Origin of the sequence: Kitasatospora sp. NPDC056800 (assembly GCF_042789775.1) — a bacterium.
GTDB lineage: Bacteria > Actinomycetota > Actinomycetes > Streptomycetales > Streptomycetaceae > Kitasatospora.
In genome coordinates this window covers 1-42980 of record NZ_JBHUAL010000055.1, presented here as the reverse complement: position 1 = coordinate 42980, position 42980 = coordinate 1, and the positions used below count along the sequence as shown (strand labels likewise).

Here is a 42980-nt window from a genome sequence, read left to right as displayed (position 1 = left end):
GCAGGTGGGGGGGCGGGGCTCAACGCGGCCCCCGGCCGCGGCCCCCCCCGACGTCGCACACCACCTGTCCCGCGGCGGCGCGGGGGCCCCCCACCCGCGGGTGGGCCGGCCGGAACGACGTCCGGCCGGCCCTCCGGGGCGGGTCAGGGGCGGTCCGAGCCGGTGTAGTGGCCGCTCTGGTGGGAGCCCTGGGACGGGACGGCGCCGTAGTGGCCGGGCCGGTGGCCGCGCGGGTGCCGGGTCAGCCGGTAGCCGAGGATGCCGGCCAGCGCGGCCAGGAAGCCGCCGCCGATCGTCCAGTACCAGCGGCTGTTCCAGCCGGAGAACCAGCCGGTGTACCAGTGCTCCTCCTGGGCCACCGGGGCGGCCGCCTTGGCCGTGCTCGCGCCGCCGCCGGCCGGCGGGACCAGCGGGGCCTTCAGCTCGCCGCCCTCCGGCTGGGCGTTGTCCGCGTCGCCCTTGGCGGCGACGTGCAGCTGCACCGAGGAGGCCAGGCCGAGGTCCGGCTGCGGGACGTCGCTGACCGACAGCCGCACGTAGTAGGTGCCGGGCAGCGGGTCGCCGGACCACGGCTCGGCCCAGGTCCGGACCTCGCGCAGGGTGCAGTTCAGCGCCAGCGAGCCGGCGCTCTGCTCGGCGGTGGCGTTCTGGGTGCCGGCGGTGCACGCCTGGCGGCGGCGCAGCCCGTCGAAGACCTCGACGGACCAGGTCTGCGGGCCGTGCCGGTCGGCCGAGGGGGCCAGGCCGACGGTCAGGTTGACCGTCGGGGTCTGGCCCTCGGCGGCGCCGAACGCCCAGTACAGGTAGTCACCGGTGGAGACGGAGACGTTGGCGTCCTGGTTGGGCGAGAGGTTGACCGCGGTCAGGAAGGAGGTGCCGGCCTTGGTGGCCGGGGCCGGCGTGCCGCTCGCACTGGCCGAGGGGGACGGCGAGGCGGCCGAGGCGGCCGGGGCGCCCAGGGCGCTCAGGGCCAGGGCGGGCAGCAGGGCGAGGGCGGCGAGGGCGCCGCGGATCGTCGTACGCATGGTCAGTTCTCCCGCCAGACGGCGATCCGCCAGCGCGCGATCCAGCCGAAGACCAGACCGAAGGCCAGGCCGGCCAGGGTGAGGGTGAGCAGCAGGATCCAGCCGCGGCCGAGGCCCATCGCGGCGCCCTCCGGGGCGGGCGAGGCGGAGGCCAGGTCGACGGTCAGCTCCAGCGGCAGGCCGGGGTCGGCCAGCACGCCGGCCTGCGGGGCCAGCGAGTTGCTGACGACCAGGCAGACCGTGGTCTCCGGCTTCTCCTTGGAGTCCTTGGTGGCCGTGGGGCTCGCGGTGACGTAGCCCTTGGAGTCGTCGGTGGACCAGCGCAGGCCGGTGGAGACCACGTCGGTGCGGCTGCTGCCGGCGTCGGTGCCGCGGACCAGTTCCTGGCCGGTCGCGCTGGTGGCCTGGAGCAGCACCCCGTAGTCCCGGGCCACCGGGCGGTCGAGGGCGACGCTGACCGAGGCGCGCAGCTCCTGGCCGGACTTGACCGGGACCTTGTAGACGCGGTGCTCGGAGAACTTCTCGCGGTCGGTGTAGACGCCCGGGGCGAGCACCGGGGCGCTCTCGCACTTGTCGGTGCCGGTGGTCTTGACCGGGGTCACCGTGTAGGTGTCGTTGGAGCGGTCGACCAGCTGCTTCACCTTGTCGGTGAGCTGCTCCTGGGTGCGGACGTCGGTGTAGGTGCCGCCGGTCGCGTTGGCGATGCAGAGCAGCTGCTGGCGGGTCTTGTCGTCGTGGGCCAGGCCCAGGGTGTCGACCACCAGGTGGATGCCCTGGGAGGCGAGTTCGCGGGCGACGTCACAGGGGTCGGGCGGGGTGCAGGTGTCCTCGCCGTCGGTGATCAGCACCACCCGGCGGGTGGTCTCGCCCTTGCCGAGGTCCTGGGCGGCGCCGCGCAGGGCCAGGCCGATCGGGGTCCAGCCGGTGGGGCGCAGGGTGGCGACGGCGGTCTTGGCCTCGACCTTGTTGGTCTTGCCGACCGGGTACAGCTGCTTGGTGTCCTGGCAGCCCTGGGCCTTGTCGTTGCCGGGGTAGTTCGCCCCCAGGGTGCGGATGCCGAACTCGGTCTCCGCGGGCAGCGCGTCGATCACCTCGTTCAGCGACTGCTGGGCCACCGCGATGCGGCTCTTGCCCTGGATGTCCGCCTCGCGCATGGAGCCGCTGACGTCCAGGACGAGGTCGACCCGGGGCGCCTCCTTGGTCGCGGGAGCGGCGCCGGCTGATGGTTCGTCGGCGTGGGCGGGCAGGCCGAGGAGCAGCGAGGCGCCCGTTATCGCCACTGCTGCCAGCAGGCTGCCGAGCCTGGTCTGTGGTCGTCGTCCGGTAGTCACCCGGCCGATCCTAGGGCGTGTCCGACAATTCCCGCCGGGTGCGCGACGCCGGTGCACGCACCTCGCCGCGTTGTCGTCGGTCGCCGATGCTCCGCATGGACTCCCTCCTCCGCCTTGCGATGCACGCACCCCGACGCCGCGCCCTGATCCGACGCCAATTGTCGGACACGCCCTGGGGATCATCAGTTCGCCATGGCGAAACGAGTCCGGATCGTGCCTCAACCAGCTCCGGCGCGAACTCCGGCGCACAGCTGGGGAATCCGTGCTTTCACAGCGGTCTTACGCGGCCTGGATAGCCTTCCTCTCGCGACGGATCGGGAGCGGGGGAGCGATGGAGCTGACGGCGGTCGGCAAGCGGTACGGGCGGCGGGAGCGGTGGATCCTGCGTGGGGTCGATCTGGCGGTCGGGCCGGGCGAGCTGGTGCGGATCGCCGGGCGGAACGGGAGCGGCAAGTCGACGCTGCTGCGGCTGGTCGCCGGGATCGAGCGGCCGAGCACGGGGCGGGTGGCGCGGCCCGGCCCGGCGGCGTACGTGCCCGAGCGCTTCCCGCCGGCGCTGCCCTTCGACGCCGCCTCCTACCTGCTGCGGGTGGGGCGGGTGCACGGGCTGTCGGCGGAGCGGGCGCGGCGGCGGGCGGGGGAGCTGCTGGACCGGTTCGGTGTCGCGGACCGGGCGGGCACGCCGTTGAGCCGGCTGTCGAAGGGCACCTGCCAGAAGGTCGCGGTCGCCCAGGCGCTGCTCCCCGAGGCGCGGGTGCTGCTGCTGGACGAGGCGTGGACCGGGCTGGACCCGGAGGCCCGGGCGGTGCTGGACGAGGCCGCCGCCGAGCGGGCGGCGGCGGGCGGCACGGTGCTGTTCGTCGACCACGACCCGGCCCGGCTGGCCGGGTTGACCAGCGCCGCGTACCGGGTCGGTACGGACGGCGTGCTGCGGCCGGTCGAGGACGGGGTGCCGGAGCCGGCGGCGGGCGGCCCGGTGATGGAGGTCGAGGTGGACGTCCCGGACGGCGCCCCGCTGCCCACGGCGTTGCCGGGGGCGCCGGAGGTCACCGCGCTGGCCGGGACGGCGGTGCGGCTGGCGGTGCCGGCCGCGCACTCGGACGCGCTGCTGCGCCGGCTGCTGCTGGGCCGCCCGGCCGTCCGGGTGCTGGCGGTGCGTCGGCGCGAGGAGGGGGAGCGGTGACGGCGCGGATCGGTGCGCTGACCCGGTACCACCTGGAGCTGCTGCTGCGCTCGCACGCCTGGCTGCCGCCGTTCCTGGCGTACGCGGTGCTGCTGGTGGTCGGGGTGGCGGCGGGGGACCCGCTGCTGGGCGGCCTCGGCTTCGGCGCGGGGGTGCTGCTGCCGGTGAGCGCCTGGTACGTGCGCAGTGCGCTGAGCGCGGAGCCGCCGGCCTCGCGGGCCTGCCTGGTGGCGGCGGCGGGCCCGGTCCGGGTCCACCTGGGGGCGCTGCTGGCGGCGCTGACGGTGTCGCTGGTTCTGGCGGTCGGTCAGGTGGCGGCGGTCTGGTGGACCAGCGGGCCGGTGGTCGGCCAGGGGGTTCGGCAGGAACCGGGGACCGGGCCGGCGGTGCTGGCCGGGCTGGTGGCCTCCGTGGTCTGCGCGCTGCTGGGGGTGCTGGCCGGGGCGGTGGCGAACCGTCCGGTGCTGGTCCACGCGCAGTACGGCATCCCGGCGGCGCTGGGGCTGGCCACGCTGCTGCTGGTGGTGCCGGCCTCGCCGGCCAACGCGGCGGTGCGCGGGCTGGTGTCGGCGGCCCGGACCGGCCGGGTCGCGGTGCCGTGGCCGAGCCTGCTGGCCGCCGCCGTCCTGCTGGCGGCGGTCGGCGCGGGGGTGGCGGCGCTGGCCGGGCGGCGGCCGGAGTGAGGGCCGGGGGCGGATCGGCGGGCCCGGGTGATTCGGGCATCGGCGGACACACCGTGGCGGAGTGTCAAAAATACGGATAGCACTCGTTAGGGTGACGAACCGGGACACGGGCGCCGCCGCACCGGCGCCCGGACCCTCCCCGCTAGACCGCGACCCCCAGGACGGTCCGTGGCGACACCCTCCGCCGTGCCGAGATCCGCCGCCGGGCCGAGCCGGCCGGTGCCGACCAGGCGCACCACCGAGCTCGTCCTGGTGGTCGGCGCCGTCCTGATCGCCGTGTTCGGCTACGTCGAGGTCGGCGTCAACCTGGACGGCCACGTCCCGGCCGACGCGGCCGAGTACGGCGCCGCGCTGGGCGTGCTCGCCCTGGCGGCGCACGCCGTGGTCCGCTGGCGGGCCCGGTACGCGGACCCGCTGCTGCTGCCGATCGCGGTGCTGCTGAACGGGATCGGGCTGGTGGTGATCTACCGGCTCGACCGGGCCACCCCGGGGCGCGGCGCCGCCTCCACCCAGCTGCTCTGGTCGGCGCTGGGGGTGGCGCTGTTCATCGCGGTGGTGCTGCTGGTGCGCGACCACCGGCGGCTGCGGCGCTACGCGTACGTCGGGGCGCTGGTGGCGCTGGTCCTGCTGGTGCTGCCGATCTTCTTCCCGCCGGTGTACGGCTCCCGGATCTGGGTCGTGATCGGGCCGCTCTCCTTCCAGCCCGGGGAGTTCGCCAAGATCCTGCTGGCGGTCTTCTTCGCCGCGTACCTGGCGGTGCACCGGGACGCGCTGGCGCTGACCGGCCGCCGGGTCTGGCGCTGGCAGCTGCCGCGCGGGCGGGTGCTCGGGCCGGTGCTGCTGATCTGGGCGGCGTTCGTCGGCGTCCTGGTGCTGGAGACCGACCTCGGCACCTCGCTGCTGTTCTTCGGCCTGTTCGTGGTGATGCTCTACGTGGCGACCGCGCGCACCGGCTGGATCGCGATCGGCCTCGGCCTGGCCGCCGTCGGGGCGGTGACGGTGGGCTGGCTCTCGCCGCACGTGCACAGCCGGGTCGCGGACTGGCTGGACCCGCTGGGCTCGATCGAGGCGGGCCGGGGCGCCAACCAGATCGCCCAGTCGCTGTTCGCCTTCGCCTGGGGCGGCGAGCTGGGCACCGGGCTCGGCAACGGGCACTCGGTGCTGATCGGCTTCGCCGCCAAGTCGGACTTCATCCTCGCCACGATCGGCGAGGAGCTCGGGCTGACCGGGCTGACCGCGGTGTTCCTGCTGTACGCGGCGCTGGTCTCGCGGGGCTTCCGGACCGGCATCGCGCTGCGCGATCCGTTCGGGCGGCTGCTGGCGATCGGGCTGGCCGCGATCGTCGGCCTCCAGGTGTTCGTGGTGGCGGGCGGGGTGCTCGCGCTGATCCCGCTGACCGGGATGACCATGCCGTTCATCGCCCAGGGCGGCTCCTCGGTGGTCACCAACTGGATCATCGTCGCGCTGCTCGTGCGGATGAGCGACGACGCCCGCCGGCCCGTGACCGGGGAGGTCTGATGGCGCGCGTCCGGGCCAGGGGCAACGGCCCGCAGGGGCTGCCCGGCATCTCGGTCACCGGGCGCCGGGCGGGCACCTTCTGCCTGCTACTGGTCGCGGCGCTGTGCGTGCAGGCCACCCGGGTGCAGGTGTTCCAGGCGCAGGACCTCGACCGCAACAGCGCCAACCAGCGGCTCACCGTCGAGCGGTACGCCCAGCCGCGCGGCGACATCCTGGTCGGCCCGGACCCGGTGACCGGCTCCGAGCCGACCGGCGGCCGGTACGCGTACAAGCGCGGCTACACCGACGGCCCGACCTACGCGGCGGTCACCGGCTTCGCCTCGCAGGCGTACGGCACCACCCAGCTGGAGGGGACCGAGGACGAGCTGCTGACCGGCACCGACGGCCGGCTGGCGGGCTGGTCGGTCTGGGACGCCGTCTCGCGCCGGCAGAACCCCGGCGGGGACGTCCACACCACGCTGAACCGGGCCGCCCAGCAGGCCGCGATGCGCGGGCTCGGCGACCAGAAGGGCGCGGTCGCCGCGATCGAGCCGGCCACCGGGCGGATCCTGGCGCTGGCCAGCACGCCCTCGTACGACCCGGGCTCCTTCGCCGGGTACGGCGCCGACGACCAGGAGGCCTGGAACCGGCTGCAGGCCGACGCCGACCAGCCGATGCTCAACCGGGCGCTGCGCCAGACCTACCCGCCGGGTTCGACCTTCAAGGTGGTCACCGCCGCGGCCGCGCTGGCGGCCGGGGTGGTCACCGACCCGGCCGCGCCGACCGGGGCGCCCTTCCCGTACGTGCTGCCCGGCACGACCACGCCGCTGGTCAACGACACCCCGGCCTGCGACCGGGCCGACCTGTCGCTGGCCGCCGCGATGACGGCCAGCTGCAACAGCGTGCTCGGCTACCTGGGGGTGCGGACCGGGCTGGACCGGATGGCCGAGATGGCCGGGAACCTCGGCTTCAACGACGCGAGGCTGGACGTCCCGGTGCGGGCTGCCCGGTCGAACTTCGACACCCGGATGGACGAGTCGCAGCTGGCGCTCTCCTCGATCGGGCAGTTCGACACGGCGGCCACCCCGCTGACGATGGCGATGGTCGCGGCCGGGGTGGCCAACGACGGGACGGTGATGCGTCCACAGCTCGTGGACCGGCTGACCAGGAGCGACGGCACCACGGTGCAGCTGATGAAGCCGGCCGTGTACCGGCGGGCGATGACCCCGGCGGTGGCCGGGCAGGTGCGCGGGCTGATGACCGGCGTGGTGGAGAACGGCACCGGCGGCAACGCCCGGATCGCCGGGGCGGTGGTCGGCGGCAAGACCGGGACGGCCCAGCACGGGGTGGGCAACAGCGGGACGCCGTACGCCTGGTTCATCGCCTGGGCGGCGCCGGCCGGTTCGGACGCGGTGCCGCCGGTGGCGGTCGCCGTGGTGGTCGAGGACAGCGGGGCCACGGACGTCACGGGTGGCGCGCTGGCGGCGCCGATCGCCCGGTCGGTGATGCGGGCGGTGCTCGGCGGATGATCTCCGCAGGTGCGCTGAGCTGCTGCTTTAGCGACCGGGCGGAGGATGCGCCGTTTACGAAGTGTCCGGTTTGTACATCGATATGCGCCGATTCGTACAATGCGCTGGTTGGGACTGTTCGTTTGCGACACTGGTGCTTTCGCGGGGTACTGTCCCATGTTTGTTCGGTTGGTCCCCGATGACACCCCCTGGCACGTCGGGTGACCGACTGCAAGGACACCCTCCCCCGCCCAGAAGGACCGTGGTTTTGGCCAGCAACACCATCGGTGCGCGTCTGCTGCGACGCAAGCCCGTCTCGACACTGATCGCCGAGACCGAAGGCGAGGACGTCCTCCCGGCCGGCGCACCCGAGGAGGGCGGGCGCTCCGGCATCCACCTGCGCCGCTCGATCGGCCTGTGGCAGCTGTCCTCGATCGGCATCGGCGCGACCATCGGCACCGGCATCTTCTTCGTGCTGAACACCGCGGTGCCCTCGGCCGGCCCGGCCGTCATCCTGTCCTTCGTGATCGCCGCGGTCACCGCCGGACTCACCGCGCTCTGCTACGCCGAGATGGCCTCCGCGATCCCGGTCTCCGGCTCCTCGTACTCCTACGCCTACGCCACCCTCGGCGAGGGCGTCGCCTTCGCCGTCGGCATCTGCCTGCTGATGGAGTACGGCGTCTCCGCATCCGCGATCGCGGTGACCTGGGCCGAGTACCTGAACAAGTTCCTCGACCTGACCTTCGGGGTCACGATCCCCGAGCAGCTCTCCGGGGCGCCGGACAGCGGCCACTGGTTCAACCTGCCGGCGCTGCTGCTGGTCTTCATGGTCTGCTTCCTGCTGATCCGCGGCGTCAGCGAGTCGGTCAAGGTCAACGCGGTGATGGTCGCGATCAAGATCGCGATCCTGCTGATGTTCATCGGCATCGCGCTCACCGGCTTCCACTCCGGCAACCTGACCCCGTTCATGCCGCTCGGCATCAGCGGCGTGCAGATCGCCGCGTCCAGCATCTTCTTCTCCTTCATCGGCCTGGACGCCGTGTCCACCGCCGGTGAGGAGGTCAAGAACCCGCGCCGCACCCTGCCGCTGGCGATCATCATCTCGCTGGTCGTGGTGACCCTGCTCTACATCCTGGTCGCGCTGGCCGGCATCGGCGCCCAGCCGTGGACCAAGTTCGACGGCCAGGAGGCCGGCCTCGCCCAGATCCTCCAGGACATCACCGGCCAGAGCTGGCCCGCGATCGTCTTCGCGATCGGCGCGATCGTCTCGATCTTCAGCATCACCCTCGTGGTGATCTACGGCCAGACCCGCATCCTGTACTCGATGGGCCGCGACGGCATGCTGCCCAAGCGCTTCGCCAAGCTCTCCCCGCGCAGCGGCACCCCGGTCTGGAACACCGTCGTGGTGGGCCTCGGCGTCGGCGCGCTGGCCGCGTTCATCCCGCTGCGGGTCCTGGCCGACATCACCAGCCTCGGAACGCTCATCGCCTTCTCGGTGGTCTCGATCGGCGTGATCGTGCTGCGCCGCACCCAGCCCGACCTGCCGCGCGGCTTCAAGGTGCCCGGCTACCCCGTCGTCCCGCTGATCAGCGTCGGCTTCTGCGTCTACCTGATCACCGGCCTGCACGCCGACACCTTCCGGGCCGGGGCGATCGCCCTCGTCGTCGCCGTGGTCGTCTACTTCGGCTACAGCATCAAGCACTCCCGGCTGGAGCAGGCCGAGCCGCAGTCCGCGCCCTCGGACGGCGCCGCCGGCTGACCCGGAGGCAAACCCCGCGTGAAGGGCCGCCGACCGCCACCGCGTCCGGCGGCCCTTTTCACGCCAACGCCCGTCCGGTGTCCGACACCATGGCGACAGGGCCCGGCTCCCACCCATAACCTTCCACCATGGTGAGCACCCGCACGCCCGGCTACCCCCGCCCGCGCGGCCGCTTCACCGGCCGCGGCGGAACGCCGGCCCAGACCTCCACGACCGAGGCGCCGTCCAGGCCACGACGGCCGCAGCGCGGCCTCTCCGTCCGGCCCTTCCCCCGCCAGCGCGGCGAGAGCACGTTTCCGCCCACGCCCGCCCGGCTGAACACCGCCCGGCTGGCCGGGCTCGCCTCGACACGGACCGTCCAACTGCTCGGCTGCCTCGTCGCGGCCGGCTGGGCCGCCGCCTTCCCGCTCGTCTCCGACCTGCCCAACCAGCGGCAGTGGGGCCTGATCGCGGCCCCCGGCTACGTGCTGGCCGGAGTGCTCTGCCTGACCCTGCCGCGCCGCTTCGCGGCCAAGGCGGCCGCCTCGGTCGCCCTGGTCGGGGCCGTCCTGGTGCCGCTCGGGCTGCTCGCCCTGCAGGGCCGCCACCAGTCCGAGGTCATGGTGGTCGAACGCTCGGCCCACCTGCTGCTCACCACCGGCACCGCGTACCTGCCGCACCCGGCGGTGGTCACCGACTACAACCCGTACCTGCCGGCGATGTCCCTGTTCGGGATGCCGCGCCAGCTGTTCGGCGACTCCACCGCCGTCGCGCGGGTCGCAGGGGACGCCCGGATCTGGTTCGCGCTGACCTTCTTCGTCTGCATGCTGGCCGCCTGGCGGCTGCTGCGGCCCGCCCGCCCCGGCGGCGGCGACGGGCGCGCGCCGCTGCTGCCGCTGGCCGTCCTCACCGCCTCGCCGCTGATCGCGCTCGCCCTGGTGGTCGGCGGGGTGGACCTGCCGCTGATCGGCGTCTGCTGCCTGGCCATGGCGCTCGCCGAGCGGGACCGCACGGTCGCCGCCGGGCTGGTGCTCGCCCTCGCCTGCACCCTGAAGTGGACGGCCTGGCCCGCGCTGCCGGTGGCCGTCCTGCTGCTCTGGCGGCTGTACGGCCGGCGCCCGGCGGCCCGGACCGCGTTGATCGGGGTCGGGGTGAGCGCGCTGGTGATCCTGCCCTCCGCGCTGACCCAGGCCGACGCGCTGCGCGAACAGGTGGTGCGCTTCCCGCTCGGGATGACGGCGATCCGCACCCCGGCGGGCAGCCCGCTGCCCGGCAAGGTGCTGGCCGGCTTCGGGCCGACCGGGCACGCGATCTCGCTGGCGCTGATGACCGTGGCCCTGGTCGCGGTGGCGATCTGGCTGCTGGCCCGGCCGCCGGTCTCCGCGATCGCCGCGGCCGACCTGCTGGCCGCCGGGCTCGCGATCGCCTTCATGCTGGCCCCGGCCGGGCGGTTCGGGTACCTGGCGCTGCCGGCGGTGCTGGTGATCTGGCCCCGGCTGGCGGCCCGGCGCTGGAGCAGCCGGCGCCCGGTCCCGCCGGGCCGGGTGCGGCGGGGAAGGCCGCAGCCCGCCCTGCCGCGAGGCTGAGCGGGCTGTCGGCGGCCCGCCCGGCTCCGGGCGGGCGGGGGTTTGCGGGGGCTCAGCGGCCGCCGGCGGCCTTCAGGATGGAGGCGACGGCCGGGCCGGCCGCGTCCACGCCGTGGCCGCCGCCCTGCACCTCGGCGGCCACCGCGACGTTGCCGCGGTAGGCGGTGAACCAGCTGTTGGTGACGTCGACCCCGGCGACCTCGGCGGAGCCGGTCTTGGCGCCCGCGTTGTCGGTGATGCCGGCCATCACGTCCCTGGCGGTGCCGCCGGTGGCGGTGGCCGCCATCATCGCCTTCAGCTTGGCGTCGACGTCCGGGGAGAGCGGGCGGGCGGCCTTCTGCTGCGGCAGCTCGGCGACCAGGATCGGCTGCTTGAACTCGCCGCTCTGCACGGTGGCGGTGACCGAGGCGATGGCCAGCGGGTTCATCTGGACCTTGCCCTGGCCGATGTAGTTCATGGCCTGCTCGTCCTTGCTGCCCGGCGCCGCCGGAACCTTGCCGTCGGTGTTCGGCAGGCCGGTCTTCCACTCCAGGCCGATGCCGAACACGTCCTTGGCCGTGCCGTTCAGCGTCTCGGGCTTGAGGCTGGTCAGGCCCTGGTTGATGAAGGCGGTGTTGCAGGACATCATGAAGTCCTGCTGGAGCGTGTTGTTCGGGAAGGCGCCCGGGAACGAGTTCGGGATCGCGTGCGGGTTGCTGCTCTTCTCCGGGCAGGCCACCACGGTGTCCGGGTTGACGCCGTTCTCCAGCAGCGCCGCCGAGGTGACGATCTTCATCGTCGAGCCCGGGGCGAGCAGCCCGGCGAAGGCCCGGTTCTGGCCGGTGGCCGGCGAGTTGGCGAAGGCCAGCACCTGACCTGTGCTCGGCTCGATCGCGACGATGGAGCCGGGCTTGCCCGCCAGGTCGGTCATCGCCTTCTCGGCGGCGGCCTGGAGGGTGTTGTCGATGGTGAGCTTGAACGGCTTGCCGGGCTTCGGCTCGACGATCGTGAACAGCTTGTCCTGGGGGCCCTTGCCGGCCGGGTCGGAGATCACCACCGCGCTGCCCGCGTCCTGGTCCTTGGCCGGGTCCGGCGGCAGCAGCTTGTTGGCGTTGTCCTGGAGGGTGGTCAGCAGCGACTGGGTGAGCGAGGCGCCCTGGACCGGCTTGCCGTTGCGGTCGACCACGGTGGACGGCGGGGCGAAGACCGGCTGGACGGCGATGGTCTCGTTGCCGGACAGGTGGGGGTGGATCACCGACGGCGCCCAGTGCACGGCCGGGGTGTTGTCGCTCATCTTCACGACGCCCAGGAAGCCCTGGTAGTCCCAGGCCCGGTTGGTGCCCGCGAACTCGGCGCGCGCCTTGTAGGACATCAGCGTGCCGGTGGGCGCGGGCGTGGCGGCCGCGGACGGCGAATCGCCGGCGCCCGGCGTGCCGGTGGCGCCCGGGGTCGCGGAGGCCCCGGCGGTCGGCTTGGCGGCCGGGGCGGGGGTGCCGGTGGCGGCGGAGAAGACCTGCTGGGTGGTCGGGCCGAAGGGGGTGAGGGTCAGCGCGCTCGGCTTGACCTGGTCCCGGAAGGCGGTCAGACCGGCCGTGGCCGCGGCTGGGTCGTCGGTCAGCGAGGCCGCCTTGGCGATGTCGCCGGCCGCCCAGGCCGTCAGGAAGTCCTTCAGTCCGGCCGTCGCCTGGTCGGCGGTCGGCGGCTCGGCGACCACGGTGCGCGGCTTCTTGCCACCGGATACGCCGTCCGACTCGCTCACCAGGCTGTACACGCCGTAGCCGCCGCCCGCGAGGACGGCGATGGACACGCCGGTGATGATGCCGATCTTCGCGCCACTGCGCATGGTGCAGGTCCCCCAGGGGTCTCGCGGCCGGGCGCAACCGGCGGGGCCGGAAACGCGGTACCCCTCCACCCTAGGCAGCGCGGATCGGTGCGCCGGCGAATCGCCCGGCACTTGTGACGGATCTGGTACGTGTTGTGCACCGCATACGGACGGTTCGCGGGAACGCGGTGTGTCCGGGGCGGCGGGTCAGATCCAGGTGTTGAACCACATCCGGCGGCGCCAGTCCTCCAGCGGGATGGTCTGCCCGGTGAACAGCGGGTAGAAGAAGAGGAAGTTCCAGACGATCAGCAGGACCAGCAGTCCGGCCGCCGCGGAGCCGATGATCCGGCGGTCCCGGGAGGCGCCGGCCGGCCCGATCAGGGCGCCGATCAGCATCGTCACCGCGAGCACCAGGAACGGGACGAAGACCACCGCGTAGAAGAGGAAGATCGTCCGCTGCTGGTAGGCGAACCAGGGCAGGTAGCCGGCGGCCAGGCCGCAGAGCAGCGCGCCGGCCCGCCAGTCCCGCCGGGCCGCCCAGCGCCACAGGCAGTAGGCCAGCGCCGCGATGCCCGTCCACCACAGCAGCGGGGTGCCGATGCCCAGCACCTCGCGGGCGCAGTCGGCGGCGGTGCAGCCGGCCTGGCCGTACTTGGGGGACTCGTAGAAGAAGGACACCGGCCGGCCCAGCACCAGCCAGGACCACGGGTTGGACTGATAGGTGTGCGGGTCGCTCAGGCCGACGTGGAACTCGTAGACCGTGGTGTGGTAGTGCCACAGCGAGCGCAGGGCCTCGGGTATCCACGGGAAGTCGGTGGAGCGGCCGACCGCCCAGTCCCGGCCCCAGCCGCCCTGGCCGGGAGCGGTGCTGCTGGCGAACCAGCCCCACCAGGACGCGATGTAGACCGCGACCGCGACCACGACCACCGAGACGAAGGCCGGCAGCACGTCCCGGGCGAGCACCGCCACGAACGGGCGCGGGGCGCCGGCCAGGCGGCGGGCGCCGACGTCCCAGAGCACCGTGAGCAGCCCGAAGGCCGCCGCGACGTACAGACCGCTCCACTTGGTGGCGCAGGTCAGGCCGACGCAGACGCCGGCCGCGATCCGGTACGGGCGCCAGCCCAGGCCCAGCCGCTGGGCGAGCCGGGCGTCCTCGACCCCGCCCAGCCGCCGGGCCAGCAGGGCCCGGGTGCGGTCGCGGTCCAGCAGCAGGAAGCCGAAGGCGGCGAGGGTCCAGAACATCACCACCAGGTCGAGCAGGGCGGCCCGGCTGAGCACCAGGTGCAGGCCGTCCACCGCGAGCAGCAGGCCCGCCACGCAGCCCAGCAGGGTGGAGCGGAACATCCGGCGGGCGATCCGGGCCACCATCAGCACCGACAGGGTGCCGAGCAGGGCCACCGCGAACCGCCAGCCGAAGGGGTTCATGCCGAACAGCTGCTCGCCCAGGCCGATGATCCACTTGCCGACCGGCGGGTGCACCACGTACGAGGGCGTCGCCCGGTACGGGACGGCCGCGCCCGGCGTCATGATCGTGGTGTTGGCGTCCTCCGGCCAGTTGATCTCGTAGCCGCCGTGCCAGAGCGCGTAGGCGTCCTTGGCGTAGTACGTCTCGTCGAAGATGATCGCGTGCGGCTGCCCCAGGTTCGTGAACCGCAGGAGGCCGGCGAAGACCGCCACCGCGACCGGACCCAGCCAGCCGGCCCAGCGGCAGAGGAAGAACCACAGGCCCTGCGGCAGCGAGACGCCCAGCCGCAGCAGCAGCGGCGACTGCGGCACGTCCCGGGGCGTCACCCGGGGGCCGTCCGGCATCGGCGGGGCCAGGCGCTCGGTGAGCGTCCCGGTGGGGCGGGCCGTGTAGCCGAACCGGGCCAGGCGCTCGCGCCAGCCGGCCGGCCCGTCCTGCGGTGGGCGGGGGGACGGCAGGCCGACGCCGCCGTACGCGGAGTGGTCCGTACCAGTGGGCGCCTGGGCCGCCGTGTCGCCGTTCATCCGCCACATCGTAGGGGCGCTCTTCGCACGCGTGTCCGCTCCCTCGGAAGCTGACCGAATCGTCACCAAAAACCCCGGGCGCCCGACAGCTGCGAGGATGGGGACCGTGACAGGAGTACTCGTTCTCGCAGGCACCCCCATCGGCGACGTCTCGGACGCCCCGCCCCGGCTCGTCGACGAACTGGCCACGGCGGACGTGATCGCGGCCGAGGACACCCGGCGGCTGCGCCGGCTCACCCAGGCACTCGGGGTGACCCCGGCGGGCCGGGTGGTCTCCTACTTCGAGGGGAACGAGGTCGGCCGCACCCCCGAACTGGTCGAGGCGCTGCTCGGCGGCGCCCGGGTGCTGCTGGTCACCGACGCCGGCATGCCCTCGGTCTCCGACCCCGGCTACCGGCTGGTCGCCGCCGCCGTGGCCGCCGACATCAAGGTCACCGCGGTGCCCGGGCCCTCGGCGGTGCTCACCGCCCTCGCGCTGTCCGGCCTGCCGGTGGACCGCTTCACCTTCGAGGGCTTCCTGCCGCGCAAGAGCGGCGACCGGGCCCGGCAGCTCGCCTCGATCGCCGCCGAACCGCGCACCATGGTCTTCTTCGAGGCGCCGCACCGGATCGCCGAGGCGCTGACCGCGATGGCCGGGGCGTTCGGGCCGGACCGGCCGGCCGCCGTCTGCCGCGAGCTCACCAAGACCTACGAGGAGGTCAAGCGCGGGCCGATCGGCGAGCTGGCCGCCTGGGCGGCCGAGGGTGTCAGGGGCGAGATCACCGTCGTGGTCGCCGGCGCCCCGCCGGCCGCGCCCCAGGAGCTCACCCCGGCCGAGCTGGCCCGGCTGGTGGCCGTCCGCGAGGAGGCCGGGGAGCGCCGCAAGGAGGCCATCGCGGCCGTCGCGGTGGAGCTCTCGCTGCCCAAGCGGGAGGTCTTCGACGCGGTCGTGGCGGCGAAGCGGGAAGGCCTGGAAAGCGGCCTGGGAAAGGGGTGAATTCCGGGGGTTGCGTTGCTCACGGGGAGTCGTACCGTGGAGAGAAGGCCCCGGTAAACACCAGCTGAGCTGAAGTTTCGGCCGCGCTTCCCGGACCCTGCGAGGATTTTCGTATAGGTCTGACCAACGCGCATCCAAGTCTTCACAAGCCGGGCATCGGCCGGGGCGGTCCGGGCATTTCCTGGAAGGGAAAGACCCAGCCGGACGAGCGTCCGGCGGGCGCTGGGAGACGGCCATGAGCGATGTAGTCGGTACCCCCCGCAGTGGCAGCGCACTGAGCACCGCCGGTCTGGCCGGCCGGCCGCACACTCCCGTCGAGACCGTACGGGAGGCCTACTCCTTCGCGTGCCTGCGCTGCGGGTACGGCTGGGAGCAGGCGTACGACATCGAACACCACGTGGCCAACGACGGGCACGTCGTGTTCGAGTACCACGCCAACGGCGTCCGGGTGCCGTCCCCGCTGCTCAAGCCGACCTGCCCGGGCTGCGGCGGCCACACCGTGCGGATCATGCGCGAGGGCCGGGTCGCCTCCGCCGACCAGGCCTGGCAGCACGCCCCCGGCTACCCGGCGCACGCCGAGCCGGCCGGGGCGCCCGCGGCGGCCGAGCCCACCCGGCCGCGCGGACGCTGGGCCCGGTTCTGGTCGCGGCTGCTGGGCTGACACCGGGGCCACGGAACAGGGACCGCCCCCGGCCGGGAACAACTCGGTCGAGGGCGGTCCGCGTGCCCGACTAAGCTTTCCGACCATGGCGGCCACTGCAGACCACAGCACCACCGGGGCGAGCACCCCGGCGTACTACGTTTCCACCCCGATCTACTACGTCAACGATCGCCCGCACCTCGGCCACGCGTACACCACCGTGGCGGGCGACGTCCTCACCCGCTGGCACCGCCAGCGCGGCGAGAAGGTGTGGTACCTGACCGGCACCGACGAGCACGGTCAGAAGATCATGCGGACCGCCGAGGCGAACGGCGTCAGCCCGCAGGAGTGGTGCGACAAGCTGGTCGAGGAGGCCTGGAAGCCGCTCTGGCAGCACCTGGAGATCGCCAACGACGACTTCATCCGCACCACCGAGGAGCGGCACACCGCCCGGGTGCAGGAGTTCGTCCAGGACCTGTACGACAAGGGCGAGATCTACAAGGGCGGCTACTCCGGCCCGTACTGCGTCGGCTGCGAGGAGTTCAAGCTCCCCTCCGAGCTGCTCGACGGCGCCACCGGGGACGAGAAGCTCTGCTCCGTGCACAAGCGGCCCGTCGAGTGGCTGGAGGAGGAGAACTACTTCTTCCGCCTCTCCGCCTACGGCCCGCAGCTGCTGGAGTTCTACGCGGCGAACCCGGACTTCATCCAGCCCGCCTCGGCCCGCAACGAGGTGCTGCGCTTCGTCGAGCAGGACCTCAAGGACCTCTCGATCTCCCGCTCCACCTTCGACTGGGGCGTGCCGCTGCCCTGGGACGAGAAGCACGTCCTCTACGTGTGGGTCGACGCGCTGCAGAACTACATCACCGCGGCCGGCTACGGCAGCGACCCGGAGCGCTTCGCCGAGCTGTGGCCCGCCTCGGTCCACCTCGTCGGCAAGGACATCCTGCGGTTCCACGCCGTCATCTGGCCCGCCATGCTGATGGCCGCCGGGCTGCCGCTGCCCAAGCGGGTCGTCGCCAACGGCTGGCTGATGGTCGGCGGCGAGAAGATGTCCAAGTCCAACCTGACCGGCATCGCGCCCACCGACCTCACCTCGCACTTCGGCGTGGACGCGTACCGCTACTACTTCCTGCGGGCGATCCCGTTCGGCACCGACGGCTCGTTCTCCTGGGAGGACTTCACCGCCCGGTACACCTCCGAGCTGGCCAACGACTTCGGCAACCTGGCCTCCCGGGTCGCCGCGATGGTGGGCAAGTACTTCGACGGGGTGCTGCCCGCCGCCACCGCCGCGGGCGACGCCGAGCAGGCCGTCGCCGACGGGCTGACCAGGGCCGTCGAGACGGCCGACCGGAAGATCGGCGAGGAGCTGGACTTCGCCGGCGGCCTCGCGGCGATCTTCGAGTTCGTCAAGCAGGTCAACGGCTACCTCACCGAGCAGGAGCCCTGGAAGGTCGCCAAGGACGACTCGGCCGAGGGCCGGGCCCGCCTGGCCACCATCCTCTACACCGCCGCCGAGGCGCTGCGCGCCACCGCCGTGCTGCTCAACCCGGTGATGCCGACCACCGCCGAGAAGCTGTGGGTGTCGCTGGGCGCCGAGGCCGCCGGGCTGGGCGCGCTCTCCGCGCAGACCGTCGCCACCGTCGCCGACTGGGGCCGGCTGCCCGCCGGTGCCACCGTCACCAAGGGCGAGATCCTCTTCCCGCGCCTCGAAGAGAAGCCGACCGCCTGACATGGCCGCCAAGGACGACGCCCGGTCGACCCCGCCGCCGCTGCCGGAACCCCTGGCAGTGGCGGTGGCCGACTCGCACACCCACCTCGACATGCAGTCCGGCACCCCCGCCGAGGGCCTGGCGAAGGCCGCCTCGGTCGGGGTCACCACGGTGGTCCAGGTGGGCTGCGACGTGCCCGGCTCGCGCTGGGCCGCCGAACTGGCGGCGCAGTACGAGCAGGTGCACGCGGCCGTCGCCCTGCACCCGAACGAGGCGCCGCGGATCTTCCTCGGCGACGCGGACGGCTGGTCCGGCCAGCAGCGGAAGGCCGGCGGCGCCGCCGCGCTCGACGAGGCGCTCGCCGAGATCGACCGGCTCGCCGCGCTGCCGCAGGTGGTGGCGGTCGGCGAGACCGGCCTGGACTACTTCCGCACCGGGCCGGAGGGCGTGGACATCCAGAAGGAGTCGTTCCGCCGCCACATCGAGATGGCCAAGCGGCACGGCAAGGCCCTGGTCATCCACGACCGGGACGCCCACGAGGACGTCATCGCCGTCCTGCTGGCGGAGGGCGCCCCGGAGCGGACGGTCTTCCACTGCTACTCCGGCGACGCGCAGATGGCGAAGACCTGCGCCGAGCACGGCTGGTACCTCTCCTTCGCCGGCCCGGTCACCTTCAAGGCCAACCAGCCGCTGCGCGACGCCCTGCTCGCCACGCCGCTGGACCGGGTCCTGGTCGAGACCGACGCCCCCTTCCTCACCCCGCACCCGTACCGCGGCCGCCCGAACGCCCCGTACCTGATCCCGGTCACGGTGCGCTCGATGGCCGCGACCCTGGGCCTGGCCGAGGACGAGCTGTCCACGGCCATCGCGGCGAACACCGCCCGGGCCTTCGGGTACTGACGCCGGGGCCCCGGGGCCCGAGCGTGCGGTCGGGGCCCCGTCCGGATCGGCGCGTGGTCGGGCCCCGTCCGGATCGGCGCGTCCGGACGGCGGCCCCGGCGCCCGTATCCTTGGCGCGTGAGCACCACCGACCCCACCTCTGACAGCCGCCCCCAGCCTCCGGCCGGGGGGACCCCCTTGCTGGGCAGTGCCGACATCCGGGAGCTGGCGGCCGCGTTCGGCGTGAAGCCGACCAAGCAGCGCGGGCAGAACTTCGTCATCGACGGCAACACCGTGCGGCGGATCGTCCGGGCCGCCGAGGTGACGGAGCAGGACGCGGTGGTGGAGGTCGGGCCCGGGCTCGGCTCGCTCACGCTGGCGCTGCTGGAGGTCGCGCGGCACGTGACCGCGGTCGAGATCGACCCGGTGCTGGCGCGGCACCTGCCGGACACCGTCGCCGCCCGGATGCCCGGCAAGGCGGACGCCTTCGACCTGGTGTTCAGCGACGCCATGGAGGTCACCGAGCTGCCCGGCCCGGCGCCCACCGCGCTCGTCGCCAACCTCCCGTACAACGTCGCGGTGCCCGTCCTGCTGCACATGCTGGCGACCTTCCCCAGCATCGAGCGGACCCTGGTGATGGTGCAGAGCGAGGTCGCCGACCGGCTCGCCGCCAAGCCGGGCAACAAGGTGTACGGCGTCCCGTCGGTCAAGGCCAACTGGTACGCCGAGGTGAAGCGGGCCGGCGCCATCGGGCGGAACGTGTTCTGGCCCGCCCCCAACGTCGACTCCGGGCTGGTCTCGCTGATCCGCCGCGAGCCGCCGAAGACCACCGCCAGCCGCGAGGAGGTGTTCGCGGTGGTCGACGCCGCGTTCGCCCAGCGGCGCAAGACCCTGCGCGCCGCGCTGGCCGGCTGGGCGGGCTCCGCCGCCGGGGCCGAGCAGGCGCTCGCGGCGGCCGGCATCGACCACAGGCTGCGCGGCGAGATGCTGACGGTGGAGCAGTTCGCCGCGATCGCCGAGCACAAGCCCGCCCAGGCCGAGGGGGCCGAGGGAGCCGGGCAGCGGACCGGCCGGGCCGGGGCCGCCGAGCGCAAGCCGGTCCGGTCCGCGGCCGCCGAGCCCGGGGCCGCCGAGCCCGGGGCCGCCGAGCCCGCTGAGCCGGCGCCCGCGTCCGCCGAGCAGACGACCGAGGACAGCGAGTGATCACCGTACGGGTACCGGCCAAGGTCAACGTCCAGTTGGGGGTCGGCGGGCTGCGCGCCGACGGCTTCCACGACCTGGCCAACGTCTTCTTCGCCGTCGCCCTCGGGGACGAGGTCACCGCCACCGCGGCCGAGGGCGTGACGCTGAGCTGCTCCGGGCCGGACGCCGCCGCCGTCCCGCTGGACGACAGCAACCTCGCCGCCCGCGCCGCCCGGCTGCTCGCCGCCCACCACGGCATCGCCGACCCGGGCGTGCACCTGCACATCGCCAAGGCCATCCCGGTGGCCGGCGGCATGGCCGGGGGCAGCGCCGACGGCGCGGCCGCGCTGGTCGCCTGCGACGCGCTCTGGCAGCTGGACACCCCGCTCCCCGTGCTGCTGGAGCTGGCCGCCGAACTCGGCTCCGACGTGCCGTTCGCCCTGGTCGGCGGCGTCGCCCTCGGCCGCGGCCGCGGCGAGATCCTGGAGCCGCTGGCCGTCGAGGGCACCTTCCACTGGGTCTTCGCGGTCGCCGAGGGCGGCCTGTCCACCCCCGCCGTGTTCCGCGAGTGCGACCGGCTGCGCGAGGAGGCCGGCACCGGCTCCAGCGACACCGACGTCCCCACCCCGGACGCCGACCCGGCGCTGCTCGCCGCCCTCGCCGAGGGCGACCCGGTCGCCCTGGCCGCCGCCCTCGCCAACGACCTCCAGCCCGCCGCGCTCTCGCTGCGCCCCGCACTCGCCGCCACCCTGCGGGCCGGCACCGAGGCGGGCGCACTCGGGGCACTGGTCTCCGGCTCCGGGCCGACCTGCGCCTTCCTGGTCAAGGACGCCGAGGCCGCCGCCGCGGTCGCCGGGGCGCTGCGGGCCTCCGGCACCTGCCGGACCGCGCACGCCACCCACGGGCCGGTGCCGGGGGCGTCCGTCGCGGGCTGACGCGGTGAGGCCGCTGCGGCGGGCCCATTAGGCTGGGGAGATCGGGGTGTCCCGAGAGGGGCATCCGGCCGTCGAGCGGCGGGCCGCCCCGCGACCGCCGAACCCTGGAGCGCAGCACACGTGGCCGTCAACCTCGCCACCATCGAGTCCGTCACGAAGGTCTACGGCACCCGCGCCCTGCTGGACGCGGTCAGCCTGGGCGTCAGCGAGGGCGACCGGATCGGCGTCGTCGGCCGCAACGGCGACGGCAAGACCACCCTGATCCGGATGCTCGCCAAGCTGGAGGAGCCCGACGGCGGCCGGATCACCTGGAACGGCGGCCTCGAACCGGCCGTCCTCACCCAGCACGACTCGCTCGACCCGAAGGCCACCATCCGGCACGAGGTGATCGCCGGCCGGGCCGACCACGAGTGGCTCGGCGACGCCCGCATCCGCGACATCATCGAAGGCCTCTTCGGCGGCCTCGACCTGCCCGGCTTCGCCGACGGCCTGGACACCGTCATCGGCCCGCTCTCCGGCGGCGAGCGCCGCCGGATCGCCCTCGCCAAGCTGCTGCTCGGCTCGCCCGAACTGATCATCCTGGACGAGCCCACCAACCACCTCGACGTCGAGGGCATCAACTGGCTCGCCCAGCACCTGCAGAAGCGCCGCTCCGCGCTCGTCTGCGTCACCCACGACCGCTGGTTCCTCGACCAGGTCTGCACCCGGATGTGGGACGTCCAGAACGGCGAGGTGCACGAGTACGAGGGCGGCTACTCCGACTACGTCTTCGCCCGCGCCGAGCGCTCCCGGATCGAGGCCGTCGAGGAGCAGAAGCGCCAGAACATGGCCCGCAAGGAGCTGGCCTGGCTGCGCCGCGGCGCCCCCGCCCGCACCTCCAAGCCGCGCTACCGGATCGAGGCCGCCAACGCCCTGATCGCGGACGTGCCGGACCCGCGCGACAAGTCCGAGCTGATGAAGTTCGCCAACGCGCGGCTCGGGAAGACGGTCTTCGAGCTGGAGGGCGTGACCGTCACGGCCGGCCCGAAGCTGCTGCTGGAGAACCTCACCTGGCAGCTCGGCCCCGGCGACCGGATCGGCCTGCTCGGCGTCAACGGCGCCGGCAAGACCTCGCTGCTGCGCGCGATGCGCGACGCGTACGCCTCCGAGGGCGACGTCCAGCCGGCGTCGGGCGTCATCAAGGTCGGCAAGACCGTGCGGCTGGCCTACCTGTCGCAGGAGGTCGCCGAACTGGACCCGGCGACCCGGGTGCTCCAGGCCGTCGAGCAGGTCCGCTCGCGGGTCGACCTCGGCAAGGGCCGGGAGATGAGCGCCGGCCAGCTGTGCGAGCAGTTCGGCTTCGGCAAGGACAAGCAGTGGACGCCGGTCGGCGACCTGTCCGGTGGCGAGCGCCGCCGCCTCCAGCTGCTGCGGCTGCTGATGGACGAGCCCAACGTGCTCTTCCTGGACGAGCCCACCAACGACCTGGACATCGAGACGCTCAACCAGCTGGAGGACCTGCTCGACGGCTGGCCCGGCTCGATGGTCGTCATCAGCCACGACCGCTTCTTCATCGAGCGCACCACGGACACCGTCCACGCGCTGCTCGGCGACAAGAAGATGCGGATGCTGCCGAACGGCGTCGACGAGTACCTGGAGCGCCGGGCCAGGATGGCCGCCGCGGCCACCGCCGCCGCTCAGGCCGGCGCCGCCGCCCCGACCGCCACGGCCGTCGCGGAGGACGGGGGCGCGGCCCCCGCGCTGTCCGGCGGGGACCTGCGGGCGGCGAAGAAGGAGATGCAGAAGCTGGAGCGGCAGATCGCCAAGCTGGACGAGAAGGAGTCCAAGCTGCACGCCCAACTCGCCGAGCACGCCGCCGACTTCTCCAAGGTCGCGGAGCTGGACGCGCAGCTGCGCGCGGTCCGGGACGAGAAGGAGGAGCTGGAGATGGGCTGGCTGGAGCTGGCCGAGCAGGTCTGAGCTAGTCGTCCGGTCGGGCACGGAGGAGCGCTTCGAGCTCCTCCGCCGCACGGCCCAGCGCGCTGCGCGTCGGGTCGTGCGGGGCGGGTGTTGCGACTGTCGGGGTCGCCGCGGCTGCTGGGGGCGTCGGGGGTGTCGGCGCGCTTGGGGCCGTCGGCGGGCGGTGCGCGCGGGCGCTGGCGGTCAGTTCGTCCAACGCGCGCCGCACCCGGTCGACCTCGGCCGGGTCCGGCACCCGGCCGCCGTACCGGATCTGCGCCGCGAAGGCCGCCACCGCGCCGCCCAGCCGCTCCAGCGCCGCCGTCGCCGGCAGCCACCGCTCGGCCAGCCGGCCGGTGGGCGGCGGCTCGGCCAGTCCCTGCTGCACCTCCCGGCGGGCGTCCGCCAGCGCCCGGTAGGCCGTACGGCGCAGCCACACCTGGGCGGTGCCGGTCCGGCCGCCGTCCTCGTCGCTGCTCGGGACGTCGTCCTGGCCGGCGCCGCGGACGACGGCGTCCAGGTAGGCCCGCAGCGCCGTCGTCGCGTCGACCAGCCTGGGCTCGATCCGGTGGCGCGGGCGCTCCGGCCACAGCAGGTAGCCGAAGAGCAGCACGATCGCGCTGGCCAGCACGGTGTCCAGGACCCGGGGCCAGAACTCGGCGGCGCTGCTCTGCCCGCCGAGCTGGAGCAGGACCAGCGCCATCGGCGTCATCACCACGGTGTTCAGCCCGTAGTGCGCCGCCGTGGCGTACGGGAGCAGGGCCACGCAGCCGGCGGCCATCGCGGTCAGCGCCCACTCGTCGGTGGTGGCCATGAGCAGAGCCGCGGTCACCGCCACCCCGAGCACCGTGCCGACCGAGCGGCTCACCGCGCGCAGGAACACCGAGCCGAGGTCCGGCTTCAGCACGAAGGCGATCGTCATCGGCACCCAGTAGCTCTTGCTGAGCGGGTAGTTGGCGGTGACCGCCGAACCGACCGCGATGCACAGCGCGACCCGCAGCCCGTACCGGACCGAACCCCGGGACAGCAGCCGCACCCGCAGCCGCCAGGGGTCCGGCGGCGGCGCGGGGGCGGTGCCGAGCCGGGTGTCGCGGCCGGCCACGGTGTCGGCGGCGGCGCGCAGGGCCACGTCCAGGGCCTGCCGCGAGGGGGTGTCGGGCCGCCAGTCGGGGACGGCGACCTCGCCGCCGCCCCGCCGCACGGCGGCCGCCAGCCGGTTCGGCACCTCGGCCACCTCGGGCGGGACCGGGCGGCGCGCCCACAGCAGGCCGGTCGCCGCCTCGGTGGCGGCGAGGGCGGCCTCGTACATCCGGGCCCGGCGGTCCCTCCGATGCGTGCCGAGGAGGTCCTGGAGCTGGTTCAGGCGGGCCGTCAACACCTGGCGGGAGGCCCCCGCCCGCGGGCCGCCCAGGTCGGCGAGAGTACGGCCGAGCGCGTCGTACGCGGCGGCCAGCGCCCGGTTGCGCGGATCTGCGGCAGGCCGGTTCGGCGCACCCGCCGGCAGCCCGAGCAGCACCACGAACGCGGCCCCGACCGGCAGCATCGGCGCCGCCGCCCACCACGGCTGCGGCAACGGCATCCCACTGCCCAGCGCCGCCGACACCAGCAGCAGCATCCCCGCCGCCGAACCGCGCGGACCGGTCGCACTCAGCGCACCCGAGGCGAAAGCGGTCAGCGTCAGCACGACACCCAGGACGAGGCCGTCCGCGTCCGCGTGCTGGAGCGCGGTGCCGATCAGCATGCCGAGCGCCGAGGCGAGGACCGCCGTCCCGATCCGGGCGGCCCGCAACCTGCCCGGCTCGGCCCGGTCGTTCATCGTCGCGTGCATCGCCCCGAGCCCCGCGAACACCCCCAGATCCAGCCGGTGCACCAGCAGCCCCACCGCCAACGGCACCGCCATGCCCACCGCCGCCCGCACCATCAACGCCACCGGCACCGGCGGCCGCGCGGGCCGCGCGGCACGGGCCCACCAGGGGGAAGGGGAGACGTCGGGAGAGCTCACGCGGTCACGTCCGTTCTGCGGCCTGGGGTCGCTGCTGTGCGACATTGCGCGGCAGATGGGGCGTACCGGGTCAGTCTACCCAGGCCGTCCGCGGCGGCTCCCACATGTCAAGTTCGTACCGATCGCGTACGGGCGGGCCAAGGTCCCTGCCGGTCCGACAGAGGCGATGGCTACGATGACGGAGGCGGAAACCGTCCACAGGGCGGACGGTGTACCGACCAGGACGGTACGACCCAGAAGTTGACGGTGTGTTGCGGAACGCGGCCGCCCGGGACGCCCCGGGCGCGGCGGGCCGTACGGGGGAGAGGTGAACTGCCGTGGCAGGCAATGGTGCAACTAGTTCGGGGACGCCGACTCCGTCAGCGAGTCCGTCGCCCAGTCCTACGCCGACACCCTCGGCGAGTCCTACGCCCAGCCCTTCGCCGAGTCCGGCCCCGAGCCCTACGACGACTGCCGCGCCCAGCCCTTCGGCCAACCCGGCACCCAGCGCGTCGGGGGCCGACCCGGGCAGCCAGGGGGCGTCCGGCGGCTCGGCGCCGTTCATGCTGGACCAGCAGTTCCCATGGCCTTTCGGCGCGATCAACATCGCCCCCATCGTCAGCACCGTGCAGACGAACGTCAGCGCCGGTGACCTGGTGGCGGCCTTCGGCAAGCAGGACGTCCAGATCGAGCTCGACACGCTCAAGACGTTCGCCGGGAAGGTCGAGGCCCTGCTCGCCGCGATGGAGGGCTCGGCGGCCGCGCCGTACAAGCTCCAGGAACAGAAGGTCACCCAGGGCAGCTTCGTCAACGGAGCGGACGCCGGGAGGTTCCCGGAAGCGGTGGCTCTGAACACCGCCTACGGCAAGGTGCACGAGCAGCTCGTCAAGCTCCACAAGGACTTCGTGGCTCAGATCGAGGCGATGACGACGGCGGTCGCGAAGACGGCCAGCTCGTACGCGAGCAACGAGGAGCAGACGACAGCGGCTCAGAACGCGGTGGCGAAGGACGCGGGCGTCACCTCGCCGTCGGCGGGGTCGAACGGGACTGCACCGAAGTCCAAGGACATGAACTTCTGACAGCGGTGCGGGGAGAGACCTACGGGGAGACGGGGAGCACATCATGGCAGGAACAACAGACTTCGGCGGTATCGACCACCCTGTACTCAAGGGGATGGTCGACGGCGCGAAGCCGACAGAGGTACTGAAACGAGCGGGCCAGCTCCAGGACGCCGGCCGCGTCCTGTCGGAGCTCAGCACTGCTCTTCAGGCACACCTGGGCAAGGTCACCTGGGAAGGCCCGGCGGCCGAGAACTTCAAGACCTGGGTCGGGAACCTGTACAAGTCCGCGGCGATCATTTCGCAGCACGCCACGACCGCCGGCGGCGCGATGACCCAGGCCGGCGAGGCGCTCAGCACCGCCCGGTCCGCGGTGCCCAAGCCGCCGGAGACCGAGATCCAGACGATGAACAGGCACAACAGCCAGTCGACTCTGCTCAACGTCCCCCAGCTTGCCGTCGGCCAGACCGTCGACGACTACATGAAGACGGTCAACCCCAAGTGGGTGACGGCGGCGGAGTTCAACCAGGCCAAGGCGAAGGTCGAGAAGGAGCACCAGGAAGCCATTCTCCAGATGGAGAAGCTGGCCCAGGCGTACAGCGCTGCGACGACGACGCTGAACGGGATCGACGACAACGTCTCGTTGCCGGGGACGCCTGGCACCGGCGGTGACCGCGACAGCAAGACGACCTATCCGGTTGGCGGCGGAAGCGGTGGTGGCCAAGGGGGTTCTGTCCGCAATCCGCGTTCGGGTGGCGGAAGCGTCGGCGGTGGCTCCGACCCGTCCGGTGGCGGCGGCTACGGCGGAGGAAAGGTCCTGCCCCGTGACCCGGGCTCGGACGGCCCCGGCCCGTCCAACCCGGGCAACACCCCGCCCCCGCCGCACGGTGGCGGCGGCCAGCTGCCGCCCGCGCCGCAGGACCCGGGGACCTCGATCCCGCCGTCGTACCCGTCGGACCCGGTCAACCGTCCGGGCACCGACCTCAACAGCCTGCCCACCCTGCCGACCCTGCCTACGCAGACCGGCCCGTACGGCCCCGGCGGCGGCCAGCTGCCGACGGACGGACCGACCACCCTTCCCGGCTACCCGAACGGGCCGAGTGGCCCGGGCGGCGGGCCCGGCGTTCCCGGTGGCGGCCCGGTCACGGGCTTCCCGGGTGGACCGGGCGGCGGCACCGTCCCGACCAAGGGCGGTGGCAGCGGGTACGTCCCGGGCAAGGGCGGCGGCCAGATCCCGGTGCGCACGACCCCGTTCGGTGGCGGCCCCGGGCAGGGGAGGAGCGGGACTCCCGGGCTGCCCAGCGGGACGGTCTTCGGCGCCCGTGAGGCGGGGCCGGGAGGCGGCGGCCGGGTCGGTGGGCCCGGTGGCATGGGCGGCGGCATGCACCCCGGCATGGGCGGTGCCCACGGCGGTGCGGTCGGCGCCGGCGGAGGCTCGCGCGGCCGGGGCCTGTCCTCGACCACGGGTGGCACGGTCGGTGGCCGCAAGGGCCCGACGGCCGGCGGGGAGTTCACGCCGGGCGGTACCGGTCTACGCAACCGCGCGGCGGGTGTCGGCGAGGGCGGCCCCCAGGCCAGGCAGAACGGCATGATGGCCCCCGGAGCGGCGGGCCACGGCGGCCGGAAGGAGCGCGACCGCCGCCAGCGGGCCGACTACCTGCACGAGGACGAGGAGACCTGGACCAGCGGTACGCCGCACAGCAATCCGGACGTGATTGAGTAGGACGGCAACGACTGCCCGGCCACTGGGCATCCCCAGTGGCCGGGCAGTCTTGTTCGGGGCACGCTTCCCGGTCGACGGAGAGATTGACGAGGAGTTGTGATGGGGCGGACGAACGCGCGGGCGCGTTGGCGAGTGCTTGCCACTGCGGTCCTGGTTGCGGGGGCCCTGGCCGGGCCGGCCGCAGCGCCAGCACTTGCTGACGGTTCGATCCGTGCCAACCAATGGCATCTAGATGCCATGCATGCCCCGGACATGTGGAAGACCACGAAGGGCGACGGGATCACTGTTGCGGTGATCGACGGAGGCTTCAAGCTTGACCATCCAGACCTGGCAGGACAGTTTTTGCCGGGTAAGGATTTCAGCGGCAGCTCCGGCGGCGTCGGGCTCGACGTCGGGGGTCATGGGACTCAGATGGCCAGTCTCATTGCGGGGACTGGAAAAGGCCAAGGGGGGGGCGGGGCTTACGGGCTGGCGCCTGGGGTTAAGGTCCTGCCGCTGAAGATCGCCAACGGCTCCGAGGGGTCGTCGATCTCGTCGGATTTCCTCGGCCAGATCGGCCAGGCGGTTGACTACGCGGTGAGCCAAGGCGCCAAGGTCATCAATATTTCCCAGGGTATGGCCGCAGTGCAGACTTCCTCCACGGACGTCGCCAAGCTGAACCGGATCCTTGCGAATGCAAGGGCTAAGGGGGCGCTGGTGGTCTCCAGTGTGGGAAATTCTGCGCAGGACGGAAATCTTGCGGAGTATCCAGGTGCCTTGCCGAATGTTGTCGGCGTCGGAGCCATCAACCGAAGCGGCACCGTGACTGCGGAGTCCCAGACGGGGCCGCAGGTCGCACTCGTGGGGCCGGGTGAGGACATGGTAGAGGCCTGTACCTCTGAAACCGGGTACTGCAAGAGTCATGGAACGTCCGACGCAACTGCTCTGGTGTCCGCCTCGGCGGCATTGGTCTGGTCGGTCCACAAGGACTGGAGCGCGAATCAGGTCCTGCGGGTCCTCATCAATACGGCGAGCAGGCCGAACGGGGGAGCGGTTCGCACGGACGATGCCGGCTGGGGTGCGGTGCGGCCGCGTATTGCTCTGACGGATCCGGGTGATCCGGGCCCGGCGAACGTGTCGCCGCTTCCGGCTGACGCGGCTACGCCGTCGGCGGCTCCGCTGCCGTCGGCTAGCGGGTCTGCTGCTGCCTCGGCGGTGCCGGTCCCGGTCGAGACTCCGACGGACGTGGCCGCCGGTGCGCCGTCGGCGCAGCCGAAGGCTGAGACGTCGTCGGGCTCGGGCGGTGCGTTGCCGATCGTGGCGGGTGTGGTGGCCGGGTTGGTGCTGGTGGCCGGTGTGGTGATCGCGGTGGTGCGGCGTCGGAAGTCGGCCGCGCAGCCCGAGGCGGCCCAGGTGCCGCCGGTGCCGTCGCAGCAGCCGATGGGGGCGGTGCCGCCGGCGCCGTCGTCGTACCAGCCGCCGGTTCCGCCGGAGGACAACCCGTACGCGAGGTAGTTCACGCTGTTGGGGGAACGCAGGATGTGGGTTCGTCGGCTTGTGGCCCTGGGGGCTGTGAGCCTGTGCCTGGTGGGGACCGCGGTGCCGCCGGCTGTCGCGGATGGCTCGATTCGTGCTGATCAGTGGCACTTGGACGCGATGCACGCTCCGGAGATGTGGAAGGTCTCCAAAGGGGCGAACGTCACTGTTGCGGTGATCGACGACGGCTTCAAGCTTGATCATCCGGACCTGGCAGGGCAGTTCTTGCCGGGCAAGGACCTCAGTGGAAGCCCGGGTGGGGTCGGATCCTTTGCGGACAACCATGGCACGATGATGGCCGGTCTCATCGCGGGGACCGGGAAGTCGGACGGCGGCAAGGGGGCCTATGGACTCGCTCCTGGCGCCAAGATTCTTCCGGTGAAGATCGCCAATGGATCCGAGCGGGCAGTGGTTTCGGCCGACTTCCTGGACCAGATCGGGCAGGCGGTGACGTACGCGGTCGAGCAGGGCGCCAAGGTCGTCAACATTTCGCAGGGAACGGCCGCCGTTACGACTTCTTCGGCTGATCTGGAGAAGTTGAACAAGATCCTGGCGTGGGCTCGGGCCAAGGGATCGCTGGTGGTCGCGAGCGTTGGAAACTCGGGTGACAAGGGGAACATCGTCGAATACCCGGGAGCCCTGCCCAACGTGGTCGGGGTAGGGGCTTCGGACCGGAACGGCACGGTCACCGCCGAGTCCGAGCGCGGTCCGCAGGTTGTCTTCGTCGCTCCCGGTATGGACATGATCGGGGCCTGTGCGGGCGGCACGGGGTACTGCAAGGGTCACGGTACGTCGGATGCGACCGCGATGGTGTCGGCCTCGGCGGCCTTGGTGTGGTCGGTGCATCCGGACTGGACGGCGAATCAGGTCCTGCGGGTTCTCATCAATACCGCGGGGAAGGCGAATGACGGGTCCGGTCGCAATGACCTCATCGGTTTCGGTGCGGTGCGGCCGCGTATCGCGTTGACGGATCCGGGGGATCCCGGCCCCGCCGACGTGTCGCCGCTTCCGGCTGACGCGGTTGTGCCGTCGGTGGCTCCGTCGCCTTCGGCGAGTGCGCCCGCTCCTGCGCCAGTGCTGCCGAGTCCGGCCGAGGTGGCCGTTGGTGTGCCGTCGGCGCCGCCGAAGGCTGAGGTGGCGTCGGGTTCGGGCAGTGGCGCGGTGCCGGTCGTCGCGGGGGTGGTGGCCGGGTTGGTGTTGGTGGCGGGGGTGGTGTTCGCGGTGGTGTGGCGGCGGAAGTCGGCTGTGCGGCCTCGGGTGGCTCAGGTGTCGCTGGTGCCGCCGCCGGACCTGCCGTCGTACCGGCCGCAGGTGCCGCCGGAGGACAACCCGTACGCGAGGTAGCCGGGTTGCGGGGCAGCCGCGCAGGCGGGTCGGCAGAGGTGTGAGGGCGTCAGGTGCATCCTGGCGCCCTCGCGCACGTCGGGGGCGTGGGGCGGCGGGTGTGCGCCGGGGTCACTCGGGTGGAGGCTGGTGGGGGCGGGGTGGGGGTGGCGAGGGTGGTGGTATGGATGCGGAGGGTGCTTGGCGGGTCGGGCAGGTGCGGCGGGCGGCGGCTGCGGCGCTGATCGGGACGGCGATCGAGTTCTACGACTTCTTCATTTACGGGACGGCGGCCGCGTTGGTGTTCGGGCCGGTGTTCTTTCCCGGATTGGGCACGGTGGGGGCGCTGTTGGCGGCGTTCTCGGTGTACGCGGTGGCGTTCCTGGCCCGGCCGGTGGGGGCGGTGGTGTTCGGGCACTTCGGGGACCGGGTGGGGCGGAAGGCGACGCTGGTGGTGTCGCTGCTGCTGATGGGGTTGGCGACGGCGGCGGTGGGGCTGTTGCCGGGGTTCGGGGCGTGGGGGTGGTGGGCGCCGGCGGTGCTGGTGGTGCTGCGGGTGTGCCAGGGCGTCGGGTTGGGCGGGGAGTGGGGCGGGGCGGCGCTGCTGATCGCGGAGAACGCGCCGGCCGGGCGGCGGGGGCGGTACGGGGGGTTCCTGCAGCTGGGGCCGACGATCGGGTTCGTGCTGGCGAACGGGGTGTTCCTGGCGCTGCAACTCGGCCTGGACGAGGGGGCGTTCCGCGCGTGGGGTTGGCGGGTGCCGTTCCTGGCCTCGTTCGTCCTGGTCGCGGTGGGGCTGTTCGTGCGGCTGCGGGTCGAGGAGTCGCCGCTGTTCCGGACGGAGGGGCGCCGGGAGCGGCTGCCGGTGCTGGAGGTGCTACGCGGGCACTGGCGTCCGGTGCTGGCGGGCGGCGGGGCGATCACCGTGGGGTACGCGCTGTTCTACCTGACCACGACGTACACGCTGGCGTACGCGACGACCGGGCTCGGGGTGGCGAGCACGGTGGTGCTGTCGATGCTGCTGGTCGGGGCGGTGGGCATGGCCGCGACGGTGTGGTTGAGCGCCTCGCGCAGTGACCGTTGGGGGCGGCGGCGGACCTTGCGGTGGGCGACGGCTCTGGCCGCGGTCTGGTCGCCGGTGCTGTTCCCGCTGTTGGAGACGGTGAGCCGGCCGCTGATGTTCGTCGGGCTGGCGGGGGCGATGGTGGTGCTGGGCTGCATGTTCGGGCCGTTGGCGGCGTTCCTGCCGGAGCTGTTCCCGACCCGGGTGCGCTATACGGGCGCGGCGCTGACGTACAACCTGGGCGGTGTGGTCGGCGGTGCGACGACGCCGCTGGTGGCCACCCGGCTGACCGGGGCGTATGGGACGGCGCAGCCGGTGGGCTGGTACCTGGCGGTGCTGGGTGTGCTGGCCCTGGGGTGCCTGCGGATGCTGCCGGAGAACACCGGTGCGGAGCTCGGCTCGCTGGACGGTGTGGCGGGCGGGGTGACGGGCGGTGCGGCGGACGGTGCCGAACTCGGTTCGGCGGACGGCCCGGTGGACGGCGGAGGCCGCCGGGCGCCCCGGTTGGGGACGGATCCGGCGGCCTGACGAGGGGTGGGCTCAGCCGGCCAGGGCGGCGCGGCCGGCCAGCACGACGGCGGTGTGCCGGGCGACGCGGTCGCCGAGGTGCTCGGCGGTGGCGATGTCGGACTTGTGGACGGCCTCCGGGCCGGCGTCGGCCGGGGAGGACGCGGCGGCGCCGTTGGAGAAGCCGAGCCGGTTGAGGTCGTCCTCGGAGGCGGTGGTGGCGTTCCAGCCGGGCTTGAGGCCGAGGTTGACCCAGCTCATGCCGTGCTGGGCGGCGAGGGTCTGGAAGAAGAAGAGGGTGCCGGCCTTGTCGCCGCTCTTGGAGGCGGAGTTGGTGAAGCCGGCCGCGACCTTGTCCTTCCAGGAGTCGGAGAACCAGCGCTTGCTGGTGGCCTCGGCGAAGACGTGGAAGGCGCCGGAGGCGGTGCCCATGTAGGTGGGGGAGCCGAAGACGATCGCGTCGGCGGCGTCCAGCTGGGCCCACTGCTCCTCGGTGATGGTGTCGACGGCGATCGTGACGACCTCGGCACCCGCGGCGGCGGCGCCACGGGCGACGGCCTCGGCGATCACGGCGGTGTGGCCGTAGCCGGAGTGGTAGGCGAGGGCGACGGTCGGACGGACGGCGGTCATGCGGCGCTCCAGGGGACGGGTGCGGGCCGGCGCGGTGGCCGGCGGGCAGGCGTGGGGATGGGACGGGGCGGGCGCACCGCGGTGGCGGCGGGCCCCGGCTCCGTTGGTCTCCAATATAGACCAGGTCTCTATTGGTTACCAAGGGTGGATTGGAGACCGCAGAGCTACCCTGGACGCATGACGACGGAGCAAGCGGCCCGGACCGGGACCGGACAACCCGCGGAGCAGGACGCGAAGGACGTGCGGAACGCCCAGGAAGCACGGGGCGCGAAGGAAGCGCGGGACGCACGGGGGGAGTCGGACGGACCGGACGAGCTGGAGTACGACGTGTTCGCCCAGCTCTGTCCCAGTCGCGCGGTCTTCGCCGAGCTGGCCGACAAGTGGTCGATGCTGATCCTGATGAGCCTCCTCGGCTGCGGGCCGCAGCGCTTCTCCGAACTCCAGCGCGGGGTCGGCGGGGTCAGCCGCAAGATGCTCACCCAGTCGCTGCGCAACCTGGAGCGCAGCGGGCTGGTGCTCCGTACGGTCTTCCCGGAGACGCCGCCGCGGGTGGTCTACGACCTGCTGCCGCTCGGTCGCGAACTGGCCGAGCTGCTCGCGCCGGTCGGCCGGTGGACGGAGCACCGCGCCAGGCGGATGGTGGCGGCCCGCGAGGAGTTCGACGCGGTGCACGGCGAGGACTGAGCCGGCGCGTGGCGACGGCCGGGAGGGCCGGTGCGGCGAGGTCCGGGCCGGCCGGCGGCGGAGGCCGGAGGCCGATTTCCCTTCCGGGCCCGGAGCCGTGTAATGTCTTCCTTGTTCGACCGGCCCGGTGAAAAGCCCGGCAAGCCCCTATAGCTCAGTCGGTAGAGCGTCTCCATGGTAAGGAGAAGGTCTGCGGTTCGATTCCGCATGGGGGCTCCACTGAAAGACCCTCGCCTCACGGCGGGGGTCTTTCGCGTTTCCCGACCGGTTCCGCGGCCCGACACGCCACGGCCTAGCGGGTCGGGTACGGAATGCGCTGTGATGGTGCGTCATCGGCCGCCCGCCCGAGGGGTGCGGGCGCGAGCCGAACCCCGACCGGGAGGGTGTCATGGGTGTTCGACTCGTCGTGGTGGACGACCACCGGCTGCTGGCCGAAGCGCTGGCCACCGCACTTCAGCTGCGCGGCCACCGGGTGCTGGCGGTCGGCTCCCCGGCCGGTGTCGCCGCCGATCTGGTGGTCGGGCGGCGGCCCGAGGTGTGTCTGCTGGGGGTGGCCGCGCCGGGGGAGTCGGGCGCCTTCGACGGGCTGCGCCGGATCCGTCGGGAGCGCCCTGAGGTGGCCGTGATCGTGCTCGGTCCGGTGGGCGAACTGCGCGGAGTGGCAGGGGCGTTCGCGGCCGGCGCGGCCGGGTACGTGCCCAGCGACGAGCGGATCGAGGTGGTCGAGCGGGCCATCGGGCGGGCGCGCGCGGGCGAGGCCGCGGTCGCGGTGGACATCCTGCGCGGCGCCTTCGACCAACTGCTGCGCCCGGCGGCCGAACCGGACGACGAGGCCGTCCGGCTGCTGCGGCTGCTGACCCGCCGTGAGGTGCAGGTGCTGGCCCGGATCGCGGACGGCGAGGACACCGCGGCGATCGCCGCCGGGATGCGGATCGCCGCCAGTACCGCCCGGACGCACGTCCAGCGGGTGCTGATGAAGCTCGGCGCGCGGACCCGGCTGGAGGCGGCCGCGGTGGCGGCGCGCACCGGTCTGCTGGAGCGGATGGCCGGCGGCTGAGGAGTTGGTGAGAAGGCTGGAAGCAGTCGTCCGGGTGGCGCGGAGCACCCCGGTGGGATTGGGAGAATGACCCCAGTCGTACGGATTCCGTCGACGGCTTCCGCCCGACCGGGCGGACCGTCGTTCGCTGGAGGTCGCAACATGAGTAAGTACCTGGTCACGGGTGGCGCCGGCTACGTCGGCAGTGTGGTCGCCGCCCACCTGCTGGAGGCGGGGCACCGGGTGACCGTCCTGGACGACCTCTCCACCGGTTTCCGCGAGGGCGTCCCGGCCGGTGCCGAGTTCGTCGAGGGCCGGATCCAGGAGGCCGACAAGGTGCTGGACGGCTCCTTCGACGGCGTGCTGCACTTCGCCGCCTCCTCGCAGGTCGGCGAGTCGGTCGCGGACCCGGAGAAGTACTGGCGCAACAACGTGGCCGGCTCGCTGGAGCTGATCAGCGCGATGCGCGCGGCGGGCGTGCGCAAGCTGGTGTTCTCCTCCACCGCCGCGACCTACGGCGAGCCGGAGGCCGTGCCGATCGCCGAGACCGCCCGCACCGCGCCGACCAACACCTACGGCGCCACCAAGCTCGCGGTGGACCACCTGATCACCAGTGAGGCCGTCGCGCACGGCCTGGCCGCCGTCTCGCTGCGCTACTTCAACGTGGCCGGTGCGTACGGGTCCTACGGTGAGCGGCACGACCCCGAGTCGCACCTGATCCCGCTGGTCTTCCAGGCCGCGCTGGGGCAGCGTCCGCACATCGCGGTGTACGGCGACGACTACCCGACCCCGGACGGCACCTGCGTCCGCGACTACATCCATGTCGCGGACCTGGCCGAGGCGCACCTGCTGGCGCTGGACGCGGCGAAGCCGGGCGAGCACCTGATCTGCAACCTGGGCAACGGCAGCGGCTTCTCGGTGCGCGAGGTGATCGAGTCGGTCAAGCGTGTCACCGGCCGGGAGATCCCGGTGCAGGTCGCGGGCCGCCGGGCCGGCGACCCGGCGGTGCTGGTGGCCTCGGCCGCCCGCGCCCACGAGACGCTGGGCTGGACCCCGCGCCGCCCGAACCTGGACGAGATCGTCGCCGACGCCTGGACGTTCACCCTGGCGAAGAACGAGCGGTGAGGAAAGACCGGTGAGCAACGGCCGGTGAGCAGTGGTGGAGTGGGGGTCGGACGGTCCAAGTCCGGCCACTCACGCACCTTCTGACGAAACTTCACCGAATCGCCACGAGCGCGTTTCCCGCCCCGTACGCTGAGTGCGGTACCGGTGGGGGCCGGTGCCCATTCGGCCTCACCGGCCACCGGTGGGCGGGCGGAACGGCGGGTCCGGAACGCGGATGCCGGGCCGGTCCCCGCCCCCGGGCTCGGGCGGTGCGAGCAGGGGGAGGGACGATGGGGCGGATTCGCGTCCTGGTGGTCGACGACCACCGGATCTTCGCCGAGGCACTGGCCGCGGCGCTGGCCGCCGAGCCGGACGTGGAGGTGGGGGCGGCCGGCAGTGCCGCCGCCGCCGAGCGGGCCTTGGAGCGGGCGGCCGGCGAGGGCCGGTCCTACGACGTGGCGTTGATCGACGCCGACCTGGGCGTCGAGCCGGTCGGTGCGGCCGGGACGATCGGGACTGGCGGCCAGGCGGGCGTGCCGGGAGCGCAGGCGGGCGGCGGAGTGCCGGCCCGCCGTCGGCCCGGCGCGGAGTACGGCGACGAGGCCCGGCGCGGCCGCGGTGCCCCGCCCGTGCCGCAGCCGCGCCGGCCGGCCGTACCGGTGGGGGTGCCGGTTCCGTTGTCGGGCGGGCTGCCGACCGGGGTGCGGGCCGTGGTGGACCCGCTGCGGGGCGATCAGTTCAGACCCGCCGCCCCGCCACCGGACGGCATCACCCTGCTCGCCCGGCTCCGCCGCGCCCACCCCGGGCTGCGCGCCGTCGTCCTGGCCACCGCCGACGACCCGCACCGCGCCGCCCGCGCCCTGCACGCGGGCGCCACCGGCTGGGTGGCCAAGGAGAGTTCACTGGCCCGGCTGCTGGCGGTGGTCCGGGGCGTGCTGCGGGACGAGACGCACCTGCCGCCCGCGCTGCTCACCGGGGTGATCCGCGAGCTCACCACCGCCCGGCGGGACCGCACCGAGAGCGAGCGGCTGGTGGACACCCTGACGCCGCGGGAGAAGCAGATCCTGCGCTGTATGGTCGCGGGCCTCGGCCGGCAGGCCGTCGCGGAGCGGCTCTACCTGTCGCCGCACACCGTCCGGACGCACATGCAGAACGTGCTGGGAAAGCTCGGGGTGCACTCCACGCTGGCGGCCGTCGCGGTCGCCCGCCGGGCCGGGGTCAGCCCGGCCGAGCCGGCCGCGCCCCCGCCGTCCCCGGTGGTCGGCACCGTCGAACGGCCCTGACCCACAAGCCCGGGCCCGGAGCCGTCAGCCCGGGATGTTGTCGAACGGGGCGACCAGCACGCGCAGCAGCGCGGCGAGTTCGGTCTGCTGGCCGGAGGTGAGCTGGGCGAGCAGTTCGCGTTCGTGCGCGAGCAGTCCGGCGAGCGCCTGGTCGGCGCGGTCGCGGCCGTCGTCGGTGAGCCTGACCAGCACGCCGCGACGGTCGTCCGGGTCGGGCAGGCGCTTGACCAGGCCCTTGCCGGTGAGGCGGTCGATCCGGTTGGTCATGGTGCCGGAGGTGACCAGGGTCTGGGTGAGCAGCTGGCCGGGGGAGAGCTGGTACGGGGAGCCGGCCCGCCGCAGGGCGGTCAGGACGTCGAACTCCCAGGGCTCCAGCCCGTGCTCGGCGAAGGCGGTGCGGCGGGCGCGGTCCAGGTGCCGGGCGAGCCGGCTGACCCGGCTGAGCACCTCCAGCGGCTCCACGTCGAGGTCGGGGCGCTCCCGGCGCCACGCTGCGACCAGCCTGTCGACCTCGTCCTCCATGACGATCAGTGTATCGGTGGATGTGTCGATGTGAAGTCTCTTGACATCGAGAAATGTGCCAGCAAGGCTAACGCTGGATATCTTGATATCGAGATACCTGTGAGGTGAACCATGACCACCCCCGTCTGGGACCCGGAGCAGTACCTGCGCTTCGCCGACGAACGCAACCGTCCGCTGCGCGAACTGCTCGCCCGCGTCCCCGCCCTCCCGCACCCCGGTGCCGAGGTGATCCTGGACATCGGCTGCGGCCCCGGCAACTCCACCGCCGCGCTGCGCGAGCGCTGGCCGACCGCCCGCCTCACCGGCGTCGACAACTCCGCCCCGATGCTGGCTACCGCCCGTACCGGGGGCGAGCCCACGGCCGAGTACCTGCTCGCCGACGCCCGCGAGTACGACCCGGCCCCGGCCGGGCCCGACCTGATCGTCTCCAACGCCACCCTCCAGTGGGTGGACGGGCACCTGGCGCTGCTGCCGCGCTGGGCGGCGGCCCTCGAACCTGGTGGGGTGCTCGCCTTCCAGGTGCCCGGCAACTTCGACGCCCCCAGCCACACCCTGCTCGCCGACCTGCGCCGCAGCGCCCGCTGGCGGGGCCTGCTCGGCGAGGAGGCCGTCCGGGCCGGCGTCCACCCGCCCGAGCGCTACCTCGACGCCCTGGTCGCCGCCGACTGCCTGCCGGACGTCTGGGAGACCACCTACCGCACCCTGCTGCCGGGGCCGGACCCGGTGCTGGAGTGGGTCAAGGGCACCGCGCTGCGCCCGGTCCTCACCCGGCTCACCGACCCGGCCGACCGGGCCGCCTTCCTGGCCGAGTACGGGCGGCTGCTGCGCGAGGCCTACCCGGCCGGGCCGCACGGGACGGTCTTCCCGTTCCGGCGGATCTTCGCCGCGGGGGTGAGACGGCCGTACGGGTGAGGCGGCCGCGGGGCCGGGTCGGCCCGGCCCGGTCAGCCCTTGCGCTCGCCGACCAGCCGCGGGTGCCGCTCCAGGCCCTCCAGCCCGTGCCAGGCGAGGTTCACCAGGTGCGCCGCCACCGTCGCCTTGTCCGGCTTGCGGACCTCCAGCCACCACTGCCCGGTCAGCGCGACCATCCCGACCAGCATCTGCGAGTACATCGGGGCCAGCCGGGCGTCGAAGCCGCGGGACTTGAACTCCAGGCCCAGGATGTCCTCGACCTGCGTGGCGATGTCGCTGATCAGCGAGGCGAAGGTGCCGGTCGACTGGGCCACCGGGGAGTCCCGGACCAGGATCCGGAAGCCGTCCGTCGAGGTGTCGATGTAGTCCATCAGCGCGAAGGCGGCCTGCTCCAGCAGCTCGCGCGAGTGCCCGCCGGTCAGGGCCCCGGTGACCATGTCCAGCAGCAGCTGCATCTCGCGGTCGACGACCACCGCGTACAGCCCCTCCTTGCCGCCGAAGTGCTCGTACACCACGGGCTTCGACACCCCGGCGCGCTCGGCGATCTCCTCCACCGAGGTGCCGTCGTAGCCGCGCTCGGCGAAGACCGTCCGGCCGATCTCCAGCAGCTGTTCGCGCCGCTGCTTGCCGGTCATCCGGACCCGGCCGCCCCGGCGGCGGGCCGTCGGGGCCGGGCCGCCGCCGGCGCCCCGGTCCGGACCTCCGTCGTCGGTGCCGGCCGCCGGTGCGGCGGCCCGCGGACGGGCCTGCGCCGTGGCGGGCGCCGCGTCCGTCCGCGTGCCGTGGTGACCGCCCCTGCTGTCTGCGCTGCTCCCGTTCACCCCTACATCATGCTGGAAGCGCCGCCTCATGCGGCGCGGCGGGCGGCGATCCGCTGCGCGTCCGGCCAGCGGACGTCCCGGACCCAGCCGGCCAGCTCGAACCAGCGGATCAGCCGGGCCGAGGAGTCGATCTGCCCGCGGAGCACCCCGTGCCGGGCCGAGGTCGGGTCGGCGTGGTGCAGGTTGTGCCAGGACTCCCCGCAGGAGAGCACGGCCAGCCACCAGACGTTGCCGGAGCGGTCCCGGGAGCGGAACGGGCGCCGGCCGACGGCGTGGCAGATCGAGTTGATCGACCAGGTGACGTGGTGCAGCAGGGCCACCCGGACCAGCGAACCCCAGAAGAAGGCGGACAGCGCGCCCTCCCAGGACAGGCTCACCAGGCCGCCGATCAGCGCGGGCAGCAGCAGCGAGATGGTGGTCCAGAGCCAGAACAGCCGGGAGATCCGCCGCAGGGCCGGGTCGCGCACCAGGTCCGGGGCGTACGTGAGCTGCGGGGTCTGCTCCTCGTCGAACATCCAGCCCATGTGGGCCCACCAGAGGCCCTTCATCAGCGCCGGGACGCTCTCCCCGTAGCGCCACGGCGAGTGCGGGTCGCCGTCCTTGTCGCTGAACCGGTGGTGCTTGCGGTGGTCGGCCACCCAGCGCACCAGCGGGCCCTCGACGGCGAGGCTCCCGGCGATCGCCAGCGCCAGGCGCATCGGGCGGCCGGCCTTGAAGGCGCCGTGGGTGAAGTAGCGGTGGTAGCCGATGGTGATGCCGTGGCAGGTGAGGTAGTACATGCCGACGGTGATGGCGAGGTCCGTCCAGCCCAGCCCCCGGCCCCAGGCCACCGGGACGGCGGCGACCAGGGCGGCGAACGGCACGAGGATGAACAGGGAGAGCGCGATCCGCTCGGCCGGGCCCTGCTTCTCGCCGCCGCGGGTGGCGGACAGCCGGGTGGCGGCGGTGTCGGAGTCGCCGGTCCCGGCGGTCTGGTCGGCGGTCTCCACGGCGTCGTCGGTCTCCACGGGTGCGGCGGGGTCGGTGGGTTCGGCGGGTTCGGGGTCGGGAGACGGAGTGCGGGACGCGGCGTTCCCCGCGCGCGCCTCGCCTGCCTGGATGGTCATGGGCGTCCCTTGTGCGGCGTCCCGGAACGGGAGCGAAGCGGAGCTACGTTGGCGTAACCTACGGCATCGTAGGTTGCGCTCCGTGTCCAGGGGAACACACCGCCGCGCGGCGCTTGAGTGAATTCACCCGACTGGATGGATGAACCGGGGGGCCGGCGGGTTCGGCCGCCGGGGCTGGAATCCGGGCCGTGGATCGGTCAAGTCGATACCCACGGCAGGGCCCTCTCGGGTAGGGTCTGACACGACTGTCCGCCGTGGTGTAATGGCAGCACAGGGCCCTTTGGAGGCCTTTGTCTGGGTTCGAATCCTAGCGGCGGAGCCTCTGCACGCCTCGGGTTCGGGCGTTATCCGTAGCGCCGGTATTGTCGGTGCTGCTCGGCGGACTGTGCGAATGGCGACCGGCCTGGGTCCGGGCCGGGCCTGCTCTGCCCTCTCTGTGAACCTACCGAGGAGCCTCCCCGCATGGGTGCCAATTCGCTTGCCGCCGTTGTCGTGCTCGCCGCCGGTGGCGGGACCCGGATGAAGTCGAACAAGCTACCCAAGGTGCTGCACGAGGTGTGCGGCCGCTCGTTGGTGGGTCACGCGGTCTCGGCGGCCCGGGAACTGACGCCCGGCCAGCTGGTCGTCGTGGTCGGCCACCAGCGCGAGCTGGTCGTGGCGCACCTGACGGAGCACTACCCGGCCACCCGCACCGCGGTGCAGGCGGAGCAGAACGGCACCGGGCACGCGGTGCGCACCGCGCTGGAGTCGCTGGCCGCCGACGGCGCCGTGCTGGACGGCACCGTGATCGTCACCGCCGGCGACTCGCCGCTGCTGACCGGGGAGACCCTGCGCCGGCTGGCCGACGCGCACACCGCCCAGCAGAACGGCGTCACCGTGCTGACCGCCGTCGTCCCGGAGCCCTTCGGCTACGGCCGCATCCTGCGGGACGAGGACGGCACCGTCGCCGCGATCGTCGAGGAGCGCGACGCCAGTGCCACCCAGCGCGCGATCACCGAGATCAACTCCGGCGTCTTCGCCTTCGACGCCAAGCTGCTCACCGCGGCGCTGGGCGAGCTCACCACGGACAACTCGCAGGGCGAGGAGTATCTGACCGACACCCTGGAGATCCTGCGCACGGCGGGCCACCGGGTCGGCGCCGTGGTGGCCGAGGACCACCGGGACATCCTGGGCATCAACGACCGGGTCCAGCTGGCGCAGGCCCGCCGGCTGCTGAACGACCGCCTGCTGGAGCGGGCGATGCGCGAGGGCGTCACCGTGGTGGACCCGGCGACCACCTGGTTCGACGTGCAGGTCACGTACGAGCCGGACGCCGTGGTGCTGCCGAACACCCAGCTCCAGGGCGCCACGCACCTGGGCGAGGGCTGCGAGGTCGGCCCGAACTCGACCCTCAAGGACACCCTGGTCGGCGCCGGCGCCCGGGCGAGCAACACCACGGCCGACCGCGCCGAGATCGGCGAGCTGGCCACCGCCGGCCCGTACGCCTACCTGCGGCCGGGTGCCCGGCTGGGCCGCAAGGCGAAGGTCGGCACCTACGTCGAGGTGAAGAACTCCGAGCTGGGCGAGGGCGCCAAGGTGCCGCACCTGTCCTACATCGGCGACGCCACGATCGGCGAGGGCACCAACATCGGCGCGGCCTCCGTCACCGTGAACTACGACGGCGTGAACAAGCACCGCACGGTCATCGGCGCGCACTGCCGCACCGGCTCGGACAACATGTTCATCGCCCCGGTCACCGTCGGTGACGGCGCCTACACCGGCGCCGGCTCGGTGATCACCAACGACGTCCCGGCCGGGGCGCTCGGTGTGAACCGGGCCACGCAGCGCAACATCGAGGGCTGGGTCGAGCGCAAGCGCCCCGGGACGGTGTCCGCGCAGGCCGCGAAGGCGGCGGCGGACGGGGCCGAGCAGGCCTGAGCGGGCGGGCCGGGGCCGGGGGACGGTCCCGAGGCGGACGGTTTCTGCGCGGGCGCGTAACCTTGGGGACATACGTGCGCCACAGGGCTTACCGCCCGTGTCCAGGCGTACCGACAATTCCCCAACCCGTACCGCGAGCGGGCCCTGCCTGCCCGCCACCGGGTCGAGGGTTCAGCGTTCGCAACGCGAGGAGACGGTGCAGTGAGCGGGATCACGACGTCGGGTGAGAAGAAGCTGAAGCTCTTCTCCGGCCGTGCCCACCCGGAGCTGGCGAAGGAGGTGGCCGAGGCACTCGGGACCGAGCTGGTCCCCACCAAGGCCCTGGACTTCGCCAACGGCGAGATCTACGTCCGCTTCCTGGACTCCGCGCGCGGCGCGGACTGCTTCGTGATGCAGAGCCACACGGCTCCCATCAACCAGTGGATCATGGAACAGCTGATCATGATCGATGCTCTGAAGCGGGCCTCCGCCAAGAGCATCACCGCGATCCTGCCGTTCTACGGGTACGCCCGCCAGGACAAGAAGCACCTCGGCCGCGAGCCCATCTCGGCCCGCCTGGTCGCCGACCTGCTGCGCCAGGCCGGTGCCGACCGCCTGATGGCCGTGGACCTGCACACCGCGCAGATCCAGGGCTTCTTCGACGGCCCGGTGGACCACCTGTTCGCGCTGCCGCTGCTGGCCGACTACATCGGCGGGAAGGTCGACCGCGACAAGCTGACGGTCGTCTCCCCGGACGCCGGCCGCGTGAAGGTCGCCGACCAGTGGTGCGACCGGCTGGACGCCCCGCTGGCGATCATCCACAAGCGCCGCGACATCACCCAGGCCAACACCATCCTGTCGGCCGACGTCGTCGGTGACGTCAAGGGCCGGGTCTGCGTGCTGGTCGACGACATGATCGACACCGCCGGCACCATCTGCGCCGCGGCCGACGCGCTGTTCGACAACGGCGCCGCGGACGTCGTGGTGGCCGCCACCCACGGTGTGCTCTCCGGCCCGGCCGCGGACCGGCTGAAGAACTCGCGGGTGAGCGAGTTCGTGTTCACCAACACGCTGCCCACCCCGGCCTCGATCCAGCTGGACAAGATCACCACGCTGTCCATCGCCCCGTCGATCGCCGCCGCGATCCGCGAGGTCTTCGAGGAGGGCTCCGTGACCAGCCTCTTCGAGGGCGTGCACTGACGAAGGCCCGTGCAGG

At 73.3% G+C, this 42980-nt stretch carries 34 protein-coding genes and 2 tRNA genes; 27 read left to right on the top strand and 9 right to left on the bottom strand.

What is annotated here, in order from left to right:
* Window positions 1-143 precede the first annotated feature (143 nt).
* On the bottom strand, window positions 144-1025 hold the full coding sequence (locus tag ACFRQN_RS15265; protein ID WP_375876010.1) for a peptidase: 882 nt from the start codon (window positions 1023-1025) through the stop codon (window positions 144-146).
* A 2-nt stretch (window positions 1026-1027) separates the two neighbouring features.
* On the bottom strand, window positions 1028-2356 hold the full coding sequence (locus ACFRQN_RS15260) for a VWA domain-containing protein (protein ID WP_074001269.1): 1329 nt from the start codon (window positions 2354-2356) through the stop codon (window positions 1028-1030).
* A 331-nt stretch (window positions 2357-2687) separates the two neighbouring features.
* On the opposite strand from ACFRQN_RS15260, the gene ACFRQN_RS15255 reads away from it, so the two are divergent.
* The 6 genes from ACFRQN_RS15255 (at window position 2688) to ACFRQN_RS15230 (ending at window position 10551) form a co-directional block, all read left to right on the top strand.
* Window positions 2688-3539: an ATP-binding cassette domain-containing protein gene (locus ACFRQN_RS15255; protein ID WP_117489266.1), complete on the top strand. Its 852-nt coding sequence runs from the start codon at window positions 2688-2690 to the stop codon at window positions 3537-3539.
* Window positions 3536-4222, top strand: coding sequence for an ABC transporter (locus ACFRQN_RS15250; RefSeq protein WP_259316716.1), 687 nt, complete (start codon window positions 3536-3538; stop codon window positions 4220-4222). Before ACFRQN_RS15255 ends, ACFRQN_RS15250 begins: the two co-directional genes overlap by 4 nt.
* Window positions 4223-4390: 168 nt before the next feature.
* A complete protein-coding gene (locus ACFRQN_RS15245; RefSeq protein WP_380740794.1) occupies window positions 4391-5740 on the top strand; it encodes an FtsW/RodA/SpoVE family cell cycle protein in 1350 nt (449 codons plus the stop codon).
* The gene (locus tag ACFRQN_RS15240) at window positions 5740-7248 is read left to right on the top strand and encodes a penicillin-binding transpeptidase domain-containing protein (RefSeq protein ID WP_082346127.1); all 1509 of its coding nucleotides are present in this window, start codon (window positions 5740-5742) and stop codon (window positions 7246-7248) included. Before ACFRQN_RS15245 ends, ACFRQN_RS15240 begins: the two co-directional genes overlap by 1 nt.
* 178 nt (window positions 7249-7426) lie before the next feature.
* A complete protein-coding gene (locus ACFRQN_RS15235; protein ID WP_380740792.1) occupies window positions 7427-8986 on the top strand; it encodes an amino acid permease in 1560 nt (519 codons plus the stop codon).
* 128 nt (window positions 8987-9114) lie between these two features.
* Entirely contained in the window at window positions 9115-10551 is a 1437-nt protein-coding gene (locus ACFRQN_RS15230) for a glycosyltransferase 87 family protein (protein ID WP_380740790.1), read from the top strand.
* 52 nt (window positions 10552-10603) lie between these two features.
* Here ACFRQN_RS15230 and ACFRQN_RS15225 read toward each other — a convergent pair whose 3' ends face one another.
* Together ACFRQN_RS15225 and ACFRQN_RS15220 are read right to left on the bottom strand one after the other, a co-directional pair.
* Window positions 10604-12373: a penicillin-binding transpeptidase domain-containing protein gene (locus tag ACFRQN_RS15225; protein WP_074001273.1), complete on the bottom strand. Its 1770-nt coding sequence runs from the start codon at window positions 12371-12373 to the stop codon at window positions 10604-10606.
* A 186-nt stretch (window positions 12374-12559) separates the two neighbouring features.
* On the bottom strand, window positions 12560-14341 hold the full coding sequence (locus ACFRQN_RS15220) for a dolichyl-phosphate-mannose--protein mannosyltransferase (RefSeq protein WP_082345966.1): 1782 nt from the start codon (window positions 14339-14341) through the stop codon (window positions 12560-12562).
* Window positions 14342-14447: 106 nt separating this feature from the next.
* On the opposite strand from ACFRQN_RS15220, the gene rsmI reads away from it, so the two are divergent.
* The 7 genes from rsmI (at window position 14448) to ACFRQN_RS15185 (ending at window position 22621) form a co-directional block, all read left to right on the top strand.
* Entirely contained in the window at window positions 14448-15317 is an 870-nt protein-coding gene (rsmI, locus tag ACFRQN_RS15215; RefSeq protein ID WP_380740788.1) for a 16S rRNA (cytidine(1402)-2'-O)-methyltransferase, read from the top strand.
* Between the two features lie 235 nt (window positions 15318-15552).
* Window positions 15553-15978, top strand: a complete 426-nt coding sequence (locus ACFRQN_RS15210) for a hypothetical protein (protein WP_181970659.1) — start codon at window positions 15553-15555, stop codon at window positions 15976-15978.
* A gap of 85 nt (window positions 15979-16063) precedes the next feature.
* Window positions 16064-17686, top strand: coding sequence for a methionine--tRNA ligase (gene metG, locus ACFRQN_RS15205; protein ID WP_049655605.1), 1623 nt, complete (start codon window positions 16064-16066; stop codon window positions 17684-17686).
* Window position 17687: 1 nt separating this feature from the next.
* On the top strand, window positions 17688-18566 hold the full coding sequence (locus ACFRQN_RS15200; protein ID WP_375876018.1) for a TatD family hydrolase: 879 nt from the start codon (window positions 17688-17690) through the stop codon (window positions 18564-18566).
* 117 nt (window positions 18567-18683) lie between these two features.
* Complete coding sequence (gene rsmA, locus ACFRQN_RS15195; RefSeq protein ID WP_380740786.1) at window positions 18684-19748, top strand: 16S rRNA (adenine(1518)-N(6)/adenine(1519)-N(6))-dimethyltransferase RsmA; 1065 nt, start codon at window positions 18684-18686, stop codon at window positions 19746-19748.
* Window positions 19745-20662 (top strand): 4-(cytidine 5'-diphospho)-2-C-methyl-D-erythritol kinase, encoded by a 918-nt coding sequence (locus ACFRQN_RS15190; RefSeq protein WP_117489278.1) that lies wholly within the window; start codon window positions 19745-19747, stop codon window positions 20660-20662. Before rsmA ends, ACFRQN_RS15190 begins: the two co-directional genes overlap by 4 nt.
* Before the next feature lie 120 nt (window positions 20663-20782).
* Entirely contained in the window at window positions 20783-22621 is a 1839-nt protein-coding gene (locus ACFRQN_RS15185; protein ID WP_074001278.1) for an ABC-F family ATP-binding cassette domain-containing protein, read from the top strand.
* A gap of 1 nt (window position 22622) precedes the next feature.
* On the opposite strand, the gene ACFRQN_RS15180 is transcribed toward ACFRQN_RS15185, so the two are convergent.
* Window positions 22623-24602 carry an FUSC family protein gene (locus tag ACFRQN_RS15180; RefSeq protein ID WP_380740783.1) on the bottom strand — a complete coding sequence of 660 codons (1980 nt, stop codon included), beginning with the start codon at window positions 24600-24602 and terminating at the stop codon, window positions 22623-22625.
* Window positions 24603-25144: 542 nt separating this feature from the next.
* Between ACFRQN_RS15180 and ACFRQN_RS15175 the strand changes: the two genes are divergently transcribed.
* The 5 genes from ACFRQN_RS15175 to ACFRQN_RS15155 all read left to right on the top strand — a co-directional run bounded on the left by ACFRQN_RS15175 (window position 25145) and on the right by ACFRQN_RS15155 (window position 31791).
* A complete protein-coding gene (locus ACFRQN_RS15175; RefSeq protein ID WP_375876022.1) occupies window positions 25145-25660 on the top strand; it encodes a hypothetical protein in 516 nt (171 codons plus the stop codon).
* A 43-nt stretch (window positions 25661-25703) separates the two neighbouring features.
* Entirely contained in the window at window positions 25704-27362 is a 1659-nt protein-coding gene (locus ACFRQN_RS15170; RefSeq protein WP_380740781.1) for a WXG100 family type VII secretion target, read from the top strand.
* A 252-nt stretch (window positions 27363-27614) separates the two neighbouring features.
* Entirely contained in the window at window positions 27615-28856 is a 1242-nt protein-coding gene (locus ACFRQN_RS15165; protein ID WP_380740778.1) for a S8 family serine peptidase, read from the top strand.
* Window positions 28857-28880: 24 nt separating this feature from the next.
* A complete protein-coding gene (gene mycP / locus ACFRQN_RS15160) occupies window positions 28881-30221 on the top strand; it encodes a type VII secretion-associated serine protease mycosin (RefSeq protein ID WP_380740776.1) in 1341 nt (446 codons plus the stop codon).
* Window positions 30222-30384: 163 nt separating this feature from the next.
* Window positions 30385-31791, top strand: a complete 1407-nt coding sequence (locus tag ACFRQN_RS15155; protein WP_380740774.1) for an MFS transporter — start codon at window positions 30385-30387, stop codon at window positions 31789-31791.
* A 12-nt stretch (window positions 31792-31803) separates the two neighbouring features.
* Here ACFRQN_RS15155 and ACFRQN_RS15150 read toward each other — a convergent pair whose 3' ends face one another.
* Window positions 31804-32400: a flavodoxin family protein gene (locus ACFRQN_RS15150; RefSeq protein WP_049653702.1), complete on the bottom strand. Its 597-nt coding sequence runs from the start codon at window positions 32398-32400 to the stop codon at window positions 31804-31806.
* 177 nt (window positions 32401-32577) lie between these two features.
* Here ACFRQN_RS15150 and ACFRQN_RS15145 point away from each other — a divergent pair, with 177 nt between their 5' ends.
* From ACFRQN_RS15145 to ACFRQN_RS15125, 5 genes are all read left to right on the top strand, one after another.
* Window positions 32578-33084 (top strand): winged helix-turn-helix transcriptional regulator, encoded by a 507-nt coding sequence (locus ACFRQN_RS15145; RefSeq protein ID WP_380740771.1) that lies wholly within the window; start codon window positions 32578-32580, stop codon window positions 33082-33084.
* Between the two features lie 143 nt (window positions 33085-33227).
* Window positions 33228-33303, top strand: a tRNA-Thr gene (locus tag ACFRQN_RS15140).
* Between the two features lie 169 nt (window positions 33304-33472).
* Window positions 33473-34141 (top strand): response regulator transcription factor, encoded by a 669-nt coding sequence (locus ACFRQN_RS15135; protein WP_049653699.1) that lies wholly within the window; start codon window positions 33473-33475, stop codon window positions 34139-34141.
* A 141-nt stretch (window positions 34142-34282) separates the two neighbouring features.
* Window positions 34283-35245 carry a UDP-glucose 4-epimerase GalE gene (gene galE, locus ACFRQN_RS15130; protein WP_380740769.1) on the top strand — a complete coding sequence of 321 codons (963 nt, stop codon included), beginning with the start codon at window positions 34283-34285 and terminating at the stop codon, window positions 35243-35245.
* Between the two features lie 269 nt (window positions 35246-35514).
* The gene (locus ACFRQN_RS15125) at window positions 35515-36507 is read left to right on the top strand and encodes a LuxR C-terminal-related transcriptional regulator (protein ID WP_380740767.1); all 993 of its coding nucleotides are present in this window, start codon (window positions 35515-35517) and stop codon (window positions 36505-36507) included.
* A 24-nt stretch (window positions 36508-36531) separates the two neighbouring features.
* Here the strand turns inward: ACFRQN_RS15125 and ACFRQN_RS15120 are convergent, their stop codons facing one another.
* Window positions 36532-37029 (bottom strand): MarR family winged helix-turn-helix transcriptional regulator, encoded by a 498-nt coding sequence (locus ACFRQN_RS15120; protein ID WP_049660288.1) that lies wholly within the window; start codon window positions 37027-37029, stop codon window positions 36532-36534.
* A gap of 111 nt (window positions 37030-37140) precedes the next feature.
* On the opposite strand from ACFRQN_RS15120, the gene ACFRQN_RS15115 reads away from it, so the two are divergent.
* A complete protein-coding gene (locus ACFRQN_RS15115; RefSeq protein ID WP_380740765.1) occupies window positions 37141-37941 on the top strand; it encodes a methyltransferase domain-containing protein in 801 nt (266 codons plus the stop codon).
* 32 nt (window positions 37942-37973) lie between these two features.
* Here ACFRQN_RS15115 and ACFRQN_RS15110 read toward each other — a convergent pair whose 3' ends face one another.
* Together ACFRQN_RS15110 and ACFRQN_RS15105 are read right to left on the bottom strand one after the other, a co-directional pair.
* Window positions 37974-38576: a TetR/AcrR family transcriptional regulator gene (locus ACFRQN_RS15110; protein ID WP_063780418.1), complete on the bottom strand. Its 603-nt coding sequence runs from the start codon at window positions 38574-38576 to the stop codon at window positions 37974-37976.
* A 212-nt stretch (window positions 38577-38788) separates the two neighbouring features.
* The gene (locus tag ACFRQN_RS15105) at window positions 38789-39868 is read right to left on the bottom strand and encodes a fatty acid desaturase (protein ID WP_079271852.1); all 1080 of its coding nucleotides are present in this window, start codon (window positions 39866-39868) and stop codon (window positions 38789-38791) included.
* A gap of 248 nt (window positions 39869-40116) precedes the next feature.
* Here ACFRQN_RS15105 and ACFRQN_RS15100 point away from each other — a divergent pair.
* The 3 genes from ACFRQN_RS15100 to ACFRQN_RS15090 all read left to right on the top strand — a co-directional run bounded on the left by ACFRQN_RS15100 (window position 40117) and on the right by ACFRQN_RS15090 (window position 42964).
* Window positions 40117-40187: transfer RNA gene (locus ACFRQN_RS15100), tRNA-Gln, on the top strand.
* Window positions 40188-40330: 143 nt separating this feature from the next.
* On the top strand, window positions 40331-41785 hold the full coding sequence (glmU, locus tag ACFRQN_RS15095) for a bifunctional UDP-N-acetylglucosamine diphosphorylase/glucosamine-1-phosphate N-acetyltransferase GlmU (RefSeq protein WP_049653614.1): 1455 nt from the start codon (window positions 40331-40333) through the stop codon (window positions 41783-41785).
* 201 nt (window positions 41786-41986) lie between these two features.
* Window positions 41987-42964, top strand: a complete 978-nt coding sequence (locus tag ACFRQN_RS15090) for a ribose-phosphate diphosphokinase (protein ID WP_049653615.1) — start codon at window positions 41987-41989, stop codon at window positions 42962-42964.
* Window positions 42965-42980 lie beyond the last annotated feature (16 nt).

What these genes read in the sequence shown, in the direction of transcription:
- ACFRQN_RS15120 (WP_049660288.1), bottom strand. Translation starts at nt 37,029, where the DNA reads ATGGAGGACGAGGTCGACAGGCTGGTCGCAGCGTGGCGCCGGGAGCGC.
- ACFRQN_RS15115 (WP_380740765.1), top strand. Translation starts at nt 37,141, where the DNA reads ATGACCACCCCCGTCTGGGACCCGGAGCAGTACCTGCGCTTCGCCGAC.
- ACFRQN_RS15105 (WP_079271852.1), bottom strand. Translation starts at nt 39,868, where the DNA reads ATGACCATCCAGGCAGGCGAGGCGCGCGCGGGGAACGCCGCGTCCCGC.
- ACFRQN_RS15175 (WP_375876022.1), top strand. Translation starts at nt 25,145, where the DNA reads ATGCTGGACCAGCAGTTCCCATGGCCTTTCGGCGCGATCAACATCGCC.
- ACFRQN_RS15110 (WP_063780418.1), bottom strand. Translation starts at nt 38,576, where the DNA reads ATGACCGGCAAGCAGCGGCGCGAACAGCTGCTGGAGATCGGCCGGACG.
- ACFRQN_RS15155 (WP_380740774.1), top strand. Translation starts at nt 30,385, where the DNA reads ATGGATGCGGAGGGTGCTTGGCGGGTCGGGCAGGTGCGGCGGGCGGCG.
- ACFRQN_RS15210 (WP_181970659.1), top strand. Translation starts at nt 15,553, where the DNA reads ATGAGCGATGTAGTCGGTACCCCCCGCAGTGGCAGCGCACTGAGCACC.
- ACFRQN_RS15125 (WP_380740767.1), top strand. Translation starts at nt 35,515, where the DNA reads ATGGGGCGGATTCGCGTCCTGGTGGTCGACGACCACCGGATCTTCGCC.
- ACFRQN_RS15170 (WP_380740781.1), top strand. Translation starts at nt 25,704, where the DNA reads ATGGCAGGAACAACAGACTTCGGCGGTATCGACCACCCTGTACTCAAG.
- ACFRQN_RS15220 (WP_082345966.1), bottom strand. Translation starts at nt 14,341, where the DNA reads ATGAACGGCGACACGGCGGCCCAGGCGCCCACTGGTACGGACCACTCC.
- ACFRQN_RS15165 (WP_380740778.1), top strand. Translation starts at nt 27,615, where the DNA reads ATGTGGAAGACCACGAAGGGCGACGGGATCACTGTTGCGGTGATCGAC.
- ACFRQN_RS15225 (WP_074001273.1), bottom strand. Translation starts at nt 12,373, where the DNA reads ATGCGCAGTGGCGCGAAGATCGGCATCATCACCGGCGTGTCCATCGCC.
- ACFRQN_RS15135 (WP_049653699.1), top strand. Translation starts at nt 33,473, where the DNA reads ATGGGTGTTCGACTCGTCGTGGTGGACGACCACCGGCTGCTGGCCGAA.
- ACFRQN_RS15145 (WP_380740771.1), top strand. Translation starts at nt 32,578, where the DNA reads ATGACGACGGAGCAAGCGGCCCGGACCGGGACCGGACAACCCGCGGAG.
- ACFRQN_RS15265 (WP_375876010.1), bottom strand. Translation starts at nt 1,025, where the DNA reads ATGCGTACGACGATCCGCGGCGCCCTCGCCGCCCTCGCCCTGCTGCCC.
- ACFRQN_RS15150 (WP_049653702.1), bottom strand. Translation starts at nt 32,400, where the DNA reads ATGACCGCCGTCCGTCCGACCGTCGCCCTCGCCTACCACTCCGGCTAC.
- ACFRQN_RS15240 (WP_082346127.1), top strand. Translation starts at nt 5,740, where the DNA reads ATGGCGCGCGTCCGGGCCAGGGGCAACGGCCCGCAGGGGCTGCCCGGC.
- mycP (WP_380740776.1), top strand. Translation starts at nt 28,881, where the DNA reads ATGTGGGTTCGTCGGCTTGTGGCCCTGGGGGCTGTGAGCCTGTGCCTG.
- ACFRQN_RS15230 (WP_380740790.1), top strand. Translation starts at nt 9,115, where the DNA reads ATGGTGAGCACCCGCACGCCCGGCTACCCCCGCCCGCGCGGCCGCTTC.
- ACFRQN_RS15255 (WP_117489266.1), top strand. Translation starts at nt 2,688, where the DNA reads ATGGAGCTGACGGCGGTCGGCAAGCGGTACGGGCGGCGGGAGCGGTGG.
- ACFRQN_RS15235 (WP_380740792.1), top strand. Translation starts at nt 7,427, where the DNA reads ATGACACCCCCTGGCACGTCGGGTGACCGACTGCAAGGACACCCTCCC.
- glmU (WP_049653614.1), top strand. Translation starts at nt 40,331, where the DNA reads ATGGGTGCCAATTCGCTTGCCGCCGTTGTCGTGCTCGCCGCCGGTGGC.
- galE (WP_380740769.1), top strand. Translation starts at nt 34,283, where the DNA reads ATGAGTAAGTACCTGGTCACGGGTGGCGCCGGCTACGTCGGCAGTGTG.
- metG (WP_049655605.1), top strand. Translation starts at nt 16,064, where the DNA reads ATGGCGGCCACTGCAGACCACAGCACCACCGGGGCGAGCACCCCGGCG.
- ACFRQN_RS15200 (WP_375876018.1), top strand. Translation starts at nt 17,688, where the DNA reads ATGGCCGCCAAGGACGACGCCCGGTCGACCCCGCCGCCGCTGCCGGAA.